The 57,671-nt window shown below is 58.0% G+C and carries 49 protein-coding genes and 1 pseudogene (2 of these 50 only partly in view); 34 read left to right on the top strand and 16 right to left on the bottom strand.

Translation table 11 applies throughout. The features are described from left to right. The 4 genes from FBY01_RS12295 to FBY01_RS12280 form a co-directional block, all read left to right on the top strand. Window positions 1-270, top strand: partial view of a LysR family transcriptional regulator gene (locus FBY01_RS12295; protein WP_008156370.1) — the 3' portion only. It extends 648 nt beyond the left edge of the window; 270 of the gene's 918 nt are visible here — the last part of the coding sequence; the start codon falls outside the window, past its left edge; its stop codon occupies window positions 268-270. 311 nt (window positions 271-581) lie between these two features. Then, entirely contained in the window at window positions 582-1,835 is a 1,254-nt protein-coding gene (gene mexE, locus FBY01_RS12290) for a multidrug efflux RND transporter periplasmic adaptor subunit MexE (protein ID WP_145307622.1), read from the top strand. Window positions 1,836-1,850: 15 nt separating this feature from the next. Continuing rightward, the gene (locus tag FBY01_RS12285; protein WP_145307624.1) at window positions 1,851-5,045 is read left to right on the top strand and encodes an efflux RND transporter permease subunit; all 3,195 of its coding nucleotides are present in this window, start codon (window positions 1,851-1,853) and stop codon (window positions 5,043-5,045) included. Continuing rightward, complete coding sequence (locus FBY01_RS12280) at window positions 5,042-6,463, top strand: efflux transporter outer membrane subunit (protein ID WP_010460436.1); 1,422 nt, start codon at window positions 5,042-5,044, stop codon at window positions 6,461-6,463. The genes FBY01_RS12285 and FBY01_RS12280 overlap by 4 nt, the downstream gene beginning before the upstream one ends. A 55-nt stretch (window positions 6,464-6,518) precedes the next feature. Here the strand turns inward: FBY01_RS12280 and FBY01_RS31820 are convergent, their stop codons facing one another. Then, a complete protein-coding gene (locus tag FBY01_RS31820; protein WP_256577972.1) occupies window positions 6,519-6,647 on the bottom strand; it encodes a hypothetical protein in 129 nt (42 codons plus the stop codon). Between the two features lie 181 nt (window positions 6,648-6,828). Between FBY01_RS31820 and FBY01_RS12275 the strand changes: the two genes are divergently transcribed. From FBY01_RS12275 to FBY01_RS12265, 3 genes are all read left to right on the top strand, one after another. Continuing rightward, window positions 6,829-7,884, top strand: coding sequence for a tetratricopeptide repeat protein (locus FBY01_RS12275; RefSeq protein ID WP_145307626.1), 1,056 nt, complete (start codon window positions 6,829-6,831; stop codon window positions 7,882-7,884). Window positions 7,885-8,010: 126 nt separating this feature from the next. Next, window positions 8,011-9,513, top strand: coding sequence for an ATPase domain-containing protein (locus FBY01_RS12270; protein WP_010460440.1), 1,503 nt, complete (start codon window positions 8,011-8,013; stop codon window positions 9,511-9,513). 14 nt (window positions 9,514-9,527) lie between these two features. Beyond that, a complete protein-coding gene (locus FBY01_RS12265) occupies window positions 9,528-11,180 on the top strand; it encodes an ATP-binding protein (RefSeq protein ID WP_154505554.1) in 1,653 nt (550 codons plus the stop codon). Window positions 11,181-11,210: 30 nt separating this feature from the next. Here FBY01_RS12265 and FBY01_RS12260 read toward each other — a convergent pair whose 3' ends face one another. From FBY01_RS12260 to FBY01_RS12240, 5 genes are all read right to left on the bottom strand, one after another. Beyond that, the gene (locus FBY01_RS12260) at window positions 11,211-11,588 is read right to left on the bottom strand and encodes a response regulator (protein WP_145307628.1); all 378 of its coding nucleotides are present in this window, start codon (window positions 11,586-11,588) and stop codon (window positions 11,211-11,213) included. Window positions 11,589-11,665: 77 nt separating this feature from the next. Next, on the bottom strand, window positions 11,666-12,847 hold the full coding sequence (locus FBY01_RS12255) for a hybrid sensor histidine kinase/response regulator (RefSeq protein WP_010460446.1): 1,182 nt from the start codon (window positions 12,845-12,847) through the stop codon (window positions 11,666-11,668). Next, the gene (locus tag FBY01_RS12250) at window positions 12,841-13,434 is read right to left on the bottom strand and encodes a chemotaxis protein CheB (protein WP_145307630.1); all 594 of its coding nucleotides are present in this window, start codon (window positions 13,432-13,434) and stop codon (window positions 12,841-12,843) included. The genes FBY01_RS12255 and FBY01_RS12250 overlap by 7 nt, the downstream gene beginning before the upstream one ends. Next, window positions 13,431-14,264, bottom strand: coding sequence for a protein-glutamate O-methyltransferase CheR (locus FBY01_RS12245; RefSeq protein ID WP_010460449.1), 834 nt, complete (start codon window positions 14,262-14,264; stop codon window positions 13,431-13,433). The genes FBY01_RS12250 and FBY01_RS12245 overlap by 4 nt, the downstream gene beginning before the upstream one ends. Beyond that, the gene (locus FBY01_RS12240; RefSeq protein WP_145307632.1) at window positions 14,264-17,755 is read right to left on the bottom strand and encodes a response regulator; all 3,492 of its coding nucleotides are present in this window, start codon (window positions 17,753-17,755) and stop codon (window positions 14,264-14,266) included. The genes FBY01_RS12245 and FBY01_RS12240 overlap by 1 nt, the downstream gene beginning before the upstream one ends. Window positions 17,756-18,013: 258 nt before the next feature. Between FBY01_RS12240 and FBY01_RS12235 the strand changes: the two genes are divergently transcribed. The 17 genes from FBY01_RS12235 to FBY01_RS12155 all read left to right on the top strand — a co-directional run bounded on the left by FBY01_RS12235 (window position 18,014) and on the right by FBY01_RS12155 (window position 39,071). Then, window positions 18,014-18,373: a response regulator gene (locus FBY01_RS12235; RefSeq protein ID WP_145307634.1), complete on the top strand. Its 360-nt coding sequence runs from the start codon at window positions 18,014-18,016 to the stop codon at window positions 18,371-18,373. A gap of 341 nt (window positions 18,374-18,714) precedes the next feature. Continuing rightward, window positions 18,715-20,007, top strand: coding sequence for a glycosyltransferase (locus FBY01_RS12230; protein ID WP_145307636.1), 1,293 nt, complete (start codon window positions 18,715-18,717; stop codon window positions 20,005-20,007). 149 nt (window positions 20,008-20,156) lie between these two features. Continuing rightward, entirely contained in the window at window positions 20,157-21,023 is an 867-nt protein-coding gene (locus FBY01_RS12225) for a phospholipase (protein ID WP_145307638.1), read from the top strand. A gap of 189 nt (window positions 21,024-21,212) precedes the next feature. After that, a complete protein-coding gene (locus FBY01_RS12220; RefSeq protein ID WP_145307640.1) occupies window positions 21,213-22,100 on the top strand; it encodes a phospholipase in 888 nt (295 codons plus the stop codon). Between the two features lie 81 nt (window positions 22,101-22,181). Next, window positions 22,182-23,087, top strand: a complete 906-nt coding sequence (locus FBY01_RS12215; protein WP_077747836.1) for an AraC family transcriptional regulator — start codon at window positions 22,182-22,184, stop codon at window positions 23,085-23,087. A 296-nt stretch (window positions 23,088-23,383) separates the two neighbouring features. Continuing rightward, complete coding sequence (locus FBY01_RS12210) at window positions 23,384-24,694, top strand: sugar ABC transporter substrate-binding protein (RefSeq protein WP_102593498.1); 1,311 nt, start codon at window positions 23,384-23,386, stop codon at window positions 24,692-24,694. A gap of 182 nt (window positions 24,695-24,876) precedes the next feature. Next, window positions 24,877-25,803: a carbohydrate ABC transporter permease gene (locus FBY01_RS12205; RefSeq protein ID WP_077747832.1), complete on the top strand. Its 927-nt coding sequence runs from the start codon at window positions 24,877-24,879 to the stop codon at window positions 25,801-25,803. A gap of 10 nt (window positions 25,804-25,813) precedes the next feature. Beyond that, window positions 25,814-26,644 (top strand): carbohydrate ABC transporter permease, encoded by an 831-nt coding sequence (locus FBY01_RS12200; protein WP_007936731.1) that lies wholly within the window; start codon window positions 25,814-25,816, stop codon window positions 26,642-26,644. A gap of 159 nt (window positions 26,645-26,803) precedes the next feature. Further along, complete coding sequence (locus FBY01_RS12195; protein WP_077747830.1) at window positions 26,804-27,907, top strand: ABC transporter ATP-binding protein; 1,104 nt, start codon at window positions 26,804-26,806, stop codon at window positions 27,905-27,907. Between the two features lie 15 nt (window positions 27,908-27,922). Beyond that, window positions 27,923-29,395 (top strand): mannitol dehydrogenase family protein, encoded by a 1,473-nt coding sequence (locus FBY01_RS12190; RefSeq protein WP_145307642.1) that lies wholly within the window; start codon window positions 27,923-27,925, stop codon window positions 29,393-29,395. A 158-nt stretch (window positions 29,396-29,553) separates the two neighbouring features. Beyond that, on the top strand, window positions 29,554-31,050 hold the full coding sequence (gene xylB, locus FBY01_RS12185) for a xylulokinase (protein WP_145307644.1): 1,497 nt from the start codon (window positions 29,554-29,556) through the stop codon (window positions 31,048-31,050). A gap of 13 nt (window positions 31,051-31,063) precedes the next feature. Further along, the gene (locus FBY01_RS12180) at window positions 31,064-32,002 is read left to right on the top strand and encodes a carbohydrate kinase (protein WP_145307646.1); all 939 of its coding nucleotides are present in this window, start codon (window positions 31,064-31,066) and stop codon (window positions 32,000-32,002) included. A 382-nt stretch (window positions 32,003-32,384) separates the two neighbouring features. Beyond that, window positions 32,385-34,457 carry a type VI secretion system tip protein VgrG gene (locus FBY01_RS12175; RefSeq protein ID WP_145307648.1) on the top strand — a complete coding sequence of 691 codons (2,073 nt, stop codon included), beginning with the start codon at window positions 32,385-32,387 and terminating at the stop codon, window positions 34,455-34,457. Continuing rightward, window positions 34,454-35,305, top strand: a complete 852-nt coding sequence (locus FBY01_RS12170; RefSeq protein WP_145307650.1) for a DUF4123 domain-containing protein — start codon at window positions 34,454-34,456, stop codon at window positions 35,303-35,305. Before FBY01_RS12175 ends, FBY01_RS12170 begins: the two co-directional genes overlap by 4 nt. Next, window positions 35,298-36,134, top strand: coding sequence for a hypothetical protein (locus FBY01_RS12165; RefSeq protein WP_256664406.1), 837 nt, complete (start codon window positions 35,298-35,300; stop codon window positions 36,132-36,134). Before FBY01_RS12170 ends, FBY01_RS12165 begins: the two co-directional genes overlap by 8 nt. Then, on the top strand, window positions 36,085-36,930 hold the full coding sequence (locus FBY01_RS12160; RefSeq protein WP_256664407.1) for a hypothetical protein: 846 nt from the start codon (window positions 36,085-36,087) through the stop codon (window positions 36,928-36,930). Before FBY01_RS12165 ends, FBY01_RS12160 begins: the two co-directional genes overlap by 50 nt. A gap of 11 nt (window positions 36,931-36,941) precedes the next feature. Next, window positions 36,942-39,071, top strand: a complete 2,130-nt coding sequence (locus tag FBY01_RS12155; protein ID WP_145307652.1) for a lipase family protein — start codon at window positions 36,942-36,944, stop codon at window positions 39,069-39,071. 82 nt (window positions 39,072-39,153) lie between these two features. On the opposite strand, the gene FBY01_RS12150 is transcribed toward FBY01_RS12155, so the two are convergent. Continuing rightward, on the bottom strand, window positions 39,154-39,450 hold the full coding sequence (locus FBY01_RS12150) for a hypothetical protein (protein ID WP_145307654.1): 297 nt from the start codon (window positions 39,448-39,450) through the stop codon (window positions 39,154-39,156). 506 nt (window positions 39,451-39,956) lie between these two features. On the opposite strand from FBY01_RS12150, the gene FBY01_RS12140 reads away from it, so the two are divergent. Together FBY01_RS12140 and FBY01_RS12135 are read left to right on the top strand one after the other, a co-directional pair. Beyond that, window positions 39,957-40,223 carry a DUF2790 domain-containing protein gene (locus FBY01_RS12140; RefSeq protein WP_145307656.1) on the top strand — a complete coding sequence of 89 codons (267 nt, stop codon included), beginning with the start codon at window positions 39,957-39,959 and terminating at the stop codon, window positions 40,221-40,223. Window positions 40,224-40,313: 90 nt separating this feature from the next. Next, window positions 40,314-40,709, top strand: a complete 396-nt coding sequence (locus FBY01_RS12135; RefSeq protein ID WP_077747817.1) for a hypothetical protein — start codon at window positions 40,314-40,316, stop codon at window positions 40,707-40,709. On the opposite strand, the gene FBY01_RS12130 is transcribed toward FBY01_RS12135, so the two are convergent. After that, window positions 40,706-40,975 (bottom strand): DUF1652 domain-containing protein, encoded by a 270-nt coding sequence (locus tag FBY01_RS12130; RefSeq protein ID WP_145307658.1) that lies wholly within the window; start codon window positions 40,973-40,975, stop codon window positions 40,706-40,708. The two genes, FBY01_RS12135 and FBY01_RS12130, sit on opposite strands and share 4 nt — an antisense overlap. Before the next feature lie 386 nt (window positions 40,976-41,361). On the opposite strand from FBY01_RS12130, the gene eco reads away from it, so the two are divergent. Beyond that, window positions 41,362-41,844, top strand: coding sequence for a serine protease inhibitor ecotin (gene eco / locus FBY01_RS12125; RefSeq protein WP_010460500.1), 483 nt, complete (start codon window positions 41,362-41,364; stop codon window positions 41,842-41,844). Window positions 41,845-41,871: 27 nt separating this feature from the next. Here eco and ilvA read toward each other — a convergent pair. Next, window positions 41,872-42,873, bottom strand: a pseudogene (gene ilvA, locus FBY01_RS12120) (threonine ammonia-lyase, biosynthetic); the annotation flags it as partial. Between the two features lie 249 nt (window positions 42,874-43,122). Between ilvA and FBY01_RS12115 the strand changes: the two are divergent. Further along, window positions 43,123-43,458: a DUF2834 domain-containing protein gene (locus tag FBY01_RS12115; protein ID WP_145307660.1), complete on the top strand. Its 336-nt coding sequence runs from the start codon at window positions 43,123-43,125 to the stop codon at window positions 43,456-43,458. A 118-nt stretch (window positions 43,459-43,576) separates the two neighbouring features. On the opposite strand, the gene FBY01_RS12110 is transcribed toward FBY01_RS12115, so the two are convergent. Beyond that, complete coding sequence (locus FBY01_RS12110; protein ID WP_145307662.1) at window positions 43,577-44,500, bottom strand: magnesium transporter CorA family protein; 924 nt, start codon at window positions 44,498-44,500, stop codon at window positions 43,577-43,579. Between the two features lie 7 nt (window positions 44,501-44,507). Beyond that, window positions 44,508-46,082: a RimK family protein gene (locus FBY01_RS12105; RefSeq protein WP_145307664.1), complete on the bottom strand. Its 1,575-nt coding sequence runs from the start codon at window positions 46,080-46,082 to the stop codon at window positions 44,508-44,510. Between the two features lie 92 nt (window positions 46,083-46,174). Here FBY01_RS12105 and rimI point away from each other — a divergent pair, with 92 nt between their 5' ends. Beyond that, window positions 46,175-47,272, top strand: a complete 1,098-nt coding sequence (rimI, locus tag FBY01_RS12100; protein ID WP_145307666.1) for a ribosomal protein S18-alanine N-acetyltransferase — start codon at window positions 46,175-46,177, stop codon at window positions 47,270-47,272. A 118-nt stretch (window positions 47,273-47,390) separates the two neighbouring features. Here rimI and FBY01_RS12090 read toward each other — a convergent pair whose 3' ends face one another. Together FBY01_RS12090 and FBY01_RS12085 are read right to left on the bottom strand one after the other, a co-directional pair. Next, window positions 47,391-48,542: a PQQ-dependent sugar dehydrogenase gene (locus FBY01_RS12090; protein WP_145307668.1), complete on the bottom strand. Its 1,152-nt coding sequence runs from the start codon at window positions 48,540-48,542 to the stop codon at window positions 47,391-47,393. Window positions 48,543-48,593: 51 nt separating this feature from the next. After that, window positions 48,594-48,941 (bottom strand): hypothetical protein, encoded by a 348-nt coding sequence (locus FBY01_RS12085; protein WP_145307671.1) that lies wholly within the window; start codon window positions 48,939-48,941, stop codon window positions 48,594-48,596. A 193-nt stretch (window positions 48,942-49,134) separates the two neighbouring features. Here FBY01_RS12085 and FBY01_RS12080 point away from each other — a divergent pair, with 193 nt between their 5' ends. Beyond that, window positions 49,135-49,995 carry a Ku protein gene (locus tag FBY01_RS12080; protein ID WP_010460516.1) on the top strand — a complete coding sequence of 287 codons (861 nt, stop codon included), beginning with the start codon at window positions 49,135-49,137 and terminating at the stop codon, window positions 49,993-49,995. Between the two features lie 120 nt (window positions 49,996-50,115). Here FBY01_RS12080 and lpxO read toward each other — a convergent pair whose 3' ends face one another. Further along, on the bottom strand, window positions 50,116-51,015 hold the full coding sequence (gene lpxO / locus FBY01_RS12075) for a lipid A hydroxylase LpxO (protein WP_010460518.1): 900 nt from the start codon (window positions 51,013-51,015) through the stop codon (window positions 50,116-50,118). A 495-nt stretch (window positions 51,016-51,510) separates the two neighbouring features. Here lpxO and FBY01_RS12070 point away from each other — a divergent pair, with 495 nt between their 5' ends. Beyond that, window positions 51,511-53,100 carry an ABC-F family ATPase gene (locus FBY01_RS12070; protein WP_010460520.1) on the top strand — a complete coding sequence of 530 codons (1,590 nt, stop codon included), beginning with the start codon at window positions 51,511-51,513 and terminating at the stop codon, window positions 53,098-53,100. Between the two features lie 187 nt (window positions 53,101-53,287). After that, window positions 53,288-54,475 (top strand): MFS transporter, encoded by a 1,188-nt coding sequence (locus tag FBY01_RS12065; RefSeq protein ID WP_145307673.1) that lies wholly within the window; start codon window positions 53,288-53,290, stop codon window positions 54,473-54,475. Between the two features lie 22 nt (window positions 54,476-54,497). Here FBY01_RS12065 and FBY01_RS12060 read toward each other — a convergent pair whose 3' ends face one another. Both FBY01_RS12060 and FBY01_RS12055 read right to left on the bottom strand, forming a co-directional pair. Then, window positions 54,498-55,535 (bottom strand): dienelactone hydrolase, encoded by a 1,038-nt coding sequence (locus FBY01_RS12060; protein WP_145307675.1) that lies wholly within the window; start codon window positions 55,533-55,535, stop codon window positions 54,498-54,500. Between the two features lie 168 nt (window positions 55,536-55,703). After that, entirely contained in the window at window positions 55,704-56,315 is a 612-nt protein-coding gene (locus FBY01_RS12055) for an FMN-dependent NADH-azoreductase (RefSeq protein WP_077747806.1), read from the bottom strand. 130 nt (window positions 56,316-56,445) lie between these two features. Between FBY01_RS12055 and FBY01_RS12050 the strand changes: the two genes are divergently transcribed. Together FBY01_RS12050 and FBY01_RS12045 are read left to right on the top strand one after the other, a co-directional pair. Next, the gene (locus FBY01_RS12050) at window positions 56,446-57,354 is read left to right on the top strand and encodes a LysR substrate-binding domain-containing protein (protein ID WP_010460527.1); all 909 of its coding nucleotides are present in this window, start codon (window positions 56,446-56,448) and stop codon (window positions 57,352-57,354) included. After that, window positions 57,351-57,671 carry the 5' portion of an MmcQ/YjbR family DNA-binding protein gene (locus tag FBY01_RS12045; RefSeq protein ID WP_145307677.1) on the top strand. It continues 39 nt past the right edge of the window, so 321 of the gene's 360 nt are visible here — the first part of the coding sequence; its start codon is at window positions 57,351-57,353; its stop codon lies off the right edge, out of view. The genes FBY01_RS12050 and FBY01_RS12045 overlap by 4 nt, the downstream gene beginning before the upstream one ends.

Genomic DNA, 57,671 nt, shown 5'->3' with positions numbered 1-57,671 from the left:
GGGCGCAAACGTCATGTGGTGCTCGCGGTGCCGCAGTTCAACGGGCTCAGCACACTCATCAGCGGGACCGATATCGTCGCGACGGTGCCGGACTACACCGCTGAGGCGTTGACGGCGGCTGGCGGGGTGCGAGCTGAAGATCCGCCCTTGCCGGTGCGCAGCTTTGAATTGCACATGGCGTGGCGTGGGTCGCAGGATAATGACCCGGGTGAACGTTGGTTGCGCTCCAGGATCCAGATGTTCTTCGGGGATCCGGATAGCCTGGCGTGATCCTGATCTTTTGTTGGGGCTGATGGCCTCTTCGCGGGCAAGCCTCGCTCCTACAGGGATTTAATCAGCGCCACAATTCCCTGTGGGAGCGGGCTTGCCCACGACTAGGTCTCAAGCCAATCCCTTGCATTCTGCGCAACATAGAATTGTCATCAATCCAATTGATCGCCGTCCAATGTAAGGCGCATGCTAGAGGGCTGGCTTCAGACTTATATCATTACGAATGATAGTTACCTTTGCTTCATTCGATTCGTGCGATACCACCCCGCCGCTCATGATCCGCCCATCTCAATACATTGGCGGATGCATCCATGGAACAGTCACTCAAACATTTGCGCTTCCCATTGGCCATGTTGGCCGTACTGGTGATGAGCGCCTGCGGCAAGGCTCCGGAGTCTGCCGCTACCATGCCTGCGGCGAAAGTCAGCGTCGCCAAGGTCCTGGAACAACCGGTCAACGAGTGGGACGAATTCACCGGGCGCCTTGAAGCGCCAGAAACCGTAGAAATTCGTCCACGGGTCTCCGGCCAGATTGATGAAGTGGCCTTCACCGAAGGCGCACTGGTCAAGAAAGGTGACCTGCTGTTCCAGATTGACCCACGTCCCTTCCAGGCCGAGGTCCGCCGCCTCGAAGCACTGGTTGCCCAAGGCCGCGCCAACGCTACCCGCAGCGAAAACGAAGCCCAGCGTGGCGAACGCTTGCGCACCAGCAACGCGATCTCCGCCGAACTGGCGGATTCGCGCACCAGTGCAGCCCAGGAAGCCCGCGCCGCCGTCGGCGCTCTCCAGGCTCAACTGGACCTGGCCAAACTGAACCTGAGCTTCACCCGCGTCACCGCGCCCATCAGCGGTCGCGTCAGCCGTGCGGAAATCACCGCCGGCAACCTGGTGACTGCCGACACCACCGCGCTGACCAGCGTCGTTTCCACCGATAAGGTCTACGCCTACTTCGACGCCGACGAACGTGTGTTTCTCAAATACACCCAGCTCGCTCGCCAGGGCAAACGCGGTGCAACCACTCCGGTTTACCTCGGCCTGTCCAACGAAGACGGCAACCCGCACCAAGGCGTGATGAACTTCGTCGACAACCAGGTCAACCCGAAAACCGGCACCATCCGCGGTCGCGCGGTCTTTGACAATGCTGACGGACAGTACACCCCAGGCTTATATGCCCGTTTAAAACTGGTCGGCAGCGGCACTTACTCCGCCGTGCTGATCAACGACGAAGCGGTCGGAACCGATCTGGGCAAGAAATTCGTGCTGGTGATGGATGCCGACAACAAGACGGCCTATCGCTCCGTCGAACTGGGGCCGAAGATCGAAGGCTTGCGCATCGTGCGCAGCGGCCTGAACAAGGATGACACCGTCATCGTCAAGGGTCTGCAACGGGTTCGCCCTGGCTCGCCGGTCACCCCTGAAGTGATCCCTATGGCCAGCGAACAAACCCTCGCGGCACTCGCACAACAACGACAAGCGCTGGAAGCCAGCAACCTGCCCCAAGTCGCACCTGCCAAGGTCGCGCCGGGTTCGGTTGTGAAACTGGCTGCTGCGACTCCACGCGGTTAAGGGACGACAACTCCGATGAATTTTTCCCAATTCTTCATTTCACGGCCGATCTTCGCAGCGGTGCTTTCGCTGCTGATCCTGATCGCCGGTGCCATCTCGCTGTTCCAGTTGCCGATCAGCGAATACCCGGAAGTCGTGCCACCGACCGTTGTGGTCCGTGCGAACTTCCCCGGCGCCAACCCAAAAGTCATCGGTGAAACCGTGGCCGCTCCCTTGGAGCAAGCCATTACCGGCGTCGAGAACATGCTGTACATGTCCTCGCAGTCTACCGCTGACGGCAAGATCACCCTGACCATCACCTTCGCACTGGGCACTGACCTGGACAATGCACAGGTGCAGGTTCAAAACCGCGTGACCCGGACCGAGCCGAAACTTCCAGAAGAAGTGACGCGCATCGGTATCACCGTCGACAAGGCGTCGCCCGACCTGACCATGGTTGTGCACTTGACCTCACCGGACAAACGCTACGACATGCTCTACCTGTCCAACTACGCCTTGCTCAACATCAAGGATGAGCTGGCGCGCCTGGGCGGTGTCGGTGACGTGCAACTGTTCGGTATGGGCGACTACTCGCTGCGGGTCTGGCTCGATCCGAACAAGACCGCTTCGCGCAACCTGACTGCCACCGATGTGGTAACCGCAATTCGTGAACAGAACCGTCAAGTCGCTGCCGGTGCACTGGGTGCGCCCCCGGCGCCGAATGCCACTGCGTTCCAGCTGTCGGTCAACACTCAGGGCCGTCTGGTTTCTGAAGAAGAGTTCGAGAACATCATCATTCGCTCCGGCGACAACGGTGAAATCACGCGCTTGAAAGACATCGCTCGCGTTGAGTTGGGCTCCAGCCAATACGCATTGCGCTCGCTGCTGAACAACCAGCCTGCGGTGGCGATCCCGATCTTCCAGCGCCCTGGCTCCAACGCGATCGAGATCTCCAACGAAGTTCGCGACAAGATGGCCGAACTGAAGAAAAACTTCCCGGAAGGCATGGACTTCAGCATCGTCTATGACCCGACGATCTTCGTGCGCGGCTCCATCGAGGCGGTGGTCCACACCCTCTTCGAAGCGCTGATTCTCGTTGTTCTGGTGGTGATCCTGTTCCTGCAAACCTGGCGTGCCTCGATCATTCCGTTGGTGGCGGTGCCGGTTTCGCTGATCGGTACGTTTGCGGTGATGCACCTGTTCGGCTTCTCGCTGAACGCCCTGTCACTGTTCGGCCTGGTATTGGCCATCGGTATCGTGGTGGACGACGCCATCGTGGTGGTGGAGAACGTGGAAAGGCACATCGAGCTGGGAGAAACGCCCGTAGAAGCCACCAAGAAAGCCATGCGTGAGGTGACCGGGCCGATCATCGCGACGGCGCTGGTGCTGTGTGCGGTATTTATTCCGGCGGCGTTCATTTCCGGACTCACCGGCCAGTTCTACAAACAGTTTGCCCTGACCATTGCCATCTCGACCGTGATCTCGGCGTTCAACTCGCTGACGCTGTCCCCTGCCCTGGCCGCCGTGCTGCTCAAGAGCCACCATGCGCCGAAAGATCGCTTTACCAAAGTGCTTGATAAACTGTTGGGCGGCTGGCTTTTCCGTCCGTTCAACCGGTTCTTCGAGCGCGCCAGCCATGGTTATGTCGGCACCGTAGCCCGGGTTATCCGCAGCAGCGGTATTGCCCTGCTGTTGTACGCAGGCCTGATGGTGCTGACCTTCTTCGGTTTCGCCCACACCCCGACCGGCTTCGTACCCGGCCAGGACAAGCAATACCTGGTGGCCTTCGCGCAACTGCCGGACGCTTCAAGCCTTGACCGCACCGAAGACGTGATCAAACGCATGTCCGACCTGGCCCTGAAACAGCCTGGCGTGGAAAGTGCGGTAGCGTTCCCGGGCCTGTCGATCAACGGTTTCACCAACAGCCCGAATGCCGGCATCGTGTTCGTGACCCTGAAACCGTTCGACGAGCGCAAAGACCCGAGCATGTCGGCCGGTGCGATTGCCGGTGCATTGAACGGCCAGTTCGCCGGGATCCAGGAGGCCTACATGGCGATCTTCCCGCCGCCTCCGGTACAAGGCCTGGGCACCATCGGTGGTTTCCGCCTGCAGATCGAAGACCGGGGCAACCTGGGCTACGACGAGCTGTACAAAGAAACCATGAACATCATCACCAAGAGCCACAACGTGCCGGAACTGGCCGCGCTGTTCACCAGCTACACCGTGAACGTGCCACAGGTCGATGCCGCCATCGACCGTGAAAAAGCCAAGACCCACGGCGTGGCCATCAGCGACATCTTCGACACCCTGCAGATCTACCTGGGTTCGCTGTATGCCAACGACTTCAACCGCTTCGGTCGCACCTATCAGGTCAACGTCCAGGCTGAACAACAGTTCCGTCTCGAACCGGACCAGATCGGTCAGCTGAAAGTGCGTAACAACAAAGGCGAGATGATCCCGCTGGCGACCTTCATCAAGGTCAGCGACACCTCGGGCCCGGACCGCGTGATGCACTACAACGGCTTCATCACCGCTGAAATCAACGGTGCGGCAGCCCCAGGCTACAGCTCCGGCCAGGCTCAGGCAGCGATCGAGAAACTGCTCAAGGAAGAACTTCCAAACGGCATGACCTACGAGTGGACCGACCTGACCTACCAGCAGATTCTGTCCGGCAACACCGCGCTGTTCGTGTTCCCGCTCTGCGTATTGCTGGCGTTCCTGGTGCTCGCGGCCCAATACGAAAGCTGGAGCCTGCCACTGGCGGTGATCCTGATCGTACCGATGACCCTGCTGTCGGCCATCATCGGTGTGATTGCTTCGGGAGGCGACAACAACATCTTCACCCAGATCGGCTTGATCGTACTGGTGGGACTTGCGTGTAAGAACGCGATTCTGATCGTCGAGTTTGCCAAGGATAAACAGCAGGACGAAGGTCTCAGCCCGCTGGCTGCGGTCCTGGAAGCATGCCGTCTGCGTCTGCGTCCGATCCTGATGACTTCCTTCGCGTTCATCATGGGTGTTGTGCCTCTGGTCTTCTCCAGCGGTGCCGGTGCCGAAATGCGTCACGCCATGGGTGTGGCGGTGTTCTCCGGGATGCTCGGGGTGACCTTCTTCGGACTGTTGCTGACACCGGTGTTCTACGTATTGATTCGTAACTTTGTGGAGCGCGGTGAAAAGCGCAAAGCGGCCAAGGCGCTAAAACTGGAAAAGCAACTGGAGGCGCAACAATGAGCCTTAAAGCCTTCCTGCCGAGCCTTCTGGTACTGGCCTTGAGTGCCTGTGCCGTCGGCCCGGACTACAAGACACCCGCCACTGAGCCGGCCAACATCACCACTGCCACCGACGGCGCTGCCGGCCAGAAAAACTTCGACCGCTCGCGTTTCGAAGGCATCTGGTGGCAGCAGTTCGAAGACCCGACCCTCAACCAGTTGGTGACTCAATCGCTGCAAGGCAACCGTGATCTGCGCGTGGCCTTCGCCCGCTGGAAAGCGGCCCGGGCGATTCGCGATGACGTCAGCAATGACGCCATGCCCACCATCACCAGCCGCGCCAGCAGTGACTTGGGCAAGGGTCAGATCCCGGGCCAGACCACCAAACGGGTCAACAGCGAACGTTACGACCTTGGCCTGGACATGGCGTGGGAGATCGACCTGTTTGGGCGTATCCAGCGCAACCTCGAGTCCGCCGATGCCGAACAGCAGGCGCTCGAAGCCGATCTGTACCAACTGCAAGTCACCATGATTGCCGAACTGGTGGATTCTTATGGCCAATTGCGCGGCGCACAGTTGCGCGAAAAGATTGCCCTGGCCAACCTGAACAACCAGCAGGAGTCGCGCAAGATCACCGAAAGCCTGCGTGATGCCGGCGTCGGCGATCAACTGGACGTCGAGCGTGCCGATGCACGCCTGGCCTCGGTCGAAGCCAGCGTGCCGCAGTTACAGGCCGAACAGGTTCGACAGAAAAACCGTATCGCCACCCTGCTGGGAGAGCGTCCGGACAAGCTGACTGTCGACTTGAGTCCAAAAGACTTGCCGGCCATTGCCAAAGCATTGCCGATCGGTGACCCGGGGCAGTTGCTGCAACGTCGTCCGGACATCCTCAGCGCCGAGCGCAAACTGGCCTCCTCCACCGCCCGTATAGGCGTGGCCAAGGCGGATCTGTTCCCTCGGGTCAGCCTCAGCGGCTTCCTTGGTTTTACCGCCGGCCGTGGTTCGCAGATCGGTTCTGCGGCGGCCAATGCCTGGGCGCTCGGCCCGAGCATTACGTGGGCTGCGTTCGACCTGGGTAGCGTGCGAGCCCGTCTGCGCGGCGCCGATGCCGATGCCGAAGGCGCGCTGGCGACTTACGAACAGCAAGTGCTGCTGGCGCTGGAAGAATCGGAAAACGCATTCAGCGACTACGGTAAACGTCAGCAACGGCTGATCTCGCTGATCCGTCAAAGCGAAGCGAGCCGCGCCGCCGCAGACCTGGCGCAAATCCGCTACCGCGAAGGCACCGTGGACTTCCTCGTCCTGCTGGATGCCCAACGTGAGCGTCTGGCGGCTGAAGATACCCAGGCCTCGGCGGAAACCGATCTTTATCGCGGCATTGTCGCGATCTACAAAGCCCTTGGCGGTGGCTGGCAACCAGAGACGGTCGCCAGCAAGTAATTTTTAAAGAGCTCCTTTGGTTGGCCGCAACCAACCAACTTTTTAGCCCTGCGCCTCATTCGGTCGCGGGGCTTTTTTTTGCTTTTTCAGAAGACAATGTGAGCCCGTTGCCATAGCAGGGATCAGGGTCGGTTTTGAGCCCGGGGTTGATCATCGCCTTGAAGTACTGGAGCAGCGGTTGCATGGGAACACTCTTCGAGCCATCTCCAGCAAGCGTAGTCACTGCTTCAAGGCTTCGACGGGTTTCAACGTCGACGTGACTTGTAGGCAAAATCGCCGGCATCGGACTGAGTCAGGGTTTGACTCACACGCCTACCTGACCGAAGCTGACAGCTTTGCAAAAGCTGCCAGCCCCGGATTCCTGCATGCCCCAGTCCCGCCGCTACTTGCTCATCAGCCTCTGTGTCCTGTTCGCCATTGCTCTTGCCTGGTTTTTCCTGCGCAGCACGACGCCCGTGGTGCCGGAAGCCATCAAGCGCGGCTATAGCGAAGCGTTGACCCAGGCGCGCGCCGGGCAACCGGGGGCCGCACGGGTGCTCTACCAGCAGCTGGGTCGCCCTGACCTGTCGCCCAAGCGCCGTGTCTGGCTGCATGCCGAACTGCCGAACTACCCGAGCCCGCAAGCCTTGAAACTGGCGGATGCAGACCTGCAAAACCCGTCGGCCGACGTGCGCATCGCAGCCATCAAAAGCATTGGCGGACTGGTGCCCAGTGGGCAGCGCAGTTTGCTGATCGGACCATTACTCGACGACAGCGAACAAAGCGTCCGGTCTGCCGCGATCAACGCGCTGCTGGGTTTATCGCCGGATGACCTGGGCTTGTATTTCGGGCCGTTGCAGCAAGCCATCGATGCCTGGGAACGGGACCTGAAAAGTCTCCCGGAAAGCGCCGAAACCCAATACCAGCTGGCCCGTCTGCACTTGCACAATGCCGAACTGAAAGAAGCGCAGCAGGCGCTGGAACGCACGCTGCAACTGGAGCCGAGCAATCTGCCGGCGTTGGTGATGCAGATTGAAGTGCTGGATAAACAAGGCCAAAGCGACGCAGCCCGGCAATTGCTGGCGAAACAGTTGAAGGCTCAACCCGACTCTGCCTACCTGCAACACGCCTTGGGGCTTTGGTTGCTGCATCACGGGCAAAGTGAATTCGCCCTGCTTGGGCTGTCCAAAGCGGTCGAGATCGAGCCGAACAACAAGGATTACCGCTACGACCTTGCGACTACGTTGCACGGCGAGCAAGAGCTGGAAGCGGCGCAAAACCAGTTGCAGGAAATCGTCCAGCGCCATCCGGCGGATCGCAAGGCGCGAGTGCTGCTCATCAACTACTGGAAAGAAAGCGGACAATTGCAGAACGTGCAGATCCTTCTGGCGCAGCTGGAACAACTCAATCCAGACGATCCGGCGTTGCAGCAGGGTTTATAACGCCACTGATATCACACCGGCAAAAAGGTTGAACCGTCGCCATGGCAAAAGGTCAAGTGATCAGGCAGTCCATTCAGGCACATCAGGCCTGCTGCCTCGCTTCCCCTAGTCATGAGAGGGTTTTTTTTGTCTACATCTAACGAGTTGTTCAGTGCAAAAGCCGCCACCGGCATCGACGGTCTGGATGACATCCTGGCCGGTGGATTGTCCCGCGGCCATGTGTTCTTGCTGGAGGGTGAACCCGGAACCGGCAAAACCACCGTCGCTTTGCATTTTCTGTTGGCCGGCGCCCGTGCCGGCGAGCGCTCGTTGTACATCACGCTTTCAGAAACCGAGCGCGAACTGCGCCAAGGGGCGTTGTCCCACGGTTGGGAGCTGGATGAAAACATCCACATCTTCGAACTGACACCACCAGAAAGCCTGCTCAATGCCGAGCATCAGCAAAGCCTCCTGTATTCCTCGGACCTTGAACTGGGCGAAGCAACCAAACAGATTTTCGAAGTGGTCGAACGGGTCAAGCCGACCCGTGTGGTCCTCGACAGCCTTTCCGAAATCCGTTTGCTCGCCCAGAGTTCCCTGCGATATCGCCGGCAGATCCTGGCGATCAAGCACTACTTCGTGCGCTACGACGCGACCGTGCTGCTGCTCGATGACCTGACCACCGAATCCCTCGATAAAACCGTGCACAGCGTGGCGCACGGCGTGGTTCGTCTGGAAGAACTGACGCCCAACTACGGCGCCGAACGCCGGCGCATACGTGTCGTGAAGTATCGCGGTCAAAAGTACCGTGGCGGCTTCCATGACTTCACGATCATGGGCGACGGTGTGCACGTCTTCCCTCGCCTGGTCGCCGCTGAACACCGCGGCGGTTATATCCGCCAGCAGTTGACCAGCGGCATCAAGGAAATGGACGCCCTGCTCGGCGGTGGCATCGAGACCGGTTCCAGCACGCTGATTCTCGGCCCGGCCGGTACCGGCAAGTCGCTGATCTCGATGATCTTCGCCGCCGCGGCCGTCGCCCGGGGTGAGAAAGCCGCGCTGTTTATCTTCGATGAAGAGCTGGGACTGCTGTTCGAGCGCATGAAAAACATGGGCATCGACCTGCAGGCGCTGCAAGACACCGGCAACCTGCTGATCGAGCAAGTCGACGCCGCCGAACTGTCCCCCGGCGAGTTCTCGCACCGGGTTCGTCGTTGCGTCGATGAGCGCAACATCAAAACGGTGGTGATCGACAGCATCAACGGCTATCAGGCCGCAATGCCCGAGGAAAACGCGCTGGTGCTGCACATGCACGAGTTGCTGCTGTACCTCAATCGCCGAGGCGCCGCGACGTTCATGACCGTGGCCCAACATGGGTTGGTCGGGGACATGCAGGCCCCGGTCGACATTACTTATCTGGCTGACACGGTGATTCTGTTGCGCTACTTCGAAGCGGTAGGCAAGGTTCGCCGGGCCATTTCAATTATCAAGAAACGCACCGGCAGCCACGAATCGACCATTCGCGAATACCGCATCGGCAGCGCAGGCATGACCATCGGCGAGCCTTTGGATGCATTCCAGGGTGTATTGCGCGGCGTTCCAACCTATCTGGGTGCCAGCCAGCCACTGCTCAAGGATGATGAACGGTGAGTGTTGTCGAGGCGATGTCCGAGCGCGCGCTTATTCTCGCGCCGCTGGGACGTGACAGCCAGATTGCGCTGATGATGCTTAACGAGGCGGGATTCGAGGGTCTTGTGACACGGGATCTGGTCACGCTGTGCAGCGAGCTGGCACAAGGTGCCGGCCTGTTGTTGATTTCTTCGGAAGCCTTGCTGGGTTGCGACCTCGAACCGCTGCTGGGCTTGATCGAGGAACAACCGGCCTGGTCAGACCTGCCGATCGTACTGTTGACCCACCACGGCGGGCCGGAACAAAACCCCGCGTCACGTCTCGGCCCGCAATTGGGCAACGTGACCTTCCTCGAGCGCCCGTTTCATCCGGTGACATTGATCAGCCTGGTCACTACCGCATTGCGTGGGCGACGACGGCAGTATGAAGCCAGGGACCGGTTGATTGACCTGAGCCAAAGCGAACTGCGTCTGCAAAATACGCTTGAAACCCTCGAACAACAGGTCGAGGAACGTACCGCCCAACTGCGTCATAACGAAGAAGCCCTCAGACAGTCGCAGAAAATGGAGGCTGTCGGCCAACTCACCGGTGGTATCGCCCACGACTTCAACAACATGTTGACCGGCATCATCGGCAGCCTCGAGTTGCTACGTCGACGCCTGGCCCGAGGTCGCACCGATGACCTGGACGGCCTGATCGATCTGGGGGTGACCTCGGCCAATCGCGCGGCCGGTCTGACCCATCGTCTGCTGGCGTTTTCCCGACGCCAGTCGCTGGATTCAAAACCCGTGAAAATGAATACCCTGGTGGTGTCCATGGGCGAGCTCCTGCAGCGCAGCATCAACGAAAGCATTCAGCTGGACATGCAGTTGAGCGAGGACTTGTGGGTGGCCGAGGCCGACCCCAACCAACTCGAAAGCGCCCTCCTCAACCTGGTGCTGAACGCCCGCGACGCCATGCCCGAAGGCGGAAAACTGGTGGTCAACACCTCGAATCAGCATCTGGACAAAGGTTTCACGCAGGTTCACAGCAACCTGCAACCGGGTGATTACGTCGTGCTGCGCGTGACCGACACTGGCTGCGGCATGCCGGAAGGCACCATCACCAGAGCCTTTGATCCGTTCTTCACGACCAAACCGATCGGCCAGGGCACCGGTTTGGGCTTGTCGATGATTTACGGTTTCAGCAAGCAATCCCACGGCCACGTCACCATCGAGAGTGAAGTGGGCAACGGTACGACGGTGAGCCTGTATCTTCCGCGTTACAACGGTGCGCTAGTCGAGGACACGCTGATCGACATCGCACACGCGCCTCATGCTCAGGACGGAGAAACCGTGCTGATCGTCGAGGATGATCCGGCGGTACGGGTGTTGGTCAGCGCAGTACTGAGTGAGTTGGGCTACGCCTTCGTCGAAGCAGGCGATGCCGACAGCGCGGTGCCGATTCTCGATTCCGGCCAGCGTATCGATTTGTTGATCAGCGATGTGGGATTGCCAGGGATGAATGGCCGGCAACTGGCGGAGATCGGTCGGCAATACCGGCCTGACCTGAAAGTGTTGTTCATTACCGGTTATGCCGAACACGCGGCAGTGCGCGGCGGATTCCTTGACCCCGGCATGCAGATGATCACCAAGCCGTTCACCTTCGACCTGTTGACGGCCAAGGTGCGGGAGATGATCAGAATCTGAAAGCCCCCATGACGGGGGCTTCGGGGCTGTTTACGACAGCATGTCCTGCATCAGCTCTTGCAACACGTTCAGATCGAATGGCTTGCCGAGGATCGGCGCCTTGCGCGTGATCGGGCTGTCGGTCTCGCGGATCTCCTGCGGATAACCGCTGATAAATATCACTTTGAGCTCTGGTCGCAGCTTTACGGCAGGCTCGGCGATCTGCACGCCGGAGATGCCGCCAGGCAGGCGAAAATCAGTGATCATCATGTCCAGGTGCGGCTTGCTCGCCAATATTTCGAAAGCCTGCTCGCCGTTTTCGGCCTGCAGCACCCGGTAACCCTCACCCGACAAGTAAGCGGACAATACCATCAGAATCGAGGGGTCATCCTCGACAATGAGTACTACATCTTGTGCATCTTCACTCATGGGAAGCCTTTGTTCGGTCAATAGCTGCTGATACGACCATGGGGTCGATCAGAGGTTGCGTTTATCCGGCTGTTTTCCTACAACGGCAGACAAACGCGAAATAAGGCGCCCTCGTTGATCTTGCTCTCGACGGCGATGGAGCCGCCATGGGCGGCGACGATCTGCTCGGAAATAAACAGCCCCAGTCCCAGCCCCGCGACCACGGTTTTGGCTGACACCCGTTCGAACTGTTGAAAAATGCGCTTCTGGTTTTCTTCACTGATACCGATCCCGCGGTCCTGCACTTCGACCCGTGCCTGACCCTCGTGACTGTAGACCCTGACATCAATCAGGCTCTTGCCACCATAACGCAAGGCGTTGGTCAGCAGATTTGAAATCACTTGTTCGATACGAAATTCGTCCCAGTTGCCGACCACTGGCTGCTCGGCGGTAAACGCAACGGAACACTCGGCGGCGTCAACTTGCGGCGCGAAGTTTTGCAGCAGGTTGCTGACCAACTGCACGAGGTCAAATCTGGTCGAGCGGATCGACAACTTGCCGGTGCGGATGCGTGACACATCCAACATGTCTTCAATGAGACGGATCAGGCTTTTGATCTGCCGCTCGTCACGGTCGACCATGGCGTGCATCTTGTCGAGGGTGAACGCCGACGCGTTGTCCCGGGCCAGGTGCATCTTGCGCAGCTGGGTTTCGAGGATCAGGCCATTGAGCGGCGTACGGACTTCGTGGGCGACGATCGACATGAAGTCATCGCGCATGCGCACCGCTTGCTCCAGTTCATTCTGGGTGGTCTGCAACTGCTTGAGCAGCGCTTCCTGCTCGCGGCGAGCCTGCTCCAGTTCTTCAACCTGTTGCTTCATCGCCTTGCTTTGGCGGTAGAGGTCGACGAAGACGTTGACCTTGCTTTTGACGGCGTGAATATCCAATGGCTTGTGCAGGAAGTCCACGGCCCCGCTTTCGTAACCCTTGAACGCGTAGTTCAGCTCGCGGCCCGCGGCACTGACAAACACGATCGGGATGTTCTTGGTCTTCTCTGTACCGCGCATCAACTCGGCCAGTTCAAAGCCGTTCATGCCCGGCATCTGTACGTCGAGAATGGCCATGGCGAATTCGTGTTGCAGCAGCAACGACAAGGCTTCGTCGGCGGACAAGGCTTTGTAGACCATGCGGTCTTCACGCTTGATCAGCGCCTCAAGTGCCAGCAGGTTCTCCGGCAGATCGTCGACAATCAGCAATTTGGCTTGGATGTTACTTAGCATGCTATTCGTTCCAGCTCGACAAGCAGACGGCCGATGCCGCGTATTGGGAGAATGTGGTCAGGGCAGTGCAAATCCAGCGCCGCCCGAGGCATGGTCGCGACCTGGGCTTCGTCCGGGTCCTGCACGATGGTCAGGCCGCCACGACGTTTGACCCGCGCCAATCCGTGTGCGCCATCACGGTTCGCGCCAGTTAGCAGCACGGCCGCCAGGCCTGGGCCATAGACATCGGCCGCCGACTCGAACAGAAAATCAATGGAAGGCCGCGAGTAATGCACGCGATCCTCAAGGCTCAGGGAAAAACTGCGGTCCTGCTCCACTGACAAGTGATAGCCCGGAGTGGCGAAATACAACGTTCCGGCTGCCACATCAATCTTGTCGCCAGCTTCCTCGACAGGCATGGAGACCCGGCGGGCAAAGACTTCGGCCAGTTGGCTGCGGCGCTCGTCGGGCAGGTGCAGGACTACGATGATCGGCAGCATGAAACCTTTACGCAACGGACTGAGAATGTTGAGCAATGCCTCCACCCCACCGGCCGAAGCGCCGATCACGATAGCTTCTATCGAAGGCAAATCCGCTGCATTGTTCATGATTTACGGTAAATCCGTTCTTGTTTGACCAAGGGCGAAAACTGGTTGCCGAAGGCGGAAAAATCCGGGGTTTCCTTACTGCCCAGCACCAGGAATCCCCGGTGACAAAGGGATTCATGGAACAAACCGAACGCGCGATCCTGAAGCTTTTTGTTGAAATAAATCAAAACATTACGGCACGAAATCAATTGCGTTTCTGAAAAGACGCTGTCCGTCGCCAGGCTGTGATCGGCGAACGTCACGTTCTCACACAACGTCTTGTCGAAAATCGCGTAACCATACGCCGCCGTGTAGTAGTCGGCGAACGAACGCTGGCCACCGGCCTGCTGGTAGTTGTGAGTGTAGGCGCGGACATTCTCCATGGAGAAAATCCCCTGTTTGGCCTTCTCCAGCGAGCGGGGATTGATATCGGTGGCGTAGATGATCGTGCGATCGAGCAAGCCTTCTTCGCGCAGCAGAATCGCCATCGAATAGACTTCTTCACCCGTGCTGCAACCGGCGATCCAGATCTTGATCGACGGATAGGTCTTGAGCAGTGGCACCACTTCCTTGCGGATCGCGAGGAAATGCGAAGGATCGCGAAACATTTCGCTGACCGGGATCGTCAGCAATTGCAGCAACTGCATGAACGCGGTCGGATCGTGCAGCACCTTTTCTTGCAGGGCCGAAATGGTATTGCACTCGAATTGCGCCAACGCATGATTGACCCGGCGCTTGATCGAAGCGCCGGAATAATCGCGAAAGTCGTAGCTGTACTTGAGGTAGATCGCCTCGATCAACAACCGCAATTCAATCTCGCTGTTACGCGCTACTGTTTCAATGCGTTCCACTAAATGCGTTCCATCTTCGGTAACCACACGCGAATCAGCGAAAACAGGCGATCCAGGTCAATGGGCTTGGCCAGGTAATCGTTGGAGCCGGCTTGCAGGCAGCGCTCCTGATCGTCCTTCATGGCCTTGGCCGTCACCGCAATGATGGGCAGCTTGCGCCAGCGCGGGTCCTTGCGGATCTCGATGGTGGCTTCGAAACCATCCATCTCCGGCATCATCACGTCCATCAACACCAGATCGATGTCCTCGACTTCATTCAGTTTTTCAATCGCCTCACGACCATTCCGGCCGATGACCACGACTGCACCCTTTTGCTCCAAAGCGCTGGTCAGGGCGAAGATGTTGCGTACATCGTCGTCCACCAGAAGCACTTTGCGGCCCTCGAAGACTTTGTCGCGGCTGCGCGCGGTCTTGAGCATCCGTTGGCGTTCATGGGACAACCTGGATTCGACTTTGTGCAGAAAGAGTGTGACCTCATCCAGCAAACGCTCGGGTGAGCGAGCGCCTTTGATGATGATCGAGCGCGAGTACTTGCGCAGCTCAGCCTCTTCGTCCCGGGTCAGGTTGCGTCCGGTGTAAACGATGACCGGCGGGAACGAGCAGATATCTTCGGTGGACATGCGCTTGAGCAGATCGTTGCCAAGCATGTCCGGCAGCTTCAGGTCGATGATCATGCAATCGAAAATGGTCGTGCGCAGCAGGTCGAGCGCTTCCTGGGCGAAGCCGACGGCGGTGATTTCAATGTCCTCGTCGCCGATCAGGCGAGCAATGCTGTCGCGTTGCAAATCGTCATCTTCGACCAGCAGCACCCGTTTGACCTTCTGGGTCAGCTTGGCTTCGAGGCGGGCAAACACGTCCTTGAGTTCTTCGCGAGTGGTCGGCTTGACCGCATAACCGATCGCGCCCATGTGCATGGCCGCCTCGACCCGATCTTCCACCGAAATCACATGCACCGGAATGTGGCGGGTTTCGGCATGTTCTTTCAGACGCTGCAATACGGTCAGCCCGGAATGGTCCGGCAGGCGCATGTCCAGCAAAATGGCGTCGGGAATGAACTCCCTGGCCAGGTCGTAGCCTTCATCGGCCCCGTGAGCGACCAGGCACTGGTAACCCAGTTCGTGGGCCAGATCGTAGAGAATGTTTGCAAAATTCGGCTCATCTTCCACCACCAGGATGCAACGGGTGGTGAATGGCGCCTTGCTGCGGTCATCATCGAAACGTGGAATGTCGACTTCGGCAATCAGCGGTACCAGCGCGGGCGTTGTCACCCTCGGTTTTGCGGCGACCGGGGTAGCCTGCATCGGCGCGACGGGCGCATCACCCGGTTCTACGTATTGCTGCGGCAGCACGAGGGTGAACACACTGCCCTGCCCCGGCTCGCTGGTGACGCTGATCGAACCGCCCAGCAACGCCGCCAGATCGCGGGAAATAGACAGGCCTAGCCCCGTGCCGCCATAACGGCGATTGGTGGTGCCGTCGGCCTGGCGGAAGGCTTCGAAAATGCTTTCCTGCTGGTCGGCGGCGATGCCGATCCCGGAATCGCGGACGATAAAGGCGATGCCGTCGTTCGGCTGGGACGCCACCGTGAGGCTGACGATGCCTTTTTCGGTAAATTTCACCGCGTTCGACAGCAGATTCTTAACGACTTGCTCCAGACGCTGGCGGTCGGTGAACAGCATCATCGGCGAACCGGGCTGCACGTCGACCTCGAACTCCAGCTTCTTGTCAGCGGCCATCGGCTCGAACATTCCGCGCAGTCCGTCCACCAGACGCGCAACGCTGGTGTTCTCGGGGCGCATTTCCAGCTTACCGGCCTCGACCTTGGAAATATCCAGAATGTCATTGATCAGATTGAGCAAGTCATTGCCGGCGGAGTAGATCGACTCGGCGAACTTCACCTGCTCGGCGCTGAGATTTTCCTGAGGGTTTTCCGCCAGCAACTTGGCCAGGATCAGCGAACTGTTCAACGGCGTGCGCAGTTCGTGGGACATGTTGGCGAGGAACTCGGACTTGTACTTGCTCGAGCGCTGCAATTCTTCGGCGCGCTCTTCAAGCTGGGCCTGGGCCTGGTTGAGCTCGGTGTTTTTCAAGTCCATCGCATCACGCTGATCGGCCAGGATCTGTGCCTGATCGGCGAGTTGTTCGTTGGTCTGCTCCAACTCGACTTGCTGGGTTTCCAGGTGAGCCTGGGACTCCTTGAGAATCCGCGATTGCTCTTCGAGCTCTTCGTTGGCGGTCTTGAGTTCTTCTTGCTGAACTTGCAGCTCTTCGTTGAGCTGCTGGGTTTCGGCCAGCACTTCCTGCAAACGCTGACGGTAGCGAGCGGCCTCGATTGACGTGCCGATGTTGCCGGCAATCAGCTCGAGCAATTCGACGTCGCGGTCGTCCAAGGGGCGCAGGAAACCTAACTCGATCACGCCATTGACCCGATCATCGTCGCTGGTGGGCACCACGAGCACGCTACGCGGCAGGCCTTCGCCCAGACCGGAGCTGACTTTGAAATAGTCGCTTGGCACGTCATCGAGACGGATCAGGCGAGCCTGTTGCGCCACCTGGCCGACAATCCCTTCATCGCTGTAGATCTGCTGGTCGCGCTCTTCCTGCTCGCGAGAAAAACCGTAGGACGCTATTCGTATGAGGCCGCCATGTTCTTCGCGCACATAAATAGCAGCGACCGCAGTGCCCAGATATTGCGCGCAGAACTGCAGGATGTTGCGCCCCAACAGGTTGAGGGACAGTTGCCCCAACACCTGCTCGGCCAGTTCGGTCTGGCCGTTGCGCAGCCACGCTTGCTGTTCCAGGCGCCGGGCGCTGGCCTGTTGTGCGGCGAGGTTGGCGCTATAGCTTTGGGACAGGTTGAGCAAATCGCGACGACCGATATAGGCCAGCAAACCGCTGATGCCGAGGATGAACAGCAGGTAAAGGGAGATGCTCCAGATCGTGGTGCGGCGCACTTCCTCGTTGCGCGTGGTGCGCAACTGCTGCTCCATGTCGATCACGTCTTCGAATTGCTTGCGGATTTCGTCAGTCAGCCGTTTGCCCTGCCCAGCTTTGACAGCACCGCGATAATCACCGTTAGTGCGCTGCAACTCGATCATGGATTGCGCATAGTTGGCCCACTCAACCTGCAAGGCCTGGAGTCGGCGCAGACGATCGGTCTGAACCGGATTGTCGGCCGTGAGTTCGAGCAAAGTATTGAGCGCGACCGCGATTCTCGGCTTGGCCGTTTCGTAAGGGTCGAGAAAATGCTCATCGCCGCTGATCAGAAAGCCACGCATCCCCGTTTCCAGATCAACGGTCAGTTTCACCGCCTCATTGGCGTTATTGATCACCCGGTCGGTGTGCTCGACCCACTGGATTACCGACAGCAGGTAAGTGATCAGCGAGACAAAGAACACCGCGCTGAGCACACCAACGCCCAACGGCAGACTGATGTTGCGGCTCAGGAGTTTACGGAATCGTTGCTCATCAACCGAAGACGCAGGGGGCATGGGGAGGCCTTGTCGAACTGTTCAAAACCAGGGAGTTTGCCCCAAAACGGGCACATTGATCCAACTTTCTGCGGCCTGTCCGGGCAAATCCCCGCATTTAGCTGCGATCGATCTAAGGAGCGGTTATCCTGCCGTCTCTTGTACAGCTATTCTTTTTTGCACAACGCCGGGAACTTGTCGGGATCTGCCACTTACTCATGATAGAGCCCGGCGATTTCGATCGACCTGCGACCCTGAATTTACCTTGAGAGCCCTCTTATGTCCTCCACCCCGTCCACCATCCTGGTAGTAGAAGACGATGCCATCGTGCGCATGCTGATCGTCGATGTACTGGAGGAACTGGACTACAAGGTCCTTGAGGCCGATGGCAGCGAAAAGGCGCTGGAGTTTCTCAACGATGAGGACCAGCACATCGATTTGATGATGACCGATGTGGGTTTGCCGGTGATGGATGGCAGAGAACTGGCGAAACAGGCGCGGATGCTGCGTCATGAGTTGCCGATCCTGTTCGCCAGCGGTTATGCCGAGAGCATCGAGCTCCCTGAGGGCATGCAGGTGATTGGAAAGCCGTTTTCGATTGATCAGTTGCGCGACAAGGTCAAAGGCATGCTTGCTTAATCATTCATTACATTTTCTTAGGCGCACTTTTTCCAAAAAATGGTTTGCCGTATCAACGGCAAACCTTAGCTGCCTATAAATGATCCTGCTGCACTTGAGCAATCAATGCGCCTTCCCTGTTTATTGAAACAATCCATCACACTAACAACCTTGCTACCGGACCTGTGCGGATAAACCTGAGCACGTTTTTCATAGCCTTAGCCTGCCCACCACCGGGTGCACAGGCCGCCCTGGATGGCAGAACATTCCATCGACGTCGTGATCCCTTGCGGCCAGATATGGTTAAATCCCGCGCCTCTCGCGTCACTCAGCCCTCATCCCGAGTCAAGGAAATACCGTTCATGAATCAGCCCCGCGCAACCAAAGTCCTCGTCATTGGTTACGTCTGGCCCGAGCCCCGCTCTTCGGCCGCCAGTGGGCATGTGATGCAGATTCTGGATACGTTTCTGAAACAAGGCTGGGATATTACCTTCAGCAGTCCGGCCGGCACCGGTGAACATCGCGCGGATCTGACGGCGCTAGGCATTCGCGAAGTCCCGATCGAATTGAACAACAGCAGTTTCGACGACTTCGTCAGCCAACTGGCCCCGGATATCGTGCTGTTTGATCAGTTCATGATGGAAGAGCAATTCGGCTGGCGTGTCGAGAAACACTGCCCCGACGCCTTGCGAGTGCTTGAAACTTCGGATCTGCAAAGCCTGCGGCACGCCCGGCATCAGCGTCTCAAGGATCGCTTGAAGACCAGCGACGATAACAATGATTTCACTGACCTGTTCGCACCGGCATTGCGCGAAGAGTTTGACTTGATGGCCGATACCGATCTGGCCAAACGGGAAATGGCCGCGCTGTATCGTTGCGATTTGAACCTGATGATCTCTGAAGTGGAAATCGAGTTGCTGGTCGAGCAGTTCAAGATGCCGCGCAATTTGCTGCACTGGTGCCCGTTGATGGTCGAACCGCCGAGCGTGCCGGCGGCTGCCTTTGAAGATCGGGCGCACTTTCTCAGCATCGGTAACTTTCGACATGCGCCGAACTGGGATGCGGTGCTCTGGATGAAAACGGCGATCTGGCCGTTGATCCGCGAACAACTACCCGGCGCCCAACTGCACATCTATGGCGCTTACACGCCGCCCAAGGCCACTGCGCTGCATAACGCGGCCCAAGGATTCCATGTCATGAACTGGGCGGAAGACGCCTTGCAAGTGATGTCGGCGGCGCGCGTGTGCCTGGCACCGCTGCGTTTCGGCGCGGGCATCAAGGGCAAGATCATCGACGCCATGCTGTGTGGCACGCCTACAGTCACAACGCCTATCGGCGCAGAAGCAATGCACGGCCAGCATCCCTGGCCTGGCGCCGTGGCCCGGACGGCACGGGAGTTCGCCGATGATGCGGTGCGGTTGTACAAGGATGAAGCACTCTGGACGGACGCCCAATCCAGAGGGCAGGTGTTGTTGGCCAATCGTTATAGACAAGCCGAACATGGCCCGGCACTTATCGAAAAGTTAATAGACTGCCAACAACGCCTCGCCCAACTTAGAACGGATAACTTTACCGGCAGCATGTTGCGTCATCACCACCATAAAAGTACGCAGTATATGGCGCAATGGATTGAAGCAAAAAACCGCACTCACTAACTATCGACACTATCGCTACACACTTTGCATTGTCACGCTTATTGACCCCCTTCCACACCCCACCTTATAAACAACTCGCCGGATTAGATTCAGACAAACTTATCCGGCGGCATTTATCTAACTTACCACTTGATGCAAGGATGCATTAAATGACTACCATTGTTCAAAACAACCTGACACTTAACAACTGGATGGCCAGCACGCCGGCCATTGACACGTTGTCACTCTGCGAATTGACCCTGCCGGGCACCCATAACGCTGGCAGCGACTGGAAAGCCTCTTGGCCGCTTATTCCAGGCGCCCACTGGCTGGCTTGTCAGCACCAATCGTTTTACTCGCAACTGTGCAAAGGCTCTCGAGCGTTGGATATCAGACTCGTATTTGACGCCAAGGAACCGGGGCTTGGAAAATTCCGAATGCATCACAACGGCTACCGTAACAATCGTACCTTGGGGAACTTGTTTACCGACCTGAGGCAGTTTCTTGACGAGAACCCCGATGAATTCATTGTCCTGGACTTCCACGAACTAAAAGGGGATGCGTTTGATTACACTTTTTTCAACAACATGATGATCCATCTTATGGGGCACCAGATAATTCCCACTCGAAACCGTTCTCTGAGCCTGCATCAACTCAAGCAAATCAGTTCTGAGCAAAGGCTCCTGGTCGCGGCCCCTGGGCATTGGCAGCTTGATCGAAACGTGTTCCTTGAACAGATTGAACACCAATGGTCTGGCAGCGGCATCACAAGCGCCGCCGATCTGCAGAAGCACATTACGAGCGTCCTGACCTACCCGCCAGGCACATGGGCACCATGGTCGCTCTCGGCAGCGAGTTACAGCGCCCTCGGTGGCCCCGTGGATATTCATGATGAACTCAATGCCTGGTTCGACCCGGAAAAAAGTGATTGGGCGGCAAAGTGCAACATCATCAATGTTGACTTCATTGAAGAGTCGCAAATTGTTTCCTATTGCCGAACCGCAAACGTATATAAAGCCGCCAAACGAGCCAACTAATCGGCGTGCCATTAAACGGCTATCTATGTGTAACTGTTTCCATGACTGGAAATCCTCTTACTCACTTCTATGCTGGGTCATGAAAGCCTTTCTGCGCAGGGCGATCAACACAGGTGTGGCGTGCAGCCAACTCTGATACATGAATTTCGTCGCCCCACGGAGGGGGCGCGTCAACGACAAGGAACTGTCATGACCCAAAACACAGCGGGCACGTTAGACAAACAAAAGTGGATGAGTAACGTCCTGGATATCCATCGATTAAAACTGACCGATATCGTCTGGCCGGGCGCCCATAACGCCGGCATGGATAAACAGGCACCCAATTATGATGTGGTTATCGGCAACTGGACGACGTGTCAAAACGGTTCATTTGCCTGGCAACTGTCCAACGGTGCCCGGGCCTTTGATATCCGCCTGGGTTACACCGAGGGCGCGGACCAGTCGATTTTCTATTTTCACCACAACGGATACCAGTCCCATCGGGTCCTCGATGAACTGATGACAGACGTGTCAGCGTTCCTTGACCGCAATCCCGATGAGTTCATCGTGCTGGATTTCCACCAACTCGCGGATGGGTCCAAACCCTTTGATTATCAGAAACTCAACGATCTTCTGGTGAGTCGACTCGGGCAGCGAGTGATCCCCCCCGGCGACGCTGAAAAAACCATCGGCGAACTGAAGCGGATCAGTCCTCGCCGCCGGGTGGTGTTGGCGGCGCATGGACGGCGGGAACTGGATGAGGATTACTTCTGGCCGCGCATCCCGCACAAGTGGATAAACAAACGGTTTACCGATACCGAGGATCTGCAAAACCATGTTTCCAGCACACTCGAAGACGCGCCGTACGAAACGTTTCTATGGTCGTTATCAGCCACCAGCTACGCATTTCTGGGTGGGCCTCAGGACATCAAAACCCAGATCAATGACTGGTTCAATCCCACCCGCGACTGGGTCACGCGCTGCAGCATCATCAATACCGACTTTTTCGACGAATCAGAGATCGTTCGTTATTGCTGGACGGCCAACAGCATGAAAGCGGTTTACGGCCATGCGTTGCATGAGCGGACTCCGGGCTGACACACGGAACGTTGCACACTGGCATTAGGGGCCTGGAAAGAGGCATGATCAGGGCGCAATGATAATAAAAAGCGCCCTGACATGACCCGAACCGCCAGAGTCACCGATCCTTCCTACGAACTGATGGACGACCACAACGGGTTGTCGATCATCTATCGCCAGCATGGATTTCCCTGCCCATTGGTGCGGTGGCATTTCCACAAGGAATACGAGCTGCACCTGATCGTCGCCAGTTCCGGCAAGGTGTTCATCGGCGATTACATTGGCAACTTCTACCCGGAAACCCTGTTCTTGACCGGCCCGAATCTGCCTCACAACTGGATCAGCCAGGTGGCCGAAGACGAGGTAGTGCCCAAGCGCGACATGCTGGTCAACTTCACGGATGAATTGTTCGAGAGCGGTCATCAGGTATTCGCAGAACTGAAGACCCTTGCGCCACTGCTGGAGCGCGCGCAGTACGGCATCGAATTTCGTTGCAAACGCACCATCCGCCAGGCCATGACGTTGATGCAACGCATCGCCGACACTAAAGGCGTCACCCGGCTTGGGCACTTTTTCATACTGCTGGAGCTGCTCGCGGCTTCTGACGATTTTCAGTTGCTGTCGGGGGCCACCACGCCGCAACTGGCGGATGAACACAATATCGATCGCACCAACCGGGCGGTGGATTACATTTTTGCGCATTACGCCCGGGACCTGCCGCTCGAGGAAGTCGCCGAGCATTTAGGCATGAAGCCAACGTATTTCAGTCGGGTGTTCAAGCAAGCCACCGGGCGCTGCTTCATCGAGTTCGTCAATCGCCTGCGCATCAGCAAATCCTGCGAGTTGCTGGCCGATGGCGACAAACCGGTGACCGATGTGTGTTTCGAATCGGGTTTCAACAATATTTCCAACTTCAATCGGCGGTTCCAACAGCTCAAGGGCATGACGCCCTCGCATTACCGGCGGCTGGCGGTACAGCGGCTGACCGAACAGAATCTGGCCTGAACGTCTTGGTCGTAGGGCGTTCTGGGCCATACGCCATACCTGTAGGAGCGCGAGGCTTGCCCGCGAATGGGTCAGAAAACCTGTACAAAATCGATGACTGTTCACCTCTGTGAAGCCTGTCCTTGTATCTCCCCCCATTAATCCCAGTGCAAAAAAGTATCGATTCAAGTGCGACGGATGATTTGTCACATCCTCAATTGAAGGCTGTAATCAGTGCACATTCTTCCTGCCCTCGGAAGACACAAAAACAATAACTGTCCTTCTGTCCCCCATCGGGTGCAGAAAAGGAGTGCACGATGCAACCTTCTGTAAAAGCTCTGCTTGCCCTCACCTGCATGACCCTCAGCAGCGTCAGCCTCGGCGCTCAGACGCTGACCATCGCCACCGTCAACAACAGCGACATGATCCGCATGCAAAAGCTCTCGAAAACCTTCGAGGCCGAGCATCCGGACATCAAGCTCAATTGGGTGGTGCTGGAAGAAAACGTCCTGCGCCAACGCCTGACCACTGACATCGCCACCCAGGGCGGGCAGTTCGACGTGCTGACCATTGGCATGTACGAAGCCGCACTCTGGGGCGCCAAGGGCTGGCTGGAGCCGATGAAGGATCTGCCGGCCACCTACGCCCTCGACGATGTGTTCCCTTCGGTGCGTGAAGGCCTTTCGGTCAAGGGCTCGCTCTACGCCCTGCCGTTTTACGCGGAAAGCTCCATCACCTATTACCGCACCGACCTGTTCAAGGACGCCGGGCTGACCATGCCCGAGCGCCCGACCTGGACCCAGATCGGCGAATTCGCCAGCAAGCTCACCAATAAAGACAAAGAACAGTACGGCATCTGCCTGCGTGGCAAGGCCGGTTGGGGCGAGAACATGGCGCTGATCACCACCGTCGCCAATGCCTATGGGGCACGCTGGTTTGATGAGCAGTGGAAGCCGGAATTCACTGGCCCTGAGTGGAAAAACGCCTTGAATTTCTACGTCGACACCATGAAGAAATCCGGCCCGCCGGGTGCCTCCAGTAACGGCTTCAACGAAAACCTTGCGTTGTTCAACAGCGGCAAGTGCGCGATCTGGGTAGACGCCAGCGTTGCCGGTTCCTTCGTAACCGACAAAACCCAAAGCAAGGTCAGCGAGCACGTTGGCTTTACTTATGCGCCGCATGAGACCACCGACAAAGGTTCAGCCTGGTTGTATTCCTGGGCGCTGGCGATCCCGACCAGTTCCAAGGCCAAGGACGCGGCGAAAACCTTCAGTGCCTGGGCCACCTCCAAGGAATACGGCGCATTGGTTGCCGAAAAAGACGGCATCGCCAACGTGCCGCCCGGCACTCGGGCCTCGACCTACAGCGAGGCTTACATGAGCGCCGCACCGTTTGCCAAGGTCACGCTGGAATCGCTGAAAGCGGCGGACCCGAGCAAACCGACCCTCAAACCGGTGCCTTACATCGGCATCCAGTTGGTGACTATCCCTGAATTCCAGGCGGTGGGCACCCAGGTCGGCAAGTTGTTCTCGGCGGCGCTGATTGGCCAGACCACGGTCGACCAGGCACTGACGGCGGCCCAGCAAACCACCGAACGTGAGATGAAACGCGCCGGTTATCCCAAATAACCCCTAGCCATCCAAATTGTGGCGAGGGCGCTTGCTCCCGCTGGGCTGCCTAGCGGCCCCAAATCCGGGAAACGCGATTCATCAGACAGACCGCATTTTCCGGATTTACGACTGCTTCGCAGCCGAGCGGGAGCAAGCTCCCTCGCCACAGGGTCTCGCCGCATTTCGAGCAAGTGATCGCCATGAATATTTCAACTGCCAAAGCTCACATGGACATCCCCCAACCGGTGCGTAAAAGCCGATTGGCCAATCCCGGCTGGTTTCTGGTCAGCCCCTCGGTGGCGTTGTTGCTGCTGTGGATGATCGTGCCGCTGGGCATGACCGTTTACTTTTCAATGATCCGCTACAACCTTCTCTATCCCGGCGAAAACGAATTCGTCGGGCTGGAGAACTTCACCTACTTCCTGACTGACTCCGGGTTCATGCCCGGCGCCACCAACACCCTGTTGCTGGTCGGCAGCGTGCTGCTAATCAGCGTGGTACTGGGTGTGCTGATCAGTGCCTTGCTGGAGGCCAGCGAATTCCTCGGTCGCGGCATCGTGCGGGTGATGCTGATCTCGCCGTTTTTCATCATGCCCACCGTCGGCGCACTGATCTGGAAGAACCTGATTTTCCATCCGGTGTCGGGGATTCTCGCCTACGTCTGGAAGCTGTTCGGCGCACAGCCGGTGGACTGGCTGGCGCACTACCCGCTGCTGTCGATCATCATAATCGTGTCCTGGCAATGGCTGCCCTTCGCGATCCTGATCCTGATGACCGCCATGCAGTCCCTAGACCAGGAACAGAAAGAAGCCGCACGCCTCGACGGGGCCGGGCCGATCGCGATCTTCTGGCACCTGACCCTGCCGCACCTGGCCCGCCCGATTGCGGTGGTGGTGATGATCGAAACCATCTTCCTGCTCTCGGTGTTCGCCGAAATCTTCACCACCACCAACGGCGGTCCCGGCTATGCCTCGACCAACCTGGCGTACCTGATCTACAACCAGGCACTGGTGCAGTTCGACGTCGGCATGGCGTCCGCCGGCGGCTTGATCGCGGTGGTGATCGCCAACATCGCGGCCATCGTGCTGGTGCGGATGATCGGCAAAAACCTGACAGACAAAGCCTGAGGCCTGCGCCATGACTCTTCAACAATCCCGCCGCCTGCAAAGCCTGCTGCTCGGCACTCTGGCCTGGGCCATCGCGATCCTGATCTTCTTCCCGATTTTCTGGATGGTGTTGACCAGTTTCAAAACCGAAATCGACGCGTTCGCCACGCCGCCGCAGTTCATCTTCACGCCGACGCTGGAGAACTACCTGCACATCAACGAGCGCAGCGATTACTTCAGCTTCGCCTGGAACTCGGTGGTGATTTCGTTCAGCGCTACGGCTCTGTGCCTGCTGATCGCGGTGCCCGCGGCCTACTCCATGGCGTTCTACGAAACCCAGCGCACCAAAGGCACGCTGCTGTGGATGCTCTCCACCAAGATGCTGCCGCCGGTGGGCGTGCTGATGCCGATCTACCTGTTGGCCAAGAGCTTCGGCCTGCTCGATACGCGCATCGCGCTGATTGTGATCTACACGCTGATCAACCTGCCGATCGTGGTCTGGATGATTTACACCTACTTCAAGGACATCCCCAAAGACATCCTCGAAGCCGCGCGCCTCGACGGAGCCACGCTTTGGCAGGAAATGGTCCGGGTGCTGCTGCCGATCGCCAAGGGAGGCCTGGCCTCCACCGTGCTGCTGTCGCTGATCCTGTGCTGGAACGAAGCATTCTGGTCGCTGAACCTGACCTCGTCGAAAGCCGCGCCACTGACCGCGTTGATCGCTTCGTACTCCAGCCCCGAAGGCCTGTTCTGGGCCAAGTTGTCGGCGGTGTCGACCCTGGCCTGTGCGCCGATCCTGATTTTCGGCTGGATCAGCCAGAAACAATTGGTCCGCGGCCTGTCGTTTGGCGCTGTGAAATGACCTGCCGACATGCAAATCCCTGTGGGAGCGAACCTGCTCGCGATGAGGGAGTGTCATGCAGCATTAATGCATCTGACTTACCGCAATCGCGAGCAGGCTCGCTCCCACAGAAAAGCCCGCCCGGCTCAACTGAATAACAACACGTGGAGGCCCATCATCATGGCCAACCTGAAAATCAAGAATCTGCAAAAAGGCTTCGAAGGCTTTTCCATCATCAAAGGCATCGACCTGGAAGTGAACGACAAGGAATTCGTGGTCTTCGTCGGCCCGTCGGGCTGTGGCAAATCCACCCTGCTGCGCCTGATCGCCGGCTTGGAAGAAGTCAGCGGCGGCACCATTGAACTCGACGGTCGCGACATCACCGAAGTCAGTCCGGCCAAACGCGACCTGGCGATGGTGTTCCAGACCTACGCCCTGTACCCGCACATGACCGTGAAAAAGAACATGTCGTTCGCCCTTGATCTGGCCGGCGTACCAAAGGCTGAAGTCGAGAAGAAAGTCGGTGAAGCGGCGCGCATCCTCGAGCTGGGGCCAATGCTTGAGCGCAAGCCCAAGCAACTCTCCGGCGGCCAGCGTCAACGTGTCGCAATCGGCCGCGCCATCGTGCGCAACCCGAAAATCTTCCTGTTCGACGAACCGCTGTCCAACCTCGACGCCGCGCTTCGCGTGCAGATGCGCCTGGAACTGTTGCGCCTGCACAAAGACCTGCAAGCGACGATGATCTACGTGACCCACGATCAGGTCGAAGCGATGACCATGGCCGACAAAGTGGTCGTCCTCAACGGCGGCAAAATCGAGCAAGTCGGCTCGCCGCTGGACTTGTACCACCAGCCAGCCAACCTGTTTGTCGCCGGGTTCCTCGGCACGCCGAAAATGGGTTTCCTCAAAGGCAAAGTCACCCGAGTCGAGAGCCAAAGCTGTGAAGTCCTGCTGGACGCCGGCACCCGCATCACCCTGCCGCTGAGCGGTGCCCAACTGAACGTCGGCGGCGCGGTGACCCTGGGCATTCGTCCGGAGCACCTCAACCTCGCACAAACCGGCGACTGCACCTTGCAGGTCACCGCCGACGTCAGCGAACGCCTGGGCAGCGACACCTTCTGCCACGTCGTCACCGCTTCCGGCGAAGCGTTGACCATGCGCGTTCGTGGCGACCTCGCCAGCCGTTACGGCGAAGCTTTAAGCCTGCACCTGGACGCCGAACACTGCCATTTATTCGATGCCGACGGCGTGGCGCTCACCCGCCCGCTGCGTGCAGCGGCCTGATTTAGAGAGCCTGTGATGAAACTCAACCAACAGAACCTCAACCGCCTCGCGCCCGAAGTGGCCCTGCCGGCCTACGCCCTGAGCGATACGCGCCAAGGCATCGCCCACATCGGCGTCGGAGGTTTTCACCGTGCCCATCAGGCGTATTACACCGACGCCTTGATGAATACCGGAGAAGGCCTGGACTGGGCTATTTGCGGGGTCGGCCTGCGCGCCGAAGACCGTCGCGCCCGGGACGATCTGAAAGAGCAGGATTACCTCTTCACCTTGTTCGAACTGGGCGACAGCGACGACACTGAAGTCCGGGTCATCGGCGCGATTCGCGACATGCTGTTGGCCGAAGACGGCGCGCAGGTGTTGATCGACAAGCTCGCCAGCCCAGAGATCCGCATCGTCTCGCTGACCATTACCGAAGGCGGTTATTGCATCGACGACAGCAACGGCGAGTTCATGGCGCACCTGCCGCAAATCCAGCATGACCTGGCCAACCCGAATGCACCGAAAACCGTTTTCGGCTTCCTCTGCGCCGCACTGGCCAAACGTCGCGCCGCCGGCACGCCGGCCTTCACCTTGATGTCCTGCGATAACCTGCCGCACAACGGCGCCGTCACCCGCAAAGCCTTGTTGGCCTTCGCCGCGTTGCGCGATGCCGATCTGCGTGACTGGATCGCCAACAGCGTGAGCTTCCCCAACGCGATGGTAGACCGCATCACGCCAATGACCAGCACCGAACACAAGCTGCAACTGCACGACAAACATGGCGTCGACGATGCCTGGCCGGTGGTCTGCGAACCCTTTGTGCAGTGGGTGCTGGAAGACAAGTTCGTCAACGGGCGTCCGGCCTGGGAAAAGGTCGGCGTGCAATTCACCGACGACGTCACACCGTATGAAGAGATGAAGATCAAACTGCTCAACGGCAGCCATCTGGCCCTGACGTATCTGGGGTTTCTGAAGGGTTATCGCTTCGTGCACGAGACCATGAATGATCCGCTGTTTGTGCGCTACATGCGTGCCTACATGGACCTGGACGTCACCCCGCAACTGTCGCCCGTGCCGGGCATTGACCTGACGGATTACAAGAACACGCTGGTGGCGCGTTTCTCCAATCAGGCCATCGCCGATCAGCTGGAGCGTGTGTGTTCGGACGGCTCGTCGAAGTTTCCCAAGTTCACCGTTCCGACGATCAATCGCCTGATTGCCGATGGCCAGGAGACCAAGCGTGCCGCGTTGGTGGTGGCAGCCTGGGCGTTGTATTTGAAGGGGGTGGATGAGAATGGAGACACTTACTCGATTCCCGATCCGCGGGCGGCGTTCTGCCAGGCCTTGGTGGCCGATGATGCGTTGATGACCCAGCGGTTGCTGGAAGTTGAGGAGATCTTTGGTACGGCGATTCCCCGTTCTCCGGCGTTTGTGGCGGCGTTTGAATGGTGTTGTAACAGCTTGCGGGAGGTGGGTGTGACGCGGACGCTGGAGCGGGTGCTGGCGTAAATGCGGCGGTGACAATGCTGCCGTCTTCGCGAGCAGGCTCGCTCCTACATTGGATCGTTGTCGAACATGACTAAACATCCCCTGTGGCAGCGGGCTTACCCGCGATGACGGACTGACCGACAACCTAAATGTCGAACCTGACGATCCAAGGACCTTCGATGGCAAACCAACAACTATTCCTCGGCATTGACTGCGGCACCCAAGGCACCAAAGCCGTGATCCTGGACGCCCACACTGGCCAGGTCCTGGGCCAGGGCGCCGCTGTGCACAGCTTGATCAGCGGCGCCAACGGTCGCCGCGAGCAAGACACCGGCCAGTGGCTCGAAGCGTTCACCCTGGCCACCCGCCGTGCGTTACTCGCGGCGAAAGTCGACGGTCAGGACATCCTTGGCCTCGGCGTCTCCGGACAGCAACACGGCCTGGTATTGCTCGATGACCAAGGTCAGGTGCTGCGTCCGGCGAAGCTTTGGTGCGACACCGAATCCACCCCGGAAAATGACCGTCTCCTGGCTCAACTCGGTGGCGAAAAGGGTTCACTTGAGCGCCTGGGTGTGGTCATCGCGCCCGGCTACACCGTTTCCAAACTGCTGTGGACCAAAGAACAGCACTCGGACATTTTCGCCCGGATCGCCCACATCCTCCTGCCCCACGACTACCTGAACCATTGGCTCACCGGCCGCAGTTGCAGCGAGTACGGCGACGCGTCAGGCACCGGGTATTTCAACGTGCGGACCCGCCAATGGGATTTGCAGTTGCTGCGCGACATCGACCCGACCGGACGCCTGCAAGCCGCGTTGCCGGAGTTGATCGACGCGCATCAAGCAGTCGGCACGATCCTGCCCGGAATCGCCGAACAGCTTGGCATCAACCCGCAGGCGCTGGTCTCCAGCGGGGGCGGCGACAACATGATGGGCGCGATCGGCACCGGCAATATCAAGCCCGGCGCGATCACCATGAGCCTCGGCTCTTCGGGGACGGTGTACGCCTATGCTGACCAGCCGAAAGTCAGCCCGGATGCGTCGGTCGCCACGTTCTGCTCGTCCAGCGGTGGCTGGCTGCCGTTGATCTGCACCATGAACCTGACCAACGCCACGGGGGTCATTCGCGAGCTGTTCGCCCTTGATATCGAACACTTCAACGATTTGGTCGAGCAGGCGCCCATCGGTGCTGAAGGCGTATGCATGCTGCCGTTCCTCAATGGCGAGCGCGTCCCCGCCCTGCCCCATGCCACCGGCAGCCTGCTGGGCTTGACCATGACCAACCTGACCCAGGCCAACCTGTGCCGCGCAGTCGTCGAAGGCACGACCTTCGGTTTGCGTTATGGACTGGACCTGCTGCGCCAGAATGGCTTACAAAGCCGCAGCATTTGCCTGATCGGCGGCGGCTCGAAAAGCCCGGTGTGGCGGCAGATCGTCGCCGACATTATGAACACCCCAGTGATCTGTACCGAGCAGAGCGAAGCGGCAGCCCTGGGCGCAGCGATTCAGGCGGCGTGGTGCAAGTCCAGGGCAAACGGCCACGAGGACAGTCTGGCGGACCTTTGCGAGCGTTGTGTAAAGCTCGATCTGGCCAGTGAAACCTTGCCGATTGCCGACAATGTGGCGGCCTGTCAGCAGGCCTATGAACGTTATCAACAACATGTCGCAACCCTTTAAAGAGCGAACAACTATGTATCTGGTGTGTGGCGAAGCGCTGTTCGATTTCTTCAGTGAAGACGACGCCAGCGGCCTGGCTTCAAAAGTGAATTTCAAGGCAATTGCCGGCGGTTCGCCGTTCAATGTGGCGGTTGGCTTGCGGCGATTGGGCGTGGAAGCGGCGCTCTTTGCAGGACTCTCCACCGATTACCTTGGCCGACGCTTGCAGCAAGTGCTGCAGGACGAAGGTGTGCGCCCGGATTACCTGGTGGACTTCGCCGCACCGACCACACTGGCAATGGTCGCGGTCGGGGCCAATGGCTCGCCGCACTACAGCTTTCGTGGTGAAGGTTGCGCGGACCGCCAGCTCAGAACTGAACATTTGCCTGAGCTGGGGCCGCAAGTGCGTGGTTTGCACATTGGCTCGTTCTCCCTGGTGGTGCAGCCGATTGCCGACACACTGCTGGCGTTGGTGCAGCGGGAGAGCGGAAAACGCCTGATCAGCCTTGATCCGAATGTCCGACTCAATCCTGAACCGAATATCGACCTGTGGCGTTCGAGGATTGCGACGCTGGTTGAGTTGGCGGATCTGATCAAAGTCAGCGATGAGGATTTGAGTCTGTTGTACCCCGAGCAGGATCCGCAGCGGGTGATTGAAGGTTGGTTGCAGCATCGCTGTCAGTTGGTGTTCCTGACCCGAGGTGGTGAGGGTGCCACGGTGTTCAGCCGCACTCAGGGTTCGTGGTCAGTACCGGCGAGCTCAGTGAAAATCGCTGATACCGTGGGCGCGGGCGATACGTTCCAGGCGGCGTTGATTACCTGGTTGACCGAGCAGCAGCTGGATTCGGTTGCGGGTGTGCAATCGCTTGAGTGCGGGCAAATCGACGGAATGTTGAAGTTTGCGGTACAGGCAGCGGCGCTGACCTGCAGCAAGACCGGCCCGGATTTGCCGTATCGGCAGCAACTCAACTGACAGATCGTTCCTACGTTCCGCGTGGGAATACAGCCCGGGACGCTCCGCGTCCAAAGCGGACGCGGAGCGTCAGTGAGGCATTCCCACGCAGAGCGCAGGAACGATCAACAGGATCATCGGCAATGGCGGCAGCAGGCTTTTATCGGTCGAAGAGGACTTTAGTCTGGAAATGACTGTTGATTCTTGGCCGCCTGGAAGTTGTGGCGCAGTGATACCCAGGAAAAGATAACTAAAAATCCCCTGCATTCATTGGCCGAAACCTTGTATCTAAGGGTTTTCCCGATAGCCCAACGCATCCACTCCTACGCCATTTGCGCCTTGAACGTGGCGGTTTAATCCTGCACCATCCGCACCAGCTTATTCAAAGGACGGAATTAAAGGCATGCTGGACGCGAACGCAACCCATATTTCCCTGACGCTGGAAGGCGTTTCCGTTGACCTGCAAGTGCTCAGCTTCGTCGGTCGCGAAACCCTCAATCAACCGTTCTGTTTCGACATCGAACTGGTCAGCGCCCGTCCCGACCTGAAACTTGAAGAGTTGCTGCACAAGCCTGGCTGCCTGACCTTCGGCGCCACCGGCAAGGGCATCATTCACGGTCTGGTCTATCGCATCGAGCAAGGCGATTCCGGCAAAAGCCTGACGCGCTACAGCATCAGCCTGGTCCCGCAACTCGCTTACCTGCGCCACAACCATGACCAGCAGATCTTCCAGCATTTAAGTGTGCCGAAGATCATCGCCCAGGTACTGGAGGCGCGCGGCATCCTGTCTGACGCTTACAGTTTCCAGCTCGGCGCGATCTACCCCGAGCGCGATTACTGCGTCCAGTACGACGAATCCGACCTGCACTTCATCCAGCGCCTGTGCGAAGAGGAAGGCATTCACTTCCACTTCCAGCACAGCGCCAGCGGCCACAAACTCGTCTTCGGCGATGACCAGACGGTGTTCCGCAAACTCGCACCCGTGGCCTACCAGCAAGACTCCGGCATGGCCGCCACGAAACCGGTGATCAAACGTTTCAACCTGCGCCTGGAAACCCGCACCACCCGCGTCAGCCGCCGCGACTACGACTTCGAAAAACCACGCATCCTGCCCGAAGGCGCCGCCAAGAGCGCTTTCACCCCGGACCTCGAAGACTACGACTACCCCGGCCGCTTCCTGACCCGCGAGCGCGGCAAACAACTGGCCACCCGCGCGCTGGAGCGCCATCGCAGCGATTACAAACTGGCCGAAGGCAAAAGCGACGAGCCAACCCTCGTCAGCGGCCACTTCATGGCCCTGAGCGAACACCCGCGCGCCGAGTGGAACGATCTCTGGCTGCTGCTCGAAGTCGTGCACGAAGGCAAGCAGCCGCAAGTGCTCGGCAAAAACGTCACCAGCGACGTCACCCATAACAAAGACGATTTCCATCAGGGCTACCGCAACACCTTCCTCGCCACCCCGTGGGACGCGCACTTCCGCCCTGCCCTCGAACACCCGAAACCGAAAGTCCTGGGCAGCCAGACCGCCATCGTCACCGGCCCGCCCGGCGAAGAGATCCACTGCGACGAATACGGCCGCGTCAAAGTGCAATTCCACTGGGACCGCGACGGCCAGGCCAACGACACCACCAGTTGCTGGCTACGCGTCGCCACCGGCTGGGCCGGCAGTGCCTACGGCGGCATCGCCATCCCGCGCGTCGGCATGGAAGTCCTCGTCACCTTCCTCGAAGGCGACCCCGACCAACCGCTGATCACCGGCTGCCTGTTCCACAAGGAAAACGTCGTCCCCTACGACCTACCTGCGAACAAGACCCGCAGCACCTTCAAAACCCTGAGCTCGCCGGGCGGCAAGGGCTACAACGAGTTCCGTATCGAAGACAAGAAAGGTGCGGAACAGATCTACCTGCACGCCCAGCGCGATTGGGATGAAAACATCGAGCACGACCAGAAAATCCGCATCGGCAATGAACGCCATGACACGGTCGAGGCCAATGTTTTCAGCGAGTTCAAGGTTGAAGAACACCGGATTACCCATCTGGACCGCAAGACTGAAGCGCGGGCGGATGATCACCTGACGGTGGCGGTGACCCAGCATGTGAAAGTGGGGACGGCGCAGTTTGTCGAGGCGGGTCAGGAGATTCATTACCACGCTGGCGAGAAGGTGGTGGTTGAAGGCGGAATGGAACTGACGGCCAAGGCTGGCGGGAGTTTCGTCAAGGTAGATGCGGGGGGTGTGACGATCAGTGGGGCTGAGGTGAAGGTGAACACCGGGGGCTCGCCTGGGGTGGGGACAGGGATTCAGATTTTGCCGCCCGTCATCCCGTGGGCCGCCGCTCAGGACAAAGCCGGCGCCCTGCTCGTCCCGGCCGCCGTACAAATGGCCATGGCCAAAGCCGCCCGTGCGGCGGGCGACATACGCTGCCCGATTTGCGAAGCCTGCCGTGAAGGCAAGTGCGATCTGGGGACTGCAGCATGAGCGACGCACTGAACAACTGGCTCGGCGAACAGGCAAAACTCAATCGCGTGCTGATCCTGGCCCTGGACAGCCTCGCTGAGCCGAACCCGGTCACTTCGCTCTACAGCGCCGGATTGATGAAGCGCTCGGTGCAGCTCTATCGACGCACCCAGTACGCCGACTTCGCCGCCATCAGCCCCTGGTTCACCGAACTGCACGAACCCAACGCCGATGCCTTCCGCAAACTGCTGGACGACCCGCAGCGCAACTGGGGTTGGATCGGCAGCATGGAAAAAGCCGATCTCGACGGCCTGATCCAACACTGGCAAGCGCGGATGGTGATTGAAGAAGATGGCGAGCGTTCGTTGTTCCGTTTTCAGGACAATAGGGTGATTGCTCGATGCCTCGCTAACTTGAGCGAAACCGAATGGCCGTTGCTGTTAGGCCCGATCAGCAGCGTGCTGTATTGGGACGAGGAGCAATGGAAAAGTGCGGACAACCCCAAGCCCCGAATATACCCGGTGCCCAACCCCGCGCCGTGGTTGCGAATTCCAAACGCGCCGGAGCGTACCCGCAGCATCTTGCGCGAAAACCTGAAACGTTGGCTGCTGGTGTACCACGTCGAGGCCGCCGCCAAACTCTCCGAAACCCGCAATGTCCGCGAATGGCTGGAAGAACAGATGGACCTGCTTGAAACCTGGCAATGGAACACGCCAGAACAACGCGAATTCATGCTCAGCCTGAGACTTGATCCCAAATGCGCAGAAGACGTGGCTTGGCAGCCATTGCCGAGTGAAACCCCAGAGCAGCATTTTGCGCGGTGTCAGCGGTTTTTTGACGCGAGTTTGGGCAAACCAGAGCGTGAGTAAGTTTGTGGCGGCTGGCGAAACAGCGTTTACGGCTGAACACTTTTCTGGTCGTTTGCCTTTGTTCCTCGCTGCGGCGGGCGTGATGGTGGCTTCTGGCTGTTCGGCCATCAAGCCTGCCGATAGTTTTACGTTGCTGACGGAACTGCCACCTGGGTTCAGCATTAAAGGTGAAGCATCCTATGTGCCTCGTACGGGGGAGATGTGTTCAGTGCCTGCGAAGAAAGGCAGGAACTATCCGGGGTTGAAGTTTTTTGAGCAGAAGCTGAGCGCTGGTGCACAAACGGCGCGGTTTGAAGTTCCGCTGACGAGTACGGAAGGTGGTTGTCCTTTGGTACTAAAAAGTTTCGGATATGAAGTAGACGCAAAGTACGGAGCTGCTCGGCTCAATTTAGGTAGGGATTACACGGGGATTGCGTTTCAGGATGGAATCGCAGACAGCCAAAATGCACCTTCTCCCATGGTATTGCAGAAACAGTGTGAATGGTTTTTTCGTACGGTAGGGCCCAAACGTTACATAGCAAAAATTCTGGAGTGTAAATCTGTAGCAACACCTGAACAGGAAAACGGCACAGTTGCAAAAGGTCCGCTGCAACTTGCTCAGCTGGTGGGAAAGACGGTTAAAGTAGTTTTCGCTATTTCAAGCGAAGAGAGTCCGGCTATGGGTGATAACTGGGTGAAATTCCCCACTGGCTGGAAGCGCTGCATGGGGGAAAGCCTCGAAGACCCTTATGCGTTTTGTAATGGGAACATAACCGATTTCAAACCTTTCAAAATGCCGGATGGACGTGATTGCACCGTCTATCCCAACTGCACTGAACAAGGACAATAAAATGTTTTTTCGAAACTTTTTCACTGGATTTGTTCGAACTGCGGCCATCGGCTTAGGGGCGCTCGGGACTGCAGGATGCTCAGTCGCACAACAGGATAGCTTCACGCTGATCACTGAACTGCCACCCGGATTCAGCATTAAAGGTGAAGCATCCTATGTGCCTCGTACGGGAGAGAGTTGTACAGTCCCACCTCGAAAAAGCAGAAGCTACCCCGGATTGAAGTTCTTCGAGCAAAAGCTTAGTAACGACGCCCAGACAGCGCAATTCGAAGTACCGCTAACCAGCATCGAAGGGGGGTGCCCCTTGGTGCTTGATACCTTCGCGTATGAGGTTGATGCCAAATATGGTGCTGACTTCCGGAATGTAGGTAGGGCACACACAGGGGTTTCGTTTGAGGATGGAAGTTTAGAAAGACCAAGACCTCCCGAAACCTTGATAAAGCAAAAGCAGTGTCAATGGTTGTTTCGCACCGCTGGACCCGATCGTTACATTGTGAAAATTTTGAAATGTAAATCTGTCACAGCGGCCAACGAGGTGAGTGACGAAGCTGAAAATGGTCCCATACAACGAGCAAAGCTCGCGGGTCAAACGATCAAAGTTGTATTTTCAATTGCCACGGAAGAAACCCCATACATGGGAGATACATGGGTTAAATTTCCTGAAGGCTGGAAACGGTGCATGGGAAAGAGCCTCGAAGATCCTTATGCGTTTTGTCGCGGCAATACTACCGATTTTAAGCCCTTTAAAATGCCAGATGGACGTGATTGCACCGTTTATCCCACCTGTACTGAATAAGGATATTTTTTATGGAGCCGAAGGCGCCTTGCAATCCACTCTTAAGTGAAAAATCAGGAGCATGCCCACTGCGTGGCGACTGGATTAGTTTTCAAGTAGTAGATGAAACCGGCAATGGAAAGTCTTACGCTGGGCTCTCCTATGTCCTTCAGGATAGTGCGCATCAAAAATATTCCGGAGTACTGGACGCTGATGGAAAAGCGAAGGTTTTCAACCATTATCAAGGCCCCGTCGTACTGACCCTTGACGCCCCTTATATAGGAACTGATGATCTTTATTCTGTCCTTTCGCAGCGAGAAAGCTACCCCATTCCCATCACAGAATTTCAGGTAAAAGCCGAGAAAACACGTTTTGTACGGAAAGACGGTTTACGCGTTGAGAAAAATCCTGCAAAGGAAAAGGCAGACCAGTTTTTTCATGTCGAAGTGAAAGACTTGGTGAAATTTACTGCTCACCTGCCACCCTGCTCTCCTAGAAAATACCCTCCAAACCAAAGTTTAATGAAAGCCATGGGCGACCTCGGGTTCGGACCAATAGAATCGGAACTCTATGGAATTAGCCTAATACCTAACAAACATACCGTTCTTGAAGTACGCCCACTGCGCGCCTTCCGCCCCATGCTGTCGAAAGACAACGAATTCAGCGCATTGAACCTGTATCAACTGTCTCTATTTTCAAGCTTGAGCTACTGTAATTTTGGTCAAGAGCCTGCCGAAAAACCAATCGACACTGTAACGTTTCCATTGGATCCGAGCGTCGGGCATATGTTTGGTAATAGCCTTGCCAGTTACACAGAGTCTTGGAAAATCAACTCAACCCAGACATTAGCTTACTATCCACTTTATGAAGATGTGCCTTACTCCAAGCGTTTCGAGATTTTGCCGTTCGACCCCACATTATACAAAAAAAACAATCGTGAATTAGGCCCAAATCAAGAGCATCCCGCCACATGGCACTTCTTCGATGATGGCAAAGCCGAAGGCGGCACCGATACTCAGGCCTTCATAACCCACCATGACGAAATTATTCTAATCTCCGTTCGAGGAACGTTAGAACTAGTGGACTTCGTGCGAGACACAGATGCGGAGCAAGTTCCTATTACGGGTGGCATAGGTAAAGCGCACAAAGGCTTTTACGATGCCTACCGAGCGATGAGTACTTTTATACTTACCTATCTCGATAGTTTTCACGTAGACCAAAAAGTCATTATTTGCGGTCATAGCCTCGGCGGAGCCATTGCAACTTTGCTCGCTGAAGCGCTTCGACGTGACACTAAAGAATACGACGTCCTTCTCTATACCTACGGCTCCCCACGAGCCGGTGACGCCGACTTCGTCAATGGCGCGGTAGGCTTGGCCCATCACCGCATGGTCAACAGCAACGACCCTATTCCAAGTGTTCCCGCGCCCTGGATGAACACCCGCAAAAGTATCTGGATGCCCGGCGTGGTCCTCAGTTTTGTCACCGCCCCTTTAGGCGCACTTATTTTCGCTATAGGCCTGTCGCGAACTGGCGGTGCTCCATACGAACACCAGGGTAATCTGCACCATTTCATGCCCGTTCATTTTAAAGGGCGCGAGCAATCCGCGGTTCTCTGGGACCCAGGTTGCGACTCCATCGAAGAGGCGGCTTGCACCAAGGCATTGAAAAAGTTCGGCGATATGCCCGACCGTGATGCTTTTGTGATGCAACTGTTCCAGATGAGCGATCACTACATGGTGCCCTCCTACATTCCGTACGCTTGGGCAACATTGCGCCGCTGGCAGCAAACCCAGGAAAGCGGGACTACCGTGGTTACCAAAACAGAGTACGACCAGGTTTACTACCAATTGCAAGAGATGCAGGAGCGGCTGAAGGCGAAAGAAGCTGAACTGAGGTTCGCTTACCAATCTGACCGTCGGCAGTACCAGCAAGAGGCAAATGTGTTGAGAGCAGAAATTGGACGGCTTGATACATCAAGACAACGGATTCACACCCTTAGCTTCCTCAAACTAGTGCCTGAGGACATCTACGGCTCCGCCACTCAAGCGCCGGAACATAAAATCAACGTAGATCGCTGGATGGCAAAAAAAGAAAACAGTGTCGAGGTCCAGCTCGCGATGATTCCTGATGCAAGCAGCAGTGACCTGAGGACAGCGTAGTTTTCAGGAATGCTTTAACTCGGTACGCGTGTAAACAAGCCAGTGTCCGCAGGAGACTGGCTTGTTATGTACCGCAGTGGCGTCAGACCGGCGCCTTCCACCCCATCATCCGCTGCTGTGCCACCTGCAACAGATCAAAACCATCCTGAGTCAGCAGATAAAGCGCATGGGTAATGTGCGGAATATCCTGAACATCGCCGTGCTTGAAGCATTGGCAATGGAGGGTTTCAAGCAGCTGACTGGAGGCACGGACCCGCTGTAGAGCGGCTTCGAGGATGTCTTGAGGATTGGCTTCGGTGTCGATCACCAAAGGACTTGAGTCGGTAACGCTGCTGTTGATTGAGCGATAGCGATCGGGAAACGGGTTTAACGTTGGCATAGTAATTACTCGATGAGCAGTTAGTAATCGCCAGCACCGTGACCAAACGATGGGAGGCGGCTGTGTACAGGCTTGGTCAACCGACGCCATCAAATCGGCTCGCCCGAAGGCGTCCAGCACACAGCCGCCATTGCAACGCACTACGAGGACTGAGAAGTCCGAAGCGCGAATGATGGCACACAAATGTGATGGAATCAGGTGACCAAACCTGTCCGCTGATTTTGCAGCGAGCCCAAACAGTAATCGCTCCTACCCATCCGGCGAAAGTCGACAAGGCGTCTGATCTTGTAGGACCAAGCCGAAGATCCCGTAGATCGTTTCCCACGTGAAACCTCTGACAGAAACACCCTCGCGACAGGCGGCGTTCAGCCGGGTTAACCATCCGTTAACCGCGCGGTCCAAGACTTTACTGGACCGCACGCCCTCAGGTTCCTCTGACGCCCAGTGCGGCAGGTTCGACGCTCAATCCGTCGAACTGACTCAACGTCTGCACTGGAGATCGCCCCATGAACATCCGCACGCTGCTGATGACTTCCGCCCTCGCCTGCACCGCGTTTACTGGTCTTGCGCAGGCCAACGAGACGTCGTCCTCGCAAGCTACCCCCTATCACTACGGTATGCCGCTGAACATCGGCAAAGTGGTCGCCCTGACCGAGCCGAACACACTGGAATGCAAGGTGATCACGGCCGACATGAAGTACATCGATACGTCAGGCAAGCCTGGAGAAATCAGCTACCGGAAGCTTTCTGACGCTTGCAGTTATCAGAACTGACTGAAAGGTCTGATTTTGCACTTTGCGGTACTCCTGTGAGGGATCAGGCGCTATGCTTTGGCGCCTCCCTCACTGCCGCAAGGATCCGCCATGCAGTTATCGTTTCGTATCGTGTCGACCTTCACTTCCCTCCTCTGTTTTCTGCTGGCCCTGGTCTGGGGTTTGATGCCGGATGGGTTGCTGGCGATCTGGAGTATTGAGTATTCGTCTGCGGCAGGGTTTGTCGCGCGACGCAGTGCAGTGCTGTTCGCGGCGTTGGGCGTGATGTTTTATCTGGTTCGGAACGAGGCGCCGTCGGTCACCCGCAATGCGCTGAGCACCGGGTTTACCGTGGGTTGTTTCGGCTTGGCGATACTGGGTTTTGGCGAATGGCTCAATGGCCATGCCGGGCCGGGCATATTGCTGGCGGTGATGGTCGAATCGGCGCTGGGACTGGGGTTTGTCCAGGCCCGGCGCGTGTCGGCAGAATTCGAAACTGCAGGTTAAAGCGCTTTCCCGGCGGGATGCAGTGGTCGATTCTCTTCCTGATGCTGCATCTCAGAGCGTAGACCGGCAATCAGGTCGTTTATTTCACGGCAACCGTTCAGGTGCTTGGCATCTATCCCGGTCTTTATCAAATCAAGGTGATCGGTTTTGCGGTCTGAATACACCTTGACGGTCATCGACAGGTCCGGCGAGAGCGTGCACTGACAGCGCTTCGGCAGAAAACTGCTTTCAACGATATTGCGAAGTTCCAAGGCAGAAAGAAACATGGCGACTCTCTCCTGATTGTGAGACTGCCAGAAAAATTCAACGTCGGTCCGTGGTGAAATCTCCCGCCGTTTCTTCCGTCGACGGAGTTTCTACGTTTCACACAGCAGACCGTCCTTGTGGTTAGAGCTGACTCAATAATGTCCTGGTCAACTTAAGATCTGCTTGAGCATAAAGCATGCCGCAAATTTCGCCGTGCAGCTCATCGGTAAATCAATGATTTAACGGACATGCCTGAAGATGGCCTCATGCAATCTGCAAGAAAGGGCAGTTTGAACCCTGCAATTTGCATACATTCCCGACCGGGTTTGCATTGGTGGCGGTCGGCAGTAAGAATGCGCCTGCCAATCCAGTATCCGCTGACCCTACTCACACGCAAGGAGGCATCATGGGTTCTTTGACCTGTATCAATACCGTCGGGCTGATTGTTGCCAGCCTTTCGAGCGTGGCCTGTGCGGCAAAGCTCGAAACCGTCGCGCCGTTCCCTAAACCGGAAAGCGGTTTTACCCGCCAGGTCATTCATGTAGCGCCGCAGCCACAGGAAGAAAACTTCCAGGTTGAGGTGCTGGCGGGCAAGACGCTGACGGTGGACTGCAATCGCCAACGTCTGGGCGGTATCCTTGAGGAAAAAAACCTTGAAGGCTGGGGCTACCCCTTTTACCGTCTGGAAAAAATCATCGGCCCGATGAGCACGATGATGGCCTGCCCCGACGGCAAGAGTAAAAAGGCGTTTGTGCCGGTGGTCGGTGACGGCTTCATGCTTCGTTACAACAGCAAGTTGCCGATCGTGCTCTACGTGCCCAAGGACGTCGAAGTCCGCTATCGGATTTGGTCGGCGTCGGACAAGGTCGAGAAAGCCGTTCAAGAGTAACCGCAGCGCCCCTCCTCACGCTGAGGCGTCGCTCAACGCGGCGCGCTCGGCGACATGCCGCAGGCTGTCAAAATTGATATTGGCGCCCGAGTCGATCGCGATCAGGGTTTGACCACACGCACCGGTTTGAGCGACGTACTTCTTGATGCCGGCCACCGCCAAGGCACCGGAGGGCTCGGTGATCGAGCGGGTATCGTCGTAGATATTCTTGATGGCGGCGCACAGTTCGTCGTTGCTGACGGTCAGCACTTCATCGACGCAAAACCGGCAGACTTCAAATCCATAGGCGCCAATCTGCGCGACGGCCACGCCATCGGCGAACGTGCCCACGGTGGGCAGGACGATCCGCTCGCCAGCTTGTAACGCCGCGTACAGACACGCGGAATGTTCTGATTCGACGCCGATGATGCGGACTTCCGGGCGCAGGTATTTGACATACGCCGCGATGCCGGCGATCAGACCTCCGCCACCCACCGGGACGAAGATCGCATCCAGGGGGCCTTGTTGCTGGCGCAGGATCTCCATGGCCACGGTGCCCTGCCCGGCGATTACGTCCGGGTCATCGAAAGGTGAGACGAAGGTGCAACCGGTTTGCTCGGCGAGGCTCAGGGCGTATTCGAGGGCGAACGGAAAGCTCTCGCCGTGCAGCACGGCCTCTGCCCCCCGACTGCGCACCCCGTGCACCTTCAATGCTGGTGTTGTGCAAGGCATGACAATCGTCGCAGCGATCCCCAATTCACGCGCCGCCAACGCTACGCCTTGGGCGTGATTACCCGCTGAAGCGGTGATCACGCCCCGAGCCTTTTGCTCATCGCTCAGTTGCACCAATTTGTTGTAAGCGCCACGGATCTTGAAGGAAAAGGTCGGTTGCAAGTCCTCACGCTTGAGCAGGATCTGATTACCCAAGGCCTCGGACAGCGCTGGCGCGGGTTGCAACGGCGTGCGCACGGCCAGCTCATACACCGGCGCGGCGAGGATCTTTTTCACATAGTGCTCAAGCAAGGCCTGCTGGGCGGGGGTGCTGCTCATGGTCGTCTCCTGACATTGATCGGGGCCCAGGAGACAGAAAGTAAAAACCCGCCTCTAGGGCGGGTTGGGTGCTGCAGTCGTGAGCTAGCCCGCCAAATAAGGAATGGCGGTAATAATGCTTGGCTGGCAGCGCAATACGGTGGAAGTCATGGCTGGAAATTAGCCGGACGTTGCGGGCAAGTCAATGGTCAATTTTCCTCGGTCTCTGTAGGCTGGCGGACATCGCTCATTGTCCCAAGGAAGGAAACCATGAAGTCTGTCGCCCTGCCCCTCATTGCCTTGATCGCCTTTGCCGGCTACACCGTTTCCGTGATGCTTCAGGCGGAGCAGTCGTTGATCGACTTCGGCATCGGTTTGATGTCACGCCCGGATACTGCGCAGGTGGTGATTGATCTTTATCTGTTGGCGACACTTGCAGGCGTCTGGATGTACCAGGATGCGCGCAAGCGTGGGCAGTCGGGGTTATCGGTGATTCCGTATCTGCTGATTACGGCGGTTTTCGTGTCCGTCGGGCCGCTGTTGTACCTCGTGGTTCGGGGGCTTAAGAATCGCAGGAATTGCGGTGATGCACGCCAGCGAGTTTGATCCAAAGCAGTGTTCTGTTGCGGATAGAGCCTTCGCGGGCAAGCCTCGCTCCTGCATTGGAGCGTATCCCCCTGTAGGAGCGAGGCTGCCCGCGAAGACGGCCTGACAGTCGACATCGTCATTTCGCCAACCGCCTGAGCCCAAGCACCATCGCCCCCGCCCCAATCATCATCGCCGTCAGAAACAACGGATACGACACCCACCACGGCGTGCCCCCGGTCATCATGCTGAACTCGGACATGCCGCCAATGCTCGCAATCAGGTTCAGCGGCAAAAACACCACGTTAATTAATGTCAGCTTGCGCAGCAGATTGTTCATGCTGTTGTTCATCAGGTTGCCCCGGGCGTCGATCAGCCCGGAAAACACCGTGGAGTAAATTTCCGCCTGCTTGTAGCACTGGTTATTTTCGATAATCAGGTCGTCGATCAGCCCGATGGCCTCGGCGCTGAAGTGTTCCTTGGCGGCATGATTGCGCAACCGCGTCAGCACTGCGCCGTTGCTGTGAATCGCGTTGATGTAATAGATCAGGCTTTCGCTGAGGTTGAACATCTGGATCAGGTGCTGGTTCTGCATCGAGGCGTTGAACTTCTGCTGCAACTCCCGGGCAACCAGCTTGATTACCTTCAGGTGGCCCAGATAGTGATGGATGTTGTTGAACAGCAGATCGAGCAGCACATCCAGCGGCGTGTTCAGCCGCTGTCGGGTGCCGAGCCCGTGCAGCGGCGCATCGTCGGTGGCGATCACCAGCAGGCGCTGTGCAGAAAACAACAGGCCACAGGACGACACTTCGAACGCCAGGCTGCCGGCACCGGAGTAATTTTCCGGGCGCTTCCAGATCAGGAACAGGTTGTCGGGGTGGAACTCGATGCGCGACACTTCGTCAGGGTCCAGGGCCGAGGCCAACGCGTGCTCATCAAGCTTGAAATGGCTGTGCAACAGATCCCGTTCGGCGGCATCGGGGTTGCTGAACAGCATTACCTCGGCATCCAGTCGTTCGACGGCATGCAAGGCGCCGCCGTCCAGTTGAAAGCTTTTGATCATCGGCCGATCACCAGGCCTGGCCGCGACGTTTCAGTTCCAGGCGACGGACGAACTCTTCCAGTACCAGCGAATACAAATCGTCCTGCAAGTACGCATCTTCGATGCCGGCGTCCATGTTCGGGTTATCGTTGACTTCGATCACCACCACTTTGTCGCCGGACTGCTTGAGGTCCACGCCGTAGAGGCCGTCGCCGATCAGATTGGCGGTTTTCACAGCCAGGTCCACCACGGCGCGCGGCGCTTCGTGGACCGCCAGGGTGCGGCATTCGCCGTTGATGTCCTGGCCCTTGGCCTTGTGGTTGTAGATTTGCCAATGGCCCTTGGACATGAAGTATTGGCAGGCGAAGATCGGTTTGCGGTTGAGCACGCCTATACGCCAATCGTATTCGGTGTAGAAAAATTCCTGGGCCAGCAACAGCACCGAGTGCTCGAACAGTTCGGCGGTCGCTTCGAGCAAGGCTTGCTGGCTTTCGACCTTGATCACGCCCCGGGAGAAACAGCCGTCGGGGATCTTCAGCACCAAGGGAAAGCCCAGGCGCTCGCCGACCCGTTCGAAATCTTCCGGTCGTTCCTTATAGAGGATTTCGGTGGCGGGCATGCCGAGTTGATGGCTCTTGAGCAAGTCGGTCAGGTAGACCTTATTGGTGCAGCGCAGGATCGACGCCGGATCGTCCATCACCACCAACCCTTCGCTCTCGGCTTTTTTGGCAAAGCGATAGGTGTGGTTGTCAACGCTGGTGGTCTCGCGAATCAGCAGGCCGTCGTATTCGGCAATGCGTGCGTAGTCCTTGCGCTCGATCAGCTCGACATCAATGCCCAAGGTCTTACCGACGCGCACGAAATTATCCAGCGCCTTCGCATTGGAAGGAGGCAAGGCTTCCTGCGGATCATGCAGGATGGCCAGGTCATAACGGGCCAGCCGTCGTGAGCGTGGCACACGCCAGATCTTGCGACTGAAACTGTCCAGAGAGTTGGCAAATTGATCTTCCTGGTCTTCACGTAACTTATGCAACGCCCCGGACTTTATACCTTCGATGTGCCAGCCATTCGTTCGGCGAAACTCAACTAATAATATCGGACAGGGGAACACTTCAAATAACTGCCGTGCCAGATCCTGCAAGGGTTCTATATTGGTTTTGCCGAAGTACAACGTCAGGGTAAAGCCTTCGGTGTCGCTGTAAAGATGGTTGCTGAGGGCTTTTTCCAGGGGTTTATCCAGGTCATCAAGGGCCAGGCCGTACAACGACTTCTTGGTCAGCTCACTGATGGTGCGCACCGACGGAATGACCTTGTGTCCCCGCGCTTCGGCCAGCAACGAGCAGTAATAGCCGTGCCCCAGATACTTGTAGCTGCGGCACAGGTTGATCACCTGGACCCGCTTGCCCTGTTCGTTGTCCCGCGTCTGTTCGAGGTATTCCTGGGCGCTGACAATGTCCTCGCTGGGGAAATACGAGGCCCAGTCTTCCTTGCGTTCGACGATGATTATCAACTGACTTGAAGTTCTGCCTGCGTCATTTAAATAAGTTGCTGCCGGCAAAGTTTGCTCGGATACTTCGCGCCAATGACCTTGTACCGCTGACATAGTGATTGATCCGTTGGAGAACAAGACCTTTCCTATTAAGCACGAACTTTTTCGAAAGTCCCGTTTCGTTACGTAACTTTTACGGCGGTCATATGAACACTGTCTTTCGCTTGGCGGTAGTTGAAGACTTACCCGCGCTGCTGGAACTCGAACAGCAATGTTTCACCACGGACCGGCTCAACAGTCGCAGCTTTCTGTGGATGATCACTCGAGCGCATGGGCAGTTGTTGGTGGCCCAGCATGGCGAGCAATTGGTCGGCTATGCGGTGGTGCTGTTTCACCGAGGCACCTCGCTGGCGCGGCTTTACTCGATTGCGATCGCGACCGAGGCCCGCGGCAGCGGACTGGGCAAGCAGTTGCTCGAACGCATCGAATCCTGCGCCCTTGAACATGATTGCGCCTACTTGCGGCTTGAAGTGCGGATCGACAACCCCGCGGCGATTGCCTTGTATGAGCGCAATGGTTACCGGCGTTTCGCGCTGATCCATGATTATTACCAGGACCATGCCGATGCGCTGCGCCTGGAAAAACGCATTCTTGAGCACTGCGATTCGCGCAACATCCAGGTCCCGTGGTACCGGCAGACCACCGATTTCACCTGCGGCCCGGCTTGCCTGCTGATGGCCATGGGCGCGCTGCAAGGTGAGCGTTGGCTGGAACGCCGCGAGGAACTGCAAATCTGGCGCGAGGCGACGACGGTGTTCATGACCTCAGGTCACGGCGGCTGCAGCCCTCAAGGCTTGGCGCTGGCGGCCTGGCGTCGGGGTTTTCGGGTGCGGCTGCAACTGAGCATGGCGGGACCGTTGTTCCTCGATGGCGTGCGCGATGAGCATAAAAAAGACGTAATGCGTTTGGTCCACGAGGAGTTCACCACGCAGTTGGAAGAAACCGATGTGGAGCGTGTGATTGGTGGATCGCTGGACCTTCCACGTTTACTCAACGATGGCGGTCAACCGCTGGTGCTGATCAGCAGCTATCGGCTGACCCGCTCCAAGGCGCCGCATTGGGTGATCGTCACCGATTGCGATGACGAATTTGTCTACCTGCACGACCCGGATGTGGACCACAGCCAACATCGCCAACCGATGGACTGCCAGCATTTGCCGGTCAGCCACGGCGAGTTCGACAAGATGTGCAGTTTTGGCCGGGGCAAGCTTCGGGCGGCGGTGATTATCTACTGCCGAAAATAGACCTGTGGCGAGGGAGCTTGCTCCCGCTGGGTGCGAAGCGCCCCATTCAAGCGACTGCTCCGCAGTCGGACGGGAGCAAGCTCCCTCGCCACAACCCGCCCAGAGAAGTCGAATCGGGTTACTTCAGGCCTACCTTGTACAGCCCGCCGTCGTCCTCATCGGTCAGCACATACAAGTAACCGTCCGGCCCCTGTCGCACATCGCGGATGCGCTTGTTGAGTTCGCCGAGCAAGCGCTCTTCGTGAACCACTTTGTCGCCATCGACCTGCAAGCGGATCAGCTCCTGGCTCACCAGCGCACCGATGAACACGTTGTGCTGCCAGGCCTTGAAGCGATCAGCGTCGTAGAACGCCATGCCACTGAGGCCGGGGGATTTTTCCCAGACATGGTGCGGCGCCACGGCGCCTTCTGCGGTCTTGCCCTCGGCTTCCGGGATTGGTTGTCCGGAATAGTTGATGCCGTGGGTCGCCAGCGGCCAGCCGTAATTCTTGCCGCGTTCGATGATGTTGATTTCATCACCGCCGCGGGGGCCATGCTCGTTTTCCCAGAGCACGCCAGTCCATGGATTGAGCGCTGCGCCTTGCGGATTGCGTTGGCCATAGGACCAGATTTCCGGGCGTACGCCCGACTGCCCGACAAAGGGGTTGTCGTCCGGCACTTTGCCGTCCGGGTAGATTCGCACGACCTTGCCTTGCAGCTTGTCGAGGTCCTGAGCGGTCGGCCGATCGTTGTTTTCGCCCAAGGTGATGAACAGATAGCCGTCGCGATCAAACACCAATCGTGAGCCGAAGTGGTTACCGACTGACAGCTTCGGCTCCTGGCGGAAAATCACTTTGAAGTCCTTGAGGGTTTTCAGGTCCTCGGACAACTGGCCTCGCCCGACCGCCGTACCGGCCTTGTCGCCCGCACCACCGCCCTCGGCGTAAGACAGATAAACCGTCCGGTCCTGCTTGAAGTCGGGCGACAGCACCACGTCCAGCAAGCCGCCCTGCCCCTTGGCCCAGACCTTTGGCACCCCATTGATCGGTGCCGAGAGCTTGCCATCGTAATCCACCACTCGCAGGTTGCCGGGCCGTTCGGTGACCAGCATGCCCCTGCGATCGGGCAGGAACGCCAGAGCCCACGGATGTTCCAGGCCCTTCGCAACTTGCCAGACCTCAAGGGTGCCTTGTTCGCTTTTCATCTCCCGGGGCGGTGCCGCAAGAACGGGTGCCGTGGCGGTGATCAGTATGCTGGCGCAGAAGGTGGCCAAGAGGGTTTTACGCAACATGCACGATTCCTTTTGTCGTTCGAATAGCTGGCAAGAACGCTGTCCTGCCGTTCAACGGTTGCTTGTGCCTGCATCTCGAGGGGGCGGATTGGGAATGAATTTGGGTGGGCTGGCGGGAGCGGTATGGTTCTGGGGATAGCGATTGCCGATGCCGCCGTTATCAAGGGTCGGTGGACGGGGCACCGGGACGGTATTTGGCCCGCGAATGACCGGGGCAGCGGGTTGTGTGCCTTGCATACTATTGGGATTGGCCCGGCGGATCGGGCTGTTGTAGGGGTTGCTGGAATTGCCCGTGGGGCTCTGGGCCAGCAGCATCGACGATGGTGGCGAGGCCTGGGCCAGCTGACTCATCAGGCCACTGAATGCCAGTACGGTGCAGGCGAGCACGAATCTGTTCATTGGAAGCCTCTGGGCGTCAGCGTGGATAGAATCTTCGATAGCACGCTACGCCCGGGGTTCGGATTTGTTAACTAAAACCTCTTTCTTAAGATGTAACACCAGTTGACGGTCCAGCAGGACCGGGCCGCAGCCCGCTGAAACTTTTGCTCCGCGCCGCGGGTCACCTGAACACATCACTCGCGAGTAGACGACCATGGCACGGGCAATCTGGAAAGGCGCAATCAGTTTCGGGCTGGTGCATATCCCTGTGGCGCTGGTGTCGGCGACGTCCTCGCAGGGGGTGGATTTCGACTGGCTCGACAGCCGTAGCATGGAGCCGGTCGGTTACAAACGCGTCAACAAGGTCACCGGCAAGGAGGTCACCAAGGAACACATCGTCAAAGGTGTGCAGTACGAAAAGGGCCGGTACGTGGTCCTCAGTGAGGAAGAAATCAAGTCGGCGCACCCGTTGTCCACGCAGACCATCGACATCTTTTCTTTTGTCGACGCCGAACAGATCCCCCTGCAAAACATCGACACGCCCTACTACCTCGCGCCGGATAAACGCGGCGGCAAGGTCTATGCGCTGTTGCGCGAAACCCTCAGCAAAACCAATAAAGTCGCCCTCGCCCATGTTGTCCTGCATACCCGTCAGCACCTGGCGGCGCTGATGCCCCTGGAATCGGCCATGGTGCTGGTCATGCTGCGTTGGCCCGCTGAAGTGCGCAGCCTCGATACGCTAGAGCTGGGGCCTGAGGTGACCAAGCCCGAACTGGCCAAGGGCGAACTCGACATGGCCAAGCGTCTGGTGCAGGACATGAGCGCCGACTGGAAGCCCGAGGATTATCGCGACAGTTTTGAAGACAAGATCATGGCGCTGGTCGAGAAGAAGGCGAACGAAGGCAAGATCGAGGATGTGGAAACGGCGACGGGTGAAGAGGAACGCAAGACAGCTGATGTGATTGATTTGACTGAATTGCTTAAACGTAGTCTGGGTGGCAAGACTGCCGGCAAGGCCAAACCGGCGGCTAAACCCGCAGCGAACAAAAAAGCCACGAAGACCTCTCGTGGCTGATTGTTGTTTTCGCGTTGGATGTCAGGCCCCCTTCGCGAGCAGGCTCACTCCTACAAGTGATCGAGGTCAACTGTAGGAGCGAGCCTGCTCGCGAAGGGTTTGTAAGCCGGCATACAACATTCAGATCAGCACAAATACCGCCAGCAACCCACCAAAAATCGCCCACTTTTCAAGGTAGTAAAGTTTGCGATTACGCTTCTTCAGCGCCTTGCCCCGCAGCCGAATCGCGTAGATTTTGGCAAACAGCCGGTTGATGCCCCCGGTCTTGTCCCCGGCATCATTCGGCGCGCCCGCCGCTGACATCACGTTACGGCTGAACCAGCCATTGAACGCCGCCGCCCAGCGATACTTCATCGGCCGCTCGACGTCGCAGAACAGAATGATGCGGTTCTGCTGGGTGGTGTTTTCGGCGTAGTGAATGAAGGTCTCGTCGAACATCACCGCTTCACCGTCGCGCCAATGGTAGTTCTCACCATCGACGTTGATGTAGCAACCGGCATCGTTCGGCGTTTCCAGGCCCAGGTGATAACGGTACGAGCCGGCGTAGGGATCGCGGTGGCGAACCAGTTTGGAACCCGGTGGCAACTCGGCGAACATCGCGGCTTTGATCGACCCGATGCTTTGCACCAACTCAGTGGTGCGCGGGCAGAGTTTCATCGCCGAAGGATGGCTGTCGCCGTACCACTTCAAGTAGAAACGCTTCCAGCCGGTCTTGAAGAACGAGTTGAAACCGACATCGTCGTATTGGTTCGAGCGCTTGATTTCCCCGGCCCTGAGCAGGTTCTGGCCTTCGGCGCGAATTTCTTCCCAGTGCGCCTGCAACGGACTCAGGTCCGGGAAATCGGCCGGATCGAGATAAGGCTTGTTGGGGATTTTCGAGAACAGATAAAGGAAGCAATTGATCGGCGCGAGAAACGACGAGTGATCGCTCAGTTGGCGGCCCAGCTTGTGGCGCACCCGCCCACGCAGGTGGACGTAGGCAATGGATACAACGTAAATAGCGGCAATGATCAGTTTCACAGAAATCGTCACATGTCAGAAGTGAACAAACTGCGTCCCCGGCCAACCTAGCGGCCCAAGGGTCTTGTGCAGCGTCTGAATACGAAACAGCGGTCCCGGTGGCGCGTCCTTGAGCCTCTGCCGACGGTCGGCGCCTGTTGAAAAGTGGCATTTTAGTCTCATTTTGTAACCAATAGTTAACCTTCAAATGTGAAAATCTGTCCGCTGGTGCCACCAAAGCGCCCGTGCGGCCTCAACGCCCTATCGTTTAAAGAGCCAGACCAGTACAATCGCCGCCAAACATTACGCGCCCCCCTTGGTTGATGACGGGAATGAACCCCGTCTCAGCGCACTTCGACTCGGGCCAAGCGCTCCAACTGCTGCTGTCCACTTATTGCCAGATGGACCTTCCGCTTCTGACCGGGATGCATTTCCCGTGGTTTGAAAAACGGAAACGGGTACTGAATCGGTACTGCCGCAACCCTAGCTACTCTGAATGCTTCGCAGGAAAAACCTTTGATCTCTACAGCTAACATCACGATGCAGTTCGGCGCCAAGCCGCTATTCGAAAACGTTTCGGTCAAGTTCGGCGCGGGCAACCGCTACGGCCTGATCGGCGCCAACGGTTGCGGCAAGTCGACCTTCATGAAAATCCTCGGCGGCGACCTTGAGCCGTCCGGCGGCCAGGTCATGCTCGAGCCGAACGTGCGTCTGGGTAAATTGCGCCAGGACCAGTTCGCCTACGAAGAATTCACCGTCATCGACACCGTGATCATGGGTCACGAAGAGCTGTGGAAGGTTAAAGCCGAGCGCGACCGCATCTACTCGCTGCCGGAAATGACCGAAGAAGACGGCATGGCCGTGGCCGAGCTGGAAACCGAGTTCGCCGAAATGGACGGCTACACCGCCGAATCCCGTGCCGGTGAATTGCTGTTGGGCCTGGGTATCGGCATCGAGCAGCACTTCGGCCCGATGAGCGAAGTGTCCCCGGGCTGGAAACTGCGCGTATTGCTGGCTCAGGCGCTGTTCTCCGATCCTGAAGTACTGTTGCTCGACGAACCGACCAACCACCTGGACATCAACACCATCCGCTGGCTGGAAAACATTCTGACCCAGCGCTCCAGCCTGATGATCATCATCTCTCACGACCGTCACTTCCTGAACAGCGTGTGCACCCACATGGCTGACCTGGATTACGGCGAGCTGCGCCTGTTCCCGGGCAACTACGACGAGTACATGACCGTGGCGACCCAGTCCCGCGAGCAACTGCTGTCGGACAACGCCAAGAAGAAGGCACAGATTTCCGAGCTGCAATCGTTCGTCAGCCGCTTCTCGGCCAACGCCTCGAAAGCCAAGCAGGCCACTTCCCGCGCCAAGGCGATCGACAAGATCCAGTTGGCCGAAGTCAAGCCTTCGAGCCGTGTGAGCCCGTTCATCCGTTTCGAACAAACCAAGAAACTGCACCGTCAGGCTGTCATTGTCGAGCGCATGGCCAAAGGCTTCGACGGCAAGCCGCTGTTCAAGGACTTCAGTTTCCAGGTTGAAGCGGGCGAACGCGTCGCGATCATCGGCCCGAACGGTATCGGTAAAACCACCCTGCTGCGCACCCTGGTCAACGAACTGACCCCGGATGCCGGCACCGTGAAGTGGACCGACGCCGCAGAACTGGGCTACTACGCCCAGGACCACGCGCACGACTTCGAAGACGACTGCAACCTGTTCGACTGGATGGGCCAGTGGACCCAGGGCGGCGAGCAAATCGTTCGCGGCACCCTCGGCCGCATGTTGTTCTCCAACGACGAGATCCTCAAGTCGGTCAAGGTTATCTCCGGTGGTGAGCAAGGTCGCATGCTGTTCGGCAAGCTGATCCTGCAAAAGCCGAACGTGCTGATCATGGACGAACCGACCAACCACTTGGACATGGAATCGATCGAAGCGCTGAACCTGGCGCTGGAAAACTACCCGGGCACGCTGATCTTCGTCAGCCACGACCGTGAGTTCGTATCGTCGTTGGCCACCCGCATCATCGAGCTAAGCCCAAGCGGCGTGATCGACTTCAGCGGTACTTATGATGACTACCTGCGTAGCCAGGGCGTTGTGTTTTAAGAGCAGCTATTAGTTTCAAGCTGCAAGCGGCAAGTAAAAGCCCTGTCCTGGTGACGGGGCTTTTTGCATTCGAGGCTGAATGGATTTGGGTGCCCTCAACCACAACGAATATAGTTAGCCTGCTTCCTTTTATATCCCACCCAAGCCATGATGCAGTTCTCCCACCGCCGCCCGCGAACGAGCCGTCATGTCTGTGCAGCAACTGCCACCGCAAAGCTCCATGGCGATCACCCTGCAGATCGTCTCCATCGTTTTCTATACCTTTATTGCCTTCCTCTGCATCGGCCTGCCGATTGCGGCGTTACCGGGCTATGTCCATGAGCAGTTGGGTTTCAGCGCGATCGTCGCGGGACTGACCATTGGCTCCCAATACCTGGCCACCCTGCTCAGCCGCCCGATGGCCGGGCGCATGTCAGACACCATTGGCACCAAACGGGCGATTGTCTACGGCCTGTCCGGGATTGTGCTGAGCGGTGTGCTGACGTTGATTTCAACCTTGCTGCAAAGCTTTCCACTGCTGAGCCTGTTGATCCTGATCGCCGGACGTTTGTTGCTCGGCATCGCCCAGGGCTTGATTGGCGTGGGCACGATCAGCTGGTGCATGGGCCAGGTCGGCGCGGAGCACACCGCGCGCTCAATTTCATGGAACGGCATTGCGTCTTACGGCGCCATTGCGATCGGGGCGCCGCTGGGCGTGGTGATGGTCGCCGAGTACGGCTTCGCCAGCCTGGGGATCGCGTTGTCATTGCTGGCCCTGGCCGCCTTGTTGCTGATCCGCAATAAACCCTCGGTGCCGGTGATTCGTGGCGAACGCCTGCCCTTCTGGGCGGTGTTCGGGCGCATTGCGCCCTTCGGTGCCAGCCTGAGCCTGGCCTCCATCGGTTACGGCACCCTGACGACCTTTATCACCTTGTATTACGTCAGCCGCGGCTGGACAGGCGCTGCCTGGTGCCTGACGGTCTTCGGGATCTGCTTTATTTTGTCGCGCTTGCTGTTTATCTCCGCGATCAGCCGCTTCGGTGGTTTCACCTCGGCGATTGTGTGCATGAGCATTGAAACGGTGGGCCTGGTACTGCTGTGGCTAGCGCCTTCGACCGCTTATGCGCTGATCGGCGCGGGCTTGGCCGGGTTCGGTCTTTCGCTGGTGTACCCGGCGCTGGGGGTGGAAGCAATCAAGCAAGTGCCCAACTCCAGTCGCGGCGCGGGTTTGAGTGCTTATGCGGTGTTTTTCGACCTGGCACTGGCGATTGCCGGGCCGTTGATGGGCGCGGTGGCGTTGAATCTTGGGTATTCGTGGATTTTCTTCAGTGCGGCGATGTTGTCTGTCACCGGGCTCGGCTTGACCTTATTGCTGAAGCGTCGCGCAATCAGCTGACACCGCAGGGCTGGCGTGGAAATTACTGATCCGCAGTCTGCATCCCGGCCCGGGTAGGCTTGCCCAACGCGTGCGAGAAGAACCGCCCGGCTTCGGACACCATGTTGCGATGGATGTCCTCGCGGTCAACACCATCTGCATCGGTGCACAGCGCCGGCATGGCGGCGATCTGCTCTTCATTGCACGGCGCCATGAACACGAAGTGCCCTGCCCCGGCCAGCAATTTGAAGTCTGGTGCAATCGGCAGCTTGCGCGCCAAGGCGGCGGCGTTTTTATCGAACGCCACCAGTTTGTCGCCATCACCGCTGTAGAGCAGCACTGGCACATGTACGTCAGCCAAGGTGTGGCGACCGAATTTCAGACTCAGCGGCGCCATCAGCAGCAAGGCATGGACACGTGGATCCGCCACAGGCTGCAAATCATCCCGGTCGACAATCAGCTCGCCCTGGGTGTTGCAGGCATCGTGGTCGTCCGGGCGTTCCTGGCAGTAGCGGCGCAGACGATCCAGGTCAGGCGTGGCGCCGGAGAGGATCAGCGCCGTTTCGCCGCCCGCCGAGTAACCGATCACGCCGACCTGATCGGCATTGACGAAAGGCGCGAGCATACGGTCGCCCAGGGTCGCGGTAATGGCTTCGGAAATCTGGATGGGCCGGCCGTAAAGGTTACTCAACGTACCGAGGCGGCTGTGGTCTTGGGAGTTGTCACCGGGATGGATCACCGCCACCACCACAAACCCTTTGCGTGCCAGCGAGGTGGCGAGGTCGTGCAGCGCCAGCGGGGTTCCGGTGTTGCCGTGGGACAGCATCAGCATCGGGAAACGGCCCATGGCGACGTGGGTGTCCTCCCCTGCCTCGACCGTGTAACCCTCGATTTTGCTGGTGTGTTCCCGGTCGCTCGAGGGATAGAACACGATGGCGCGCATCGGCTGCAAGTCCAGAGGATCGAGAAAACTCATCTCATGGAAGCCGACGCTCCAGTGAGGGTGCGGCGCAGGCGCGGCGTGCACTGAATTCAGGCTGCTGAGCAGGCAAATCAGAAACGTTGCACAAAGACGCACCATGGGATGCCCCACCTTGTTACTGGACCGGAGTCGGTAACCCTCGACTGCATAACCCGGGCCACAACCTGTAATGGCCAGAAACAAAAAACCCTGCATCTGGCACTTGCGTGATCAGAATACAGAGTTTTTTGGGTGGTGCCTGAGCTGTTTGAGCGCTTTACGCAAGCCTTACGCGGCGGCGAACAATTGCTCGCTGATTTGCGTGTGGGCATCGCTCATGGCTTTGGTGCGCACTTCGTCACCGTAGGCCAGGCCATGGGCACGAACAAACTCAATGTCGGTGATGCCGATGAAGCCGAACAGCACCTTCAAGTACTCTTCGTGCGCAACGCCAGTCGCCTGACCGGCATGCAGACCGCCGGACGTCGAGACGATCACGACTTTCTTGCCACCGCACAGGCCTTCAGGGCCCGCTTCGGTGTAGCGGAAGGTCTGACCGGCAACGGCAATGCGGTCGATCCAGGCCTTGAGTTGGGTCGGGATGGTGAAGTTGTACATCGGCGCTGCGATGACAACGGCGTCGGCCGCGAGGAATTCGGCCAGGGTGGTGGCGCTGAGTTCGGCTTCGTGCTGTTGCGCGGCGTTGCGCAGTTCAGCGGTGGTGCCGGCGGCAACCAGGGTGGTGGCGGAGAAATGGCTGATGGCATCGGCGGCCAGATCGCGGTAGGTCACCACCGCGGTTGGCTCGGCGGCTTGCCAGGCTTTGACGACTTCGCTGCTCAGCAGACGGGAAGCCGAGTTGTCACCAAGAATGCTCGAATCGATATGCAGCAGTTTCATAAGGGATCTCCAGGTGAGGATCGCCACCGGGCGATCTGATGGGGAGGATCCTACAGATGAAACCAATAGCTGATTAGTCCGCAACAATGCGATAGTTCGTCCCACTGATAGAACAATCGGATTTCCAATCATGCAAGACCTCAACGACCTTTACTATTTCGCCAAAGTGGTCGAAGCCGGTGGCTTCGCCGCAGCCGGGCGTTTGCTGGGGATTCCCAAATCCCGATTGTCGCGACGCATTGCCGAGCTGGAAGAACGCCTCGGCGCGCGCCTGCTGCAACGCACCACCCGGCAACTCAAGCTGACGGCGGTGGGCGAACGTTACCTGCGGCACTGTCAGGCGATGCTGCTGGAAGCCGAGATGGCCGATGAAGCCGTGGCGAGTATGTCCAGCGAACCTCGCGGACGCTTGCGGGTGTCCTGCCCCGTCGGGCTGGCCCACGAAATGCTGCCGACGGTGATCAGCCGCTTCCTCGAAAAACACCCTCAGGTGCAACTGGAAGTCATGTTGCTCAATCGCCGGGTCGACTTGGTCACCGAAGGCGTCGATGTCGCGCTGCGGGTCCGTGAGTTGGGCGATGAAGATCCGTTGCTGGTGACCCGTCGCTTGCGCCAGGCACAGATGGCGATGGTCGCCAGCCCGGCCTTCCTGCATGGACGTGAGATCAACCACCCCGAAGACCTGAAATCCTTGCCGGTGCTTGGTGCGCTGGAAGCCGACCGCCTGGTGCACATTCGCATGCTCGATCAGCAGGGCAAAAGCTACGATTTGAGCCTGGAAGCGCGATTGGGCATTGACGATTTCATCGTGCGCAAGGCCTGCACGCTCGCCGGCCAGGGGTTCACCATGCTGCCGATGATGTATTGCGAACAGGAGCTGGAAAATGGTTCGCTGGTGCAGTTGCTACCCGATTGGTCATTGCCTGGCGGCTGGCTGCAAGCGGTCTACCCTCATCGGCGCGGGGTGATGCCGGCCGTGCGGGCCTGGATCGACCATTTGATCGAATCATTCAATGCCTGTGGGGACCGATTGATATGAAGGCTGGACGCATGAGCGAAGAGGACGTCGCGCAGTTCTGTCTCGCGCTGCCCGGTGCGCGGGAAGACTACAAGTGGGGAGGCGTTCGGGTGTTTTCGATTGCCGGGAACAAGATGTTCGCCTTGCAGAACCTGCGCGGCGATTCCCTGGCCTTCAAGGTCGACAAGGATCTGTTCCTCGGGCATTGCGGCCGCCCGGGGATTCACCCGGCGCCGTACCTGGCGCGGGCCCAGTGGATCATCATGCAAACGCCCTACCCGCTGGGATCCGAGGAACTTCAGGCGTTGTTGCAACGTTCCCATCAACTGGTGGTGAGC

The sequence above is a fragment of the Pseudomonas sp. SJZ077 genome (assembly GCF_007993905.1).
Taxonomy (GTDB): Bacteria; Pseudomonadota; Gammaproteobacteria; order Pseudomonadales; family Pseudomonadaceae; genus Aquipseudomonas; species Aquipseudomonas mandelii.
Note: the sequence above shows the minus strand (reverse complement) of the source record. Positions and strands in the feature narration are given on the sequence as shown.

Coding starts and splice junctions, on each gene's coding strand:
- FBY01_RS31820 (WP_256577972.1), bottom strand. CDS start 6,647: ATGCAACCGCTGCTCCAGTACTTCAAGGCGATGATCAACCCCGGGCTC.
- FBY01_RS12115 (WP_145307660.1), top strand. CDS start 43,123: ATGAAGTCTGTCGCCCTGCCCCTCATTGCCTTGATCGCCTTTGCCGGC.
- FBY01_RS12050 (WP_010460527.1), top strand. CDS start 56,446: ATGCAAGACCTCAACGACCTTTACTATTTCGCCAAAGTGGTCGAAGCC.
- FBY01_RS12155 (WP_145307652.1), top strand. CDS start 36,942: ATGGAGCCGAAGGCGCCTTGCAATCCACTCTTAAGTGAAAAATCAGGA.
- FBY01_RS12265 (WP_154505554.1), top strand. CDS start 9,528: ATGTCCGAGCGCGCGCTTATTCTCGCGCCGCTGGGACGTGACAGCCAG.
- FBY01_RS12235 (WP_145307634.1), top strand. CDS start 18,014: ATGTCCTCCACCCCGTCCACCATCCTGGTAGTAGAAGACGATGCCATC.
- rimI (WP_145307666.1), top strand. CDS start 46,175: ATGAACACTGTCTTTCGCTTGGCGGTAGTTGAAGACTTACCCGCGCTG.
- FBY01_RS12250 (WP_145307630.1), bottom strand. CDS start 13,434: ATGAACAATGCAGCGGATTTGCCTTCGATAGAAGCTATCGTGATCGGC.
- FBY01_RS12065 (WP_145307673.1), top strand. CDS start 53,288: ATGTCTGTGCAGCAACTGCCACCGCAAAGCTCCATGGCGATCACCCTG.
- FBY01_RS12240 (WP_145307632.1), bottom strand. CDS start 17,755: ATGCCCCCTGCGTCTTCGGTTGATGAGCAACGATTCCGTAAACTCCTG.
- FBY01_RS12285 (WP_145307624.1), top strand. CDS start 1,851: ATGAATTTTTCCCAATTCTTCATTTCACGGCCGATCTTCGCAGCGGTG.
- FBY01_RS12085 (WP_145307671.1), bottom strand. CDS start 48,941: ATGAACAGATTCGTGCTCGCCTGCACCGTACTGGCATTCAGTGGCCTG.
- FBY01_RS12135 (WP_077747817.1), top strand. CDS start 40,314: ATGCAGTTATCGTTTCGTATCGTGTCGACCTTCACTTCCCTCCTCTGT.
- FBY01_RS12255 (WP_010460446.1), bottom strand. CDS start 12,847: ATGCTAAGTAACATCCAAGCCAAATTGCTGATTGTCGACGATCTGCCG.
- FBY01_RS12150 (WP_145307654.1), bottom strand. CDS start 39,450: ATGCCAACGTTAAACCCGTTTCCCGATCGCTATCGCTCAATCAACAGC.
- mexE (WP_145307622.1), top strand. CDS start 582: ATGGAACAGTCACTCAAACATTTGCGCTTCCCATTGGCCATGTTGGCC.
- FBY01_RS12275 (WP_145307626.1), top strand. CDS start 6,829: ATGCCCCAGTCCCGCCGCTACTTGCTCATCAGCCTCTGTGTCCTGTTC.
- FBY01_RS12205 (WP_077747832.1), top strand. CDS start 24,877: ATGAATATTTCAACTGCCAAAGCTCACATGGACATCCCCCAACCGGTG.
- FBY01_RS12175 (WP_145307648.1), top strand. CDS start 32,385: ATGCTGGACGCGAACGCAACCCATATTTCCCTGACGCTGGAAGGCGTT.
- FBY01_RS12140 (WP_145307656.1), top strand. CDS start 39,957: ATGAACATCCGCACGCTGCTGATGACTTCCGCCCTCGCCTGCACCGCG.
- FBY01_RS12130 (WP_145307658.1), bottom strand. CDS start 40,975: ATGTTTCTTTCTGCCTTGGAACTTCGCAATATCGTTGAAAGCAGTTTT.
- FBY01_RS12230 (WP_145307636.1), top strand. CDS start 18,715: ATGAATCAGCCCCGCGCAACCAAAGTCCTCGTCATTGGTTACGTCTGG.
- FBY01_RS12200 (WP_007936731.1), top strand. CDS start 25,814: ATGACTCTTCAACAATCCCGCCGCCTGCAAAGCCTGCTGCTCGGCACT.
- FBY01_RS12110 (WP_145307662.1), bottom strand. CDS start 44,500: ATGATCAAAAGCTTTCAACTGGACGGCGGCGCCTTGCATGCCGTCGAA.
- FBY01_RS12080 (WP_010460516.1), top strand. CDS start 49,135: ATGGCACGGGCAATCTGGAAAGGCGCAATCAGTTTCGGGCTGGTGCAT.
- FBY01_RS12280 (WP_010460436.1), top strand. CDS start 5,042: ATGAGCCTTAAAGCCTTCCTGCCGAGCCTTCTGGTACTGGCCTTGAGT.
- FBY01_RS12060 (WP_145307675.1), bottom strand. CDS start 55,535: ATGGTGCGTCTTTGTGCAACGTTTCTGATTTGCCTGCTCAGCAGCCTG.
- FBY01_RS12220 (WP_145307640.1), top strand. CDS start 21,213: ATGACCCAAAACACAGCGGGCACGTTAGACAAACAAAAGTGGATGAGT.
- FBY01_RS12105 (WP_145307664.1), bottom strand. CDS start 46,082: ATGTCAGCGGTACAAGGTCATTGGCGCGAAGTATCCGAGCAAACTTTG.
- FBY01_RS12170 (WP_145307650.1), top strand. CDS start 34,454: ATGAGCGACGCACTGAACAACTGGCTCGGCGAACAGGCAAAACTCAAT.
- FBY01_RS12180 (WP_145307646.1), top strand. CDS start 31,064: ATGTATCTGGTGTGTGGCGAAGCGCTGTTCGATTTCTTCAGTGAAGAC.
- FBY01_RS12190 (WP_145307642.1), top strand. CDS start 27,923: ATGAAACTCAACCAACAGAACCTCAACCGCCTCGCGCCCGAAGTGGCC.
- xylB (WP_145307644.1), top strand. CDS start 29,554: ATGGCAAACCAACAACTATTCCTCGGCATTGACTGCGGCACCCAAGGC.
- FBY01_RS12210 (WP_102593498.1), top strand. CDS start 23,384: ATGCAACCTTCTGTAAAAGCTCTGCTTGCCCTCACCTGCATGACCCTC.
- FBY01_RS12195 (WP_077747830.1), top strand. CDS start 26,804: ATGGCCAACCTGAAAATCAAGAATCTGCAAAAAGGCTTCGAAGGCTTT.
- FBY01_RS12055 (WP_077747806.1), bottom strand. CDS start 56,315: ATGAAACTGCTGCATATCGATTCGAGCATTCTTGGTGACAACTCGGCT.
- eco (WP_010460500.1), top strand. CDS start 41,362: ATGGGTTCTTTGACCTGTATCAATACCGTCGGGCTGATTGTTGCCAGC.
- FBY01_RS12160 (WP_256664407.1), top strand. CDS start 36,085: ATGGACGTGATTGCACCGTCTATCCCAACTGCACTGAACAAGGACAAT.
- FBY01_RS12215 (WP_077747836.1), top strand. CDS start 22,182: ATGACCCGAACCGCCAGAGTCACCGATCCTTCCTACGAACTGATGGAC.
- FBY01_RS12225 (WP_145307638.1), top strand. CDS start 20,157: ATGACTACCATTGTTCAAAACAACCTGACACTTAACAACTGGATGGCC.
- FBY01_RS12090 (WP_145307668.1), bottom strand. CDS start 48,542: ATGTTGCGTAAAACCCTCTTGGCCACCTTCTGCGCCAGCATACTGATC.
- FBY01_RS12260 (WP_145307628.1), bottom strand. CDS start 11,588: ATGAGTGAAGATGCACAAGATGTAGTACTCATTGTCGAGGATGACCCC.